Here is a 56684-nt window from a genome sequence, read left to right on the forward strand (position 1 = left end):
ACCCGGCGCAGACAGGGCGGCGCCGAAATGCCGACCCGCTTGGCCAGCTCCACATTGGTCATCCGCCCATCGGCCTGAAGCTCCGACAGAATCTTGCGATCGATCGGATCAAGGCGGGTTGTGACCATGTTCAATGCTCCTGTGGAATTTGCGTTTCTTATAGCACCGCCGCCGGGCCGCGCAATAATGTTTCATCGCCGCGCAATATTCTTTGCACCCCAAAGGCGCAAGCCGCAATGCGCGCCTCCCCGGCAGATTTGCACCCCGCCGCATGCTAAGCCTTGGGGGTTTAAGCCCGCGGTCCCTACCGCTATATGCAGTGTCTGACGGCGGCACGCCCGCCAGGCTGCATTACGTGGGGAACACACATGAGCGAGACGCGCCACACCAAGGTTCTGATCATCGGCTCCGGGCCTGCAGGCTATACCGCAGGGGTCTATGCCGCCCGTGCCATGCTGGAACCGGTTCTGGTTCAGGGCATTGAGCCCGGCGGCCAGCTGACCACCACCACCGAGGTCGAGAATTACCCCGGCTTCACCGAGGTGCAGGGCCCCGACCTGATGATCAAGATGCAGGAGCACGCCCAGGCGATGGGCTGCGAGGTCATCGGCGACTATATCACCTCGCTCGATGCGTCCGCGCGCCCGTTTGTGGCCAAGGCCGACAGCGGCACAACCTTCACTGCCGATGCGGTGATCCTGGCGACAGGTGCCCGTGCCAAATGGCTGGGTCTGGAATCGGAAGAAAAATTCAAAGGTTTCGGCGTCTCCGCCTGCGCCACCTGCGACGGCTTTTTCTACCGCGGTCAGGAGATCGTGGTGATCGGCGGCGGCAACACCGCCGTGGAAGAGGCGCTGTTTCTGACCAATTTCGCCTCCAAGGTGACCCTGATCCACCGCCGCGACGAGCTGCGCGCCGAGAAGATCCTGATCGACCGCCTGATGAAAAACGACAAGATTAAACCGCTGTGGTTCCACACCCTGGAAGAGGTCGTGGGCACCGAAAACCCGCTGGGGGTTGAGGGCATCGTGGTCAAGAACGTGCAAACCGGCGAGTTAAAGGAAATCCCCTGCAAAGGCGTCTTTGTCGCCATCGGCCACGCCCCCGCCAATGAGCTGGTCAAGGACGTGCTGGAGCTGCACAACGGCGGCTATGTCCAGGTCAAACCCGGCTCGACCGAAACCTCGATTGCCGGCATCTTTGCCGCTGGCGACCTCACCGACCACAAGTACCGCCAGGCGGTCACTTCAGCCGGCATGGGCTGCATGGCAGCACTGGACGCCGAACGCTTCCTGGCTGAGCAGGAGTAGGCCCGGATGCCGCATGATTTCGAAACCCAGCGGGCCGGAACTGTTGCGGCGTTCAACGATCTGCGGGCCGAACACGGCCTGCCCGAGGCGGCGGACGTTGATTACTTCTTTGTCCCCGCCCGCGACGGCGCTGACTGGCAGCCCCTGGCCGAGGAACTCAGCCGCGAGGGCTACAGCTGCAGCTGGGTCAGCGCAGAGAACACCGAAGACGGCACCCCCTGCCTGATCGCCACCCTGCCGGAGCAGATCATTTCCGCCACCGGCATCTGGATCGGCGAGGAAGTGGCCACCCGCGCTGCCCTGTCCCACGGGTTCGCACCGGACGGCTGGGGGCTGGAGGGCTGAGCCTGCCCGCGCAAGGCTGAAACTCAGCCAACCCGTTTAGCTTTACCTTTGGCCGGCAGTAAGGACCGCAGGCCCGGCGCGGCCATGCAGCGCGGCCGCCTGCGCCGGTTCGCCGCAGGCCATAATCAAGCAAACAAACCTCTGAAATGCATGATTAAAACAGCATTTCACACGTGACCGCACTTAGCCAAACAGGCATCGAAAAATTCATCTGCCTTTCTGCGGCGCCTTAACCCGGCATTAGACAAAACACCGCAAAACCCTCGCGAAAGCGACTGCACCTCAGATCGTTCTGCCGGGGGCCGAAATGGCGATACGAACTTTAAGCGCGTTCAATGCGGACGCTTTTACCGTCGATGACGGCTCCCCCCATATGACGCCGGGCAGCTCGATCATCAACAATTCGGACACCCCCGTTGGCACGGTTTTCATCTATGATTCCAGCTACGCCATTGAACAGGTCACTCTCGACGACACTGCCGGCGATGCTGATACGATGGAGGATGACCAGTCAGGCGGCCATACCATCGTCGATGGCGGCTCCATGGTGGCCAGCGGCACCCCGGTCGAGGCCGAATCGCACCACTACGTGCAACAGCTTGATGCCGGCGGCAATCCGTTCGGCCCGGTCATCACCATCACCGTGTTTTCCCGGAACGGCGTCACGCAGGATGTTTGGGGGTTTTCCACCGATACCCCGCTGAAGGACGGCGCGCGGTACCAGAAAACCTCCGGCAGCAATACCGGCACCTCCCAATACGACAGCTTTGTGCCTTGTTTCGTGACCGGCACCGCCATCTGCACCGACCAGGGTCTGCGCCCGGTGGAACGGTTGCGCCCCGGCGACCGGGTGCTGACCCGCGACAATGGTTTTCAACCGGTTCTTTGGGTTGGCATCCGCCGGATCGGGCCTGACTGGATGCAGGCCTGCCCGCATCTGCAGCCGGTGCGGGTTGCAGCCGATGCCTTTGGCCCCGGCCAGCCTGCCCAGGATCTTTGGATCTCGCCGCAGCACCGGCTGCTGCTGAAAGGCGCCGCCTGCCAGATGCTGTTCGAAGAGCCGGAGGTGCTTTCTGCAGCCGCCCACCTGCAGGCGCATCCGGGCGTCGCCAGGCAGCCGGTTGCCCGGACCACTTATGTGCACCTGCTGTTCGAGCGCCATCAGGCGGTGTTCTCAAACGGTCTCTGGACCGAAAGCTTCCAGCCCGGCAGCCAGCTTCTGGACGGCGGCGCTGCCGCCGCGAGGCAGGAGATCCTGGCGCTGTTCCCCGATCTCGCACTGGCCGGAGGCAGCGGCTACCCTGCCGCCCGCAGGGTTTTGAAACAAAAGGAAAGCCGCCTGCTGGCAGACCGGCCCCCGGTGTAAACGCGGTGCTGCCTTGACCGGCGCGCATGCCCGCCGCAGTCTGCACCCCGGAAACCGCGAAACAGGAGGACCGGGGTGGCAAGCGCACTCTGGCAAGGCAATTGGATCAGCCGCACCCGGATCATCACCGGGCTGGTGCTGCTTACCTATGCCTTCTTCCATTTCATAAACATCGGCCTGGGGCTGTTGTCGCCCGAATGGATGGATGACTTCCAGGACATCCGCCAGCTGATCACCCGCAGCCGGGCAGGCGGCCTGATCCTTTATGCCTCGCTGATCCTGCACGCGGGCCTTGCCTTGTGGAACCTGGCCCGCCGCCGCAGCCTTAGGATGCACTTTGGCGAGGGGTTGCAAACCCTGCTGGGCCTGCTGATCCCGCTGCAGCTGCTCAGCCATCTGGTGTTCACCCGCTATGCGCATGAAATCTACGGCGTCAACGATGAATACCCTTATCAAATCGTGCTGATGTGGGCCTCCCCTGAGGTTTGGCAGCAAAGCGCGCTGCTGCTGGCGGTATGGATCCACGGCTGCATGGGCCTGCACTACTGGCTGCGCCTGACCCGCTGGTGGCGGCCGCTGATCCCCTGGATGGCCGGGCTGGCGGTCTTTGTCCCCGGCTTTGCCCTAGCAGGTCTTCTGACCGAAGGGCGCCGCATCTACGACCTGTTTACCGAAGGCAGCCGGCGTGCCGGATTGATGGCGGATTTCAACTGGCCCAGCCGCGAGGATTTTGCCGAACTGGTCCAGGCCGACAGCCGCTGGTTCACCGGTTTCCTCATCCTTTTGGGACTGACATCGGCGGCCCATCTGCTGGCCCGGCTGCTGCGCCGCCGCCGGGCGGTGCAGATCCGCTATGCCTTCGGCCCCGAAATCCGCGCCGAACGCGGCATGACCCTGCTGCAGATGTCCCAGGCCAACGGGGTCCAGCATACCTCGCTCTGCGGCGGCAAGGGGCGCTGCACCACCTGCCGGGTGGTGGTGGACGAAGGCGGCGATCACCTGCCGCCGCCCGCCCCGCCCGAGGCCCGCAGCCTGGAACGGGTCAAAGCCCCCGCCAACATGCGGCTGGCCTGCCAGATCCGGCCAGAGGCGCCGCTGACCGTCACCCGCATGTTCCGCCCCGACGGGCAAAAGGGCCGCGCCCATGCCAGCCAGGGCAGTGAACAGCAGCTTGCCATTCTGTTTTTGGACATGCGCGGCTTTACCGCCCGCACCGCCGGCCAGCTGCCCTATGACGTGGTGTTCCTGCTCAATCGCTTCTTTGACGCCATCGTGCCCGCCGTCACCGGCGCCGGTGGCACCGTGGACAAATACCTTGGCGACGGCCTGCTGGCTTTGTTCGAGGCCCGCTCCCCCGCCCGCTCGGCCCAGGCCGCATTGGACGCCGCCACCGCCATCGGCCATGCGCTGCAGGACTTCAACGCCCAGCTGGCAGCAGATGGCGAACCCGAGATCCGCATTGGTATCGGCATCCATCTGGGCGAGCTGGTTCTGGGCGAAATCGGCAGCGCCGGCCATGCGCCGCGCACCATCATCGGCGGCAGCGTCAACACCGCCAGCCGGCTGGAGGCCAAGACCAAGGATCTGGGCGTCGAGCTGCTGATATCAGCCCGCGTGCTGGAAGCCGCCGGGTACGACTCGGATCATCTGGCGCTTGAGGCCTTTGAGCTGCGCGGCGTTGCCGAACCGCTTCAGGCCCTGCCCGTGGCCTTTGCTGCTGCCCTGCCGCGGACCCTGGCCGCAGAACAGCGTTAAGCCGGCCGCAGCCTGCGCAAAACACCTGTCCCTCACTGTCTGCCCTGCCGGACAGGCGGCCCGCATCAGCCCGCCCAAGGCGGATAACCTGCCGTCCGCCCTGCCCCGTTGCAGCAAAACAACGCAGCAGAAAATCGCCAATCCTTCGGAATTTGCACTTTGCTTTGCTGACAAACCATGCAATGCGTTCACGCGTGAACACACTTTGATCCGTTGAGCCGTGCCAGAAACCCAGACCATATCCACCCCTGACGAGGAAGATCTGCTCTTCCGGCTCCTGCGCCAGCTTGATGCGGCGCCGGATGCTTCGCAGCGGGCCACGGCTGCGGCGCTGGGGATTTCGCTAGGCGGGCTGAACACGCAATTGCGCAGTGCCGCCGAATCCGGCCTGATCACCATCAGCAGCCGTTCCGGCCCCGACAAGCGCCAGCGGTTTGCCTACTCACTGACCACCCGGGGCGCGGTGGAAAAAATGCGTCTCACCGATCAATTCCTCGCCCGCAAGCTCGCAGAATACAACGCGCTGCACGCGGAACTTACAGGCGCGGCAAGCGGCCTTCCCCCTCTCAAACACAGGACTCATCCTATGCAAAGCAACCTGGCTCCCATCCCAGAGCTCTATGTTTCCTACGAAAGCGCGCAGAAACTGAAGGTCGAAGCAGCCGGCCTGACCAGCTGGGACCTGTCCCCGCGCCAGATCTGCGACCTGGAACTTCTGATGAACGGCGGCTTTAACCCGCTCAAAGGGTTCCTGTCGGAAGACGACTATAACGGTGTTGTCGAGAACATGCGCCTGGCCGACGGCTCTCTGTGGCCGATGCCGGTCACCCTGGATGTGTCCGAAGACTTTGCCGGCAGCATCGAAATCGGCCAGGACATCGCCCTGCGCGACCAGGAAGGCGTGATCCTGGGCACCATGACCGTCACCGACCGCTGGGAGCCGAACAAATCGCGCGAAGCGGAGAAGGTGTTTGGCGCCGACGACGATGCGCACCCGGCTGTCAACTACCTGCACAACCAGGCCGGCAAGATCTACCTCGGCGGTCCGGTCACCGGCATCCAGCAGCCCGTGCATTATGACTTCCGCGGCCGCCGCGACACCCCGAACGAGCTGCGCGCCTATTTCCGCAAAGTCGGCTGGCGCAAAGTGGTTGCGTTCCAGACCCGCAACCCGCTGCACCGCGCCCACCAGGAGCTGACCTTCCGCGCCGCCAAGGAAGCCCAGGCCAACCTGCTGATCCACCCGGTTGTCGGCATGACCAAACCGGGCGATGTGGACCACTTCACCCGCGTACGCTGCTACGAGGCCGTGCTGGACAAATATCCGGCTGCCACCACCTCGATGTCGCTGCTGAACCTGGCCATGCGCATGGCCGGCCCGCGCGAAGCTGTCTGGCACGGCCTGATCCGCGCCAATCACGGCTGCACCCACTTCATCGTTGGCCGCGACCACGCAGGCCCGGGCAAGAACTCGGCTGGCGAAGACTTCTACGGTCCCTATGATGCCCAGGAGCTGTACCGCGCCAACCAGTCCGAAATCGGCTGCGAAATGGTCGATTTCAAGCACATGGTCTATGTGCAGGAGCGCGCCCAGTACGAGCCGAACGACGAGATTGCAGATCGCGACAACGTCACCATCCTGAACATCTCCGGCACCGAACTGCGCCGCCGTCTGGCCGAAGGCCTGGAAATCCCCGAGTGGTTCTCCTTCCCCGAGGTTGTGAAGGAACTGCGCCGCACCAAGCCGCCGCGCTCCAAGCAGGGTTTCACCGTGTTCTTCACCGGCTTCTCCGGTTCCGGCAAATCCACTATTGCCAACGCGCTGATGGTCAAGCTGATGGAAATGGGCGGCCGCCCGGTGACCCTGCTGGATGGCGACATTGTGCGGAAAAACCTCAGCTCCGAGCTGGGCTTCTCGAAAGAGCACCGCGATCTCAACATCCGCCGCATCGGTTATGTGGCGTCTGAGATCACCAAGAACGGCGGCATCGCAATCTGTGCCCCGATCGCGCCTTATGCCACCACCCGCCGCGCCGTGCGCGAAGACGTCGAAGCCTTCGGCGCCTTTGTCGAAGTGCATGTTGCCACCACGATCGAGGAGTGCGAACGCCGCGACCGCAAGGGCCTGTACAAGCTGGCGCGTGAAGGCAAGATCAAGGAGTTCACCGGCATTTCCGACCCCTACGACGTGCCGCAGAACCCCGAGCTGTCGGTTGAGACCGAAAACGTCGACGTCGACAACTGCGCCCACCAGGTGCTCTTGAAGCTGGAAAGCATGGGTCTGATCTCCGGCTGATCCGGACAGCCTGAAGAAACAAGAAAGCGGCCCGCCCTTTGGCGGGCCGCTTCCGTTTCCCGTCAGCCTGCTTAGTGGTAAGACTGCGCCTGATTGCCGGAACCTTTAGCAATCTGCGGAGCCTGGACCGCACTTTCCGCTGGGGTTATCCGGTCGCGGACGCGCAGAGTGTACCCGCCCTTGCGTGCCCCGGTCACCCACAGGGCAGCAGATTCCGCATCCCCGGCGCGGGGTGCCAATCCCTGCACCGACAGGCTCAGTTGCGACGCGTCATGCTGCGCGGTCACCCGCAACTGCGCGCCGGCCTCCGCAAACACCGGCTGATCCAGCAGAAACGCCGTCCGCCCCCAATGGCCGCCGGACTGCAAGCCGTTTGACACCAAAATGCCGGGGGCCAGTTCCATCTCAAAACTGACAAAGACCGCATGGATGGTGCCGGCGCCTGCACAGACGAGATCTTTGGCGGCCCGCGCCGGGTTAATGTCCGGCCGGGTGAAATCAAATTGAAACAGGTCCTTTGCCATCCCCAAAGGCCGCAGCGCACAGGTTTCCAGATCATTCGGCGTCAGCTGGGCAACGCGCGCAAAGGGGTGAAAGGCGCTCAGATCAAAGCCCTCCGCCTCCTGCGGCCGCCACAGATCCAGCAGCCCGCTGCATTCCACCGGTTGCGCTTTCAACGTTCCCCGTTCAGGCACCGCCCGCGCATCCGGTTTGGCCAGCGCTCCCATGGCATGGGTCAGTGTCGCCAGCGCCCCCTCACCCAGCAATACAGTATCGACGATCTCTGAGATCACCACATCCGCTTGCTCCGGCATATCCTCGCCTATGACAATATCGTGGGACCATTTCGGAATGACCGTGATCCGGCTGCTCAGCCCGTTATCCGCGATAACCTGCTCCGCTGCCCTGGCAATCAGCGGCTGCTGCTCGCAGGTGTAGACATGTTTTGCCCCGGCCCGTGCTGCCAGCATTGCCGTAAGACCCGCACCGCAGCCGATATCCAGCACCACATCCCCCGGCCGCACCTTGGCCGCGATGGCCTGGGCATAGGCCCGGTTGCGGGCCTTGTCCGCAAGCATCGGGAAATGCCAGCGGGGCACAAACGCCTGATGCAGCCGCTCCTGCAGCACCTGCGCTTCGTGGTGGCAGGGGTCTGCCGCCAGCGCGTCCGATAGGATATGCGATGTCCGGATGCCGCCGTCGCCCAGGGATTCGGATTTTGCCAGCCGGACCAGCCTCTCTGCTTCTTTTGTGTCCGGATGCCGGCGCAATTGAGGCGGTTGGGGCGTCTGATTTTGAAGCAATTCTTACTTTCCCTATTTTGAGGCAAATGCGGTTTTTTGAGACTATCCGCCATGCGCCTCTAAAATTCGGTAAAGGAAAAGCGCTTGCTGCCCGCCCCGCAGGGCCATGGCCGCCGCCGTGCCGTTATGGCGCCGGACCCGCAGCTGGATCCGCCAGGAAGCGCCTGCAGATCCCCTGAAACCTAAACGGTGTCCGGCAAATCCACCGTGCCGCGCATCAGCACAAAGCCTTCGCCCGCCACCTGCACGCCCTCAATCGCATCCGCAGACCCGATCCGCACCACCCGTGCCTGGCCGGGACGGCCAAGGCCATGGCCCTGCTCGGCGGTAAACTCAGACCTTTCCATCAGCCCGTGGCGCCACAGATACGACGCCATGGCGCCGGTCGCGGAGCCGGTAAAAGGGTCCTCCGGCGGGCTCGGCGGCGCCATAAGCAGGCGCGAAAACGTATCACCGGCCTCTGTCGCGCCCTCCAGCACCACCAGAAACGGCTCCATCATGTCGATGCCATCGGCACCCAGGGAATTGCCCAGCGCTGCCAGCGCCTCCAGGTTCAGCTCTGCCGCCTCCAGGGCCGCGCGGTCGCGCAGGACCGTCACGCAGAACGGCAGCCCGGTCGAAACCTTCTGCGGGCGGCCCATGATCGCCTCTACCGGCAGCGACACCGCCGCCGCCACCAGCGCGGGATCGGCAAAGGGGCCGAATTCAGGCGCCACCTGGGTCATCGAAATCAGATCATCCTCCAGCGTCACCGGCACAATCCCCGCCCCGGTTTCCAGCGTGATGCTGTCCCCGGCGATCAGCCCCCGGTCCCGCATCGCCGCCACCGTCGCAATTGTCGGATGACCGGCAAAGGGGATTTCGCGGCTGGCCAGGAAATACCGCACCTTCACATCCGCCGCGTCGGACGGGCCAGTGAACGTGCATTCCACCAGCGAGGTCTCCCGCACGAAAGCGGTGCAGACAGACTCGGGCAGATGTGCCGCCCCATGCACCACCGCGCAGCCATTGCCGCCAAAAGCGCGGCCCGAGAAGGCATCCACCCAGTCAAAATTGAAGTCTGTCATCACGCGTTCCTCCGCCGCATTTGCGCAATATAGGCCTTTGCAGCCCCCGGTGTCTTGCGCAGTTCCATGACCTGCGCCTCGAATGCGCTCAAGCCGGTGCCGAATGTATCCTGAAATGCCTGATCCCAGCTCTTGCCGGTGCTAAGCTGCCTCCAGAACCCAAACAGGGCATCCTCGCCATGTATCCGGGTCAGAATATGCACTGCAAAATGCGAAAAGTCATAGTCGCCTTCGGTACGGACCGTCCTAGGTGCCCGCATTGCCTTTAGGTTTTGCGTCGATTTCAGGGACGCATCCTGCAGCTCGGACAGACCCGGCGCGCGCAGGCGCAAGGCCTTCTTGCCAAATCGCGCCGCCACCAGCTCGGCGCTGCCCTCCACCAGCCAAGAGGGCCCCATCCGGCGCCGCACCGCCGCCCCGTTGAACCCTTCTACGCGGGCACCGCCCAGTTCCGCCTGCACCAGATGCATGTATTCATGCGCCATCATTGCCCCCAGCCATTTGCGCGAGCGTTTGAGCCAGGCCTTGTCCGCCTGATGCGGATTGTCCCAGCAGATATACATGAATTTCAGATAGGCCGCCCCCGCGACGCCAAAGGGTTTGTTGCAATGGGCGGCAATAGATGCATCCGGGTTGAACCGGGCGCTGGACATCTGGCCGAGCAGACGGCGCACATAGGTTTGAACCGTCTTGGTATTTCCTGCAGCGGCGATGCCGATATTGCCGGCTAGAACGATACCGTATTCCCTGTCCATGAACCGCAGGGTCCGTTCATAGGCCTGCCGGACACCTTTTTCCGCGTTCGGCGAATCTGCCAGAACCTGGACCGGCGCCGCTGACGGCAGGTGCTTTTCCAACCCGGATTTCAGCGCCGGCAGCTCCCTGCACCAATGGATCGCGGTTTTCTGCGTCAGCGCAGGCAGGCCCGCCAGATGCCCGGCCTTTGCCGCGGCGGGTATCTGCCGCAGGGACGTCCAGGCGCGCAGTGTGGCCTGCGACAGCACCCCGTCACGGCGGCCGGGATCATATCCCAGATCCGCCAGCTGCCCCTGCACGCATTTGACAAACGGATCGGCAGCAGCGGGAGCGGCCAGCAGGGCAAATCCCAAAGCAGCTGCGATCGGGCGGATTGCTCGGAACATCAAATGCGCCTTCCTTGAACCTGGTGTCTTCAAAACAATTCAGGCCCCCAAAATGGGAGCCTGCTGTTGGGAAAATCAAGCGCTTTCGGGCGGATGCGCCCCGGCTACCCGGAGGTCAATGCACCGAAACCGGTGTCATGTCGTTCTGCCGCGCCAGCACATAGGCCAGATGGCGGTCGGCCACCAGCGCCAGCTGGCCGCCTTCCGCGTCATGCACCGCATAAAGCTGCGCATGGCCGCCCGCGCTGTCCTGCACGTCTTTGGGAAGATCTGCCACCGCAACCGCCTTTACATAGACGGTCCGGTCTGCGCCCTGGCTGAAATCAAACGGTGTATGCATTGCTCTTACCCCTTTTTGATGTTGATTGTCTGAACCACGGTTTCGGGCCGGGCACGGGTCAGATCCACATGCAGCAACCCGTTTTCCATCACCGCCTCGCCCACTTCGACGCCATCGGCCAGCACGTACATGCGCTGAAACTGGCGCGCCGCGATGCCGCGGTGCAGGAACACCCGCCCCTCGCTGTCGTCGCGCTGGCGGCCGCGGATCACCAGCTGGCGGTCCTCGACGGTGATCGCCAGGTCCTCTTCGGCGAACCCGGCCACGGCCAGGGTGATGCGGTAGGAATGGTCGGAAGTCTGTTCGATATTATAGGGAGGATAGCCTTCGTTGCCCGATTTCGCCGAGCGTTCCAGCAGGCGTTCCAGCTGCTCGAACCCCAGCATATGCGGGTAAGAGCCCAAGGTAAGTTTCGACACGTTGTTCGTCCTTTATGCCAAAGCGACGGATGCGCGCGGCCCCGTAACAGGCGGCCGCTTCCAGAAGAATATGGGAAGTTCTTGCTGGTTTCACAAGAGCATGTGCCCATAGGTCTAGCGGAAAAGCAGTTAAGGAAGTATCTTCAGCCTCACTTCATTCCTAAGCTTTACTGAGTCGCCAATGAACGCACCCACAGATGTGTCGATGAAGACAGATGAGGTCCTCAAGGTTGAGCTGGAGGTTTTCCGCAGGCAGCACCGTGATTTGGACGAAGCAATCGGCGCGCTGGAAGAGCGCCCGACCAGCGACCAGCTGACAATCCGCCGCCTGAAGAAACAAAAGCTCATCCTCAAGGACAAGATCGCCTTGATCGAAGACCGGCTGACCCCGGATATTATCGCCTGACAGTGCCACAGGCACCAAGCAGGCCCGCGCCCAAACCGCCGGGCCATAACTGCAGAACGCAGTGCCTTAACAGTTTCGACAGGGCCTCCCGCCCCCTTATCCGCGCAGCCGGCTGCACCGGAAGGTGTTGGGCGTGGCAGCGCGCCTGACGGCGCGCTGCGGTTCCGCTTGATTGCGGGCTACAGATCCTTGCAGAGTCTCAGCGCATCATAGATGGCGGCGTGCATATTGCGCCCTGACACCGCATCACCGGCCCGCGCCAGCCAGAAGCTGCCCTGCGGATTGATGGCGGCAAAAGGGCTGGTTCCGGCAATCATTGCCTGGTGGTCCAACTGACCCAGATTGCGCGACTGCGGCTTCAGCGCATGGTAAAGATCATCCGCCGGAGTGATACCATGTTCGCTGACCACATGATCCGCCACCCGCTCGGTCACTTCCCCGGTCAGGACATGGCGCAGGGTAATGCATTTACGGCTGCCTGCCGTAGCCACGGCAACCACCTCCAGAAAGCACTCAAACGTGACGCCCTGCCGCGCCAGATCACGCAGCACCACCGCCGAATTGGTTGGCCCCAAGTCATGCGCCGCCACCCGGTCCGGCGTCACCAGCGTGACCGAACAGCCCGCCCGTGCCATAACATCCGCCGCAACCAGCGCGGCGTGATCGCCGCATTCATCCAGCAGCAGAACCGCGCCCGATACCCTTGCCTCGCCGCCCAGCACCTCCCAGCTGGAAGTGATCAAATCACCGCCGGGGATCTCCAGTGGCTCCGGCCAGCCGCCGGTCGCCACGATCACTGCGTCCGGGTTTTCGGCCAGCACGTCGTCTGCCTCGGCGTAAGTATTCAGCCGCACCTCCACACCCAGCCGCTCCGCTTCCGAGATCAGCCAGTCTGCTACACCCCAAATCTGGCGCCGGGTCGTGCCTTTGGCCGCCAAGACGATTTGCCCGCCAAGCCGCCCGCTCGCCTCAAGCAGCACCACCCTGTGGCCGCGCTCCGCCGCAACCCGTGCCGCCTCCAGCCCCGCCGGGCCGCCGCCGGCCACCACCACCTTGCGCCGCTCCCGCGCAGGCGGGATCACATGCGGCATCACAGCTTCGCGCCCGGTTGCGGCGTTATGGCCGCAGACCGCGGGCTTGCCCTGGTTCACCCGGTCGACGCAATAACCCAGTGCCACGCAGGGACGGATCTGCTCCTCCGCGCCGCGCTGCAGCTTTGCCACCAGATGGGGGTCGGCCATATGCGCCCGCGTCATGCCGATCATATCGGCCTGGCCTCCGCGGAGGGCATGGCGGGCAGTGGCAATATCGGCCACGCCGCCGGCATGGAACACAGGCAGATCCACCGCCGCGCGGATCGCCCCCGCCACATTCAGATCCGGCGCCGCGGGCATCCCCATCGGCGCCACCCAGCCGGCCAGCCCCAGATCATCATAAGGCGCGCCCGCAAGCACGTTCAGGAAATCCACAGCACCCGCCGCAGCAATTTTCTGCGCCGCAGCAATACACTCACCCGCGCTGAGGCCCCCTTCCGACAGCTCATCGCCGGTGACCCGCATCCCCAGGATCATATCCGGCCCCACCGCCGCGCGCACCGCCTCCACGACCTGCAGCGTCAGCCGCAGCCGGTTGTCCAGCGAGCCGCCGTAGTCATCCTCGCGCGTGTTCACCAGCGGCGAAAGGAACTGCCCCAGCAGATGCGAATGCGACAGCAGCTCAATCCCATCGAACCCGCCTTCCCGGCAGCGCAGTGCCGCGGTGGCAAAATCGTTGATTATACGGGAGATATCCTCCTGCTCCATCACCTTTGGAAAAGCCCGGTGCGCCCGCTCCCGCCGCCCCGACGGCCCCAGCACCGGCAGCCAGTGCCCGTCATCCCAGGCGGTGCGCCGTCCCATATGGGTGATCTGGCACATCACCGCCGCGCCATGCTTGCGCACCCCATCGGTCAGTTTCTTGAACCACGGAATGATGCTGTCATCGCCCGCATAGAGCTGCCCGAAGACCGATGGGCTGTCCGGCGCGATATTGGTCGAGCCGCCGATCATCGTCAGCGCAATGCCGCCCCGCGCCTTTTCCTCATGATACAGCCGGTAGCGGTCGCGCGGATGGCCGCCCTCCTGGAACGACGGAGCATGGGCTGTGCTCATGATCCGGTTGCGCAGGCTCAGATGCCGGATTTGCAGCGGCTGCAGGAGAGGGTCATTGTCCAAGGTCATAGGTCGCGGTCCATTAAATGCAGCCAAGTGCAGAAGGCCCGGTCTGACCGTCATCCGGCTTGCAGAAAACCGGCAATTTCCCGGCCCCGTTGCGACACCTTGCCCGCGATTGGCGGAATCTTCGTCTGACCGGATGGTCAAAGCCGGATTTTCCGTTTACCAGCAGCCGGATTTTGTGCCCGGCCTCCACTCCGGGGCCTCCCGCGCAAGCGGCTGAACCAATGAACGAGCATCACCATGACCGCCACCAGCGACCGCACTCCGGTGTCTGAAGCCCAGGACGCCGACTACAAATTCTCCCCGAAACAGGCGCTGACCGGCGCCCAGATGCTGTTTGTCGCCTTCGGCGCGCTGGTGCTGGTGCCGCTCTTGACCGGGCTCGACCCCAGCGTCGCCCTGTTCACCGCAGGACTTGGAACGCTGATCTTCCAGGTCGTCACCCGCGGCCAGGTGCCAGTGTTTCTAGCGTCGTCTTTTGCCTTCATCGCGCCGATCATCTACGGCGTGCAGACCTGGGGCATGGCGGCGACCACCGGCGGGCTGGCAGCGGCGGGCCTTCTGTATGTGGCGCTCAGCTTTGCCATCCGCGCCTTTGGCGCGGGCTTCATGCACCGGCTGCTGCCGCCCGTGGTGGTCGGCCCGGTGATCATGGTGATCGGCCTGTCGCTGGCGCCGGTGGCGGTCAACATGGCCACCGGCCTGGCCGGCGACACCCAGATGATGCCGAAAAACACCGCCCTTCTGCTTGCAGCTGTTGCCCTCGGCACCACCATGCTGACCGCTATTCTGGGCCGTGGGATCATGCGCGTGGTGCCGATCCTGGCCGGCGTCGCTGCCGGCTATGGTGCCGCGCTGATCCTCGGCGCCGTCACCGGGCAATCCCTGGTGGATACCGCTCCGCTGGCCAGCGCCGCCTGGTTCGCGGTCCCGGATTTCGTCGCGCCCGAGTTCAATCTGGCCGCCATCCTGTTCATTCTACCCGTCGCCATTGCCCCCGCGATTGAACATTTCGGCGACATCATGGCGATCTCCAATGTGACCAAGCGCGACTACATGGAGAAACCCGGCATCCAGAACACCATGCTGGGCGACGGTCTGGCCACTGCCGCCGCGGGCATCTTAGGCGGCCCGCCCAATACCACCTATTCCGAGGTCACCGGCGCCGTCACCCTGACCCGTGCCTTCAACCCGGCAATCATGACCTGGGCCGCGCTCTTCGCTATCGCGCTGTCATTTGCGGGCAAGCTGTCAGGTGCGCTTGCCACCATCCCGATGCCGGTGATGGGCGGCATCATGATCCTGCTTTTCGGCATGGTCACCGTGGTCGGCCTCAGCGTGCTGGCCAAGCTGGGCGACGCCCTCTCTGAGGCGCGCAACATGGTGATCATCTCCACCGTGCTGATCATCGGCCTCGGCGGGCTGACGCTGCAATTCGGCGAAGGCTTCACTCTCGCGGGCATCGGCCTCTCTGGCGTTGCAGGTCTCGCGCTGAACCTGATCCTGCCGAAACAGCGGGACTGATCCCGAAAGCAACCGGAGCCGCCTGCCCGGCGGCTCCGCTCACCGCTCTTCCGGTTTCATATCCCGGATCCTTGCCACATGCGTGGCAATATCCTCGCGGGTGAACTTCGTATGCACCCGTTCCGTCAAGGCCGGATGGTTCCCAAGCCCCAGCTTCAGCTCTGCCCGCCAGGCCTTCCCGGGCCGGATCGGCCGCGGCGCAAAGCCGCCGCCGCAAGTGGGGCAAACATTGTCCAGCACCTGCTCCACGCAAACCGCGCAATAGGTGCACTCATAACTGCAAATCCGCGCGTCCGGTGCATCCGGCGGCAGATCCTTGTCACATAGCTCGCAATTGGGGCGTAGCTCCAGCATCGCATCCTCCCAGTTCCAGCCGCCACCCTGCCCCCGGTTCCGGCCCTGCACAAGCCTCCCGCGCCGCGCCGCCGCGCGGCGCCACGCCCAACCGCAAGGCGGTGCAGCTTGCCTGCATTCCCGCGCGGGCGGGAGCTTGCCGCCTGCGGCATAGCGCCAGAGCCGCTGAAACAGGGCAAATCCGCCCGTTTTCCGCGACAAGCCGGATTGCGCCAATTCCCAGTTTCCCTATAGTGCGCGCTCCACAAGCCGCGACAGGAGCCACCAAGCCATGGCCGACATCAAAGTAGGCATCATCATGGGCAGCCAATCCGACTGGCCCACCATGAAGGAAGCCGCCACTATCCTAGATGAACTGGGTGTTGAGTATGAGGCCAAAATCGTCTCCGCCCACCGCACCCCGGACCGGCTGTGGAGCTACGGAAAATCCGCCGCGGACCGCGGCTTGCAGGTGATCATCGCAGGTGCCGGCGGTGCGGCCCATCTGCCCGGCATGGTCGCCTCCAAAACCCGCGTCCCCGTTGTGGGCGTGCCGGTGCAGACCCGCGCCCTCTCAGGCGTCGACTCGCTGTATTCCATCGTGCAGATGCCCAAGGGCTTCCCGGTTGCTACCATGGCCATAGGCTCCGCAGGCGCCGCCAATGCAGGCCTGATGGCCGCAGGCATCCTGGCATTGCAGGACGCGGACCTGGCCCAGCGCCTGGACGATTGGCGCCAAGCCCTGTCTGCTTCCATCCCCGAGGAGCCCTCCGATGACTGAAGCCCTGCAGCCCGGCGCCACTATCGGCATTCTCGGCGGCGGCCAGCTCGGCCGGATGCTCTCGGTCGCGGCCTCCCGCCTTGGCTTCAGGACCCATATCTTTGAACCAGGGCTTAACCCGCCCGCAGGCCATGTCGCCGATCAGGTGACCACCGCCGGATACGAGGACGCCGCCGCCCTGGCCGCCTTTGCCGCTTGCGTCGATGTGATCACCTATGAGTTCGAGAACATCCCCACCTCCGCGCTCGACATTCTGGAATCGCACAAACCGATCCGCCCGGGCCGTGAAGCCTTGCGTATCAGCCAGGACCGGCTGACCGAGAAAAACTTCCTGCAGGACCTAGGCCTCCAGACCGCGCCATTTGCCGACATCAGTGATCAGGCCGACCTCGACGCCGCCCTGGCAGAGACCGGCGCCCCCGCGATCCTGAAGACCCGCCGTTTCGGCTATGACGGCAAGGGCCAGGCCCGCATCAAGGCACAGGAAGACGCTGCCGAAGCCCTCGCTGCCATGGCAGGTGCGCCGTCGGTCCTCGAAGGGTTTGTTACTTTTACCCACGAGGTCTCGGTCATCGCCGCCCGCGGCATCAGCGGTGAGATCGCCTGTTTCGATCCCGGCGAGAACGTCCACCGCGACGGCATCCTGCACAGCACCACCGTGCCTGCGCGCCTCAGCAAAAGCCAGCGTATGGACGCGGTGCTAATGGCGGGCAAGATCCTGAATGCGCTCGATTATATCGGCGTTCTGGGGGTGGAACTGTTCGTCACGCCCAAAGGCCTGATCGTCAATGAGATCGCCCCGCGCGTCCACAATTCCGGCCACTGGACCCAGAACGGCTGCACCGTCGACCAGTTCGAACAGCACATCCGCGCCGTCGCGGGCTGGCCGCTGGGCGACGGCCAGCGGCATTCCGACGTGGTGATGGAAAACCTGATCGGAGATGATGTGGACCGCATCCCCGAGCTCGCGAAAAAACCCGATTGCGCCCTCCATCTCTACGGCAAGCTTGAGGCCAAGCCAGGCCGCAAGATGGGTCATGTGAACCGGGTGGTGAAAGCGCAGGACTGAAGGATTGGGGCGCTGCCCCAAACCCCGGGAGTACTTAAGACCAGAAAGAAGCAGGCGGCGGTCTCAGATGAGACCGTTTCTGATGATTTCCGCGTTCATCCAATGCACATCAGTCTGCACATGATCCGCGCGAACGTATTTGGCCAGCAGCCTCTGCATTTCCGCCTCGGAAAAACCTCTGGCTGTTCGGATCACACAGCCTTCCTGCCTCTCCAGATCCAACCCTGATATGGTCTCGTGCAGCACCTGCGCGGATGGCGGTCCGCGGTACAGCACCGGCACGCTCGTAATCCCCAGCTCTGCGAACCGGACCAGGGTTTGTTGCCAGGGCTGGATAACGCCGTCCAAGATCCAGGCGAACCCCAGAAAATAGCTGGGCAGTGCCTCGTAGGCGATGGCATGGCGTGCATAAAGATACTCCCCGACAATCCGTTCCCTTTGCGCCAAGCCCGGCGAGACGCCCGCGGCAAAGGCCTTCATCCAGTCCCGTGACGGGTGATACCGCGCATCCGGGCTGCGCGGATGGCAGCCGCCGCTGTGGATCGTGGTGTTTTCCCCATCCATCTTCTCGGTGATGATCACCTCCGGTTCGGCCAGCAGGGCAGAAGTATCCAGCATGATCTTGTCATCACTGGCGGCGCCGGGCGATTGCGGCAGATGAAAGGTGCGTCCGTATTTCCGGGTCATGCAAGCAGAAATCCACAAAAGGAAATGTCTTCCGCTGCACCCTATCCGGGGCATCCGCCGGCAGCAAGGCAGGCCGGTGAAATCGGCCCCGCCGGTTTCACGCGCCGCAAAGAGGGCCATCCGGCCTGATGCGCGGCGCTCCCCCTCAGGCCAGGAAGCGGGCGGCAACATCCCCCGACATATAGCTGACCCGTCCACCCGACAACGTCGCCGCCACCCGCTGCGTTTCCTTGTCCAGCACCACTATGTCAGCCCTCTTGCCCGTCTCCAGCCGCCCGCGGTCGGTCAGTCCCAGCACCTGTGCAGGCCCGTCCGATACCAGCCGCCAGGCACCGCTCAAATCCATCAGGCCCGAGCGTTCCAACATCAGCGCCGCCCGGCGCGGGCTGGGATAGTGGTAGTCGGAAGCCAGCGCATCGCACAGCCCCATGGCGATCAGCTCAACGGCGGAGGCATTGCCCTTGTGGGAGCCGCCGCGCACCACATTGGGCGAGCCGAGGATCACCGGATCCCCTGTATCCCGTGCTGCTTCGGCTGCCTCAAGCGTTTCCGGAAACTCGGCAATCCGGGCGCCGCGGCCGCGCCAGACAGCGCGGTCTTCGGCGGTTTGGTCGTCATGGCTGCCAAGGCGCACGTCCAGCGCCGTCAGCTCGCGGCACAGCGCATCCAGCCTGCCCGGCACCTCAGCCCGGCGCGCGTGCATGTCCTTCAGCATCTGCCAGTGAACATCCGGGTTGCGCCCCGCCTTCAGCGCCTGGCCGGTGAGGCGCGGCGGTTTTTTGCCCTGCGCCAGCCGCTCATGCGGCAGGTGATCGTTGAGCACCACATACGGCACCTGCCACTCTGCTACTTTGGCGGCGAGCCCGGCGTAATCCTCCAGCATGTGGATCTCAAACCGCAGCTGGGGCAGCAAATCGGTCACCACAGAACTGCGCACCGTTTTGATACCCTCAAACACCTGACCGGCAAACTCCGGGCCGCGCAGGCCGCCTTCCCAGGAATAGAACTGCGCCAGCACCGCGGTGGTGATGCCATTGGCCGCCAGCTCTGCCTCGGCTGCCACCACCCCTTCGGCCATCTGCTTCATCGCGCCCCGGCGCGGCGCCAAATGGCGCTCAAACCCGTCACCGTGCAGATCCACGATCCCCGGCAGCACGAGATAGCCTGTCAGGTCCACGGCGCGCCCTGCCGCTGTCTCCGATACCAGGCCGCCTGCGATGGCAATTTCGCCGCCGCGCTCCAACCCGCCGGGGCGCAGCACATCGCCGCCTTGCAGCGTCAGTTCCAATGTCATTTCTCTGCCTCTGCGCAACCGCCATTCAGCTGGCAAGCCTCAGCGATGATCTCTTCCACCGCCGCCAGCCAGGTCAGCGACGGTTCAAACCGCCCTTCCTCCAGGAAATGCAGCGTCTGCGCCATCACCTGCGGGCTGTTCATCATATAAGTATGGGTGACCGGCAGCGTCAGATGCGCCGCCATGCCATCCGCCTTGGTGCTGGAGACCGAGACCTTGCCGTCATCCGCCCCCGGTATAAGGGCGGAGAACAGCGGGTTCAGCGTCTCGCTGCCCGCAATCACCCCCAGTTGAAAATCAACCGGCAGCAGTTGTTTCGGCAAACTCTCTGCCCCGGTGCCCAGCTGCAGGCCCGCAGGGCCGTTCAGCAGGCCGAAAACCTCCCAATCGCCCAGCTCATCCACCAGTTCGCTGCCCTGGTTCGGCGGGCCCATCATCACCACCCGGCCCAGGTTCTGCGGATGGTTGCCCTGCAGCCAGTAGCGCAGCAGGATACCGCCCATCGAGTGGGTCACCACATGGGCTGTCTCTTCGCCGCAGGCAGCAAAGGCCTGCGGCAAGGTCTCCTCCGCCAGCACCTGGATGGTCTCCTCGGTGGAGGCATAGCCGGGCCGCACAACGCTGTAGCCGCGCGACTGCAAGACCTCCTCGAGCACCACAAAAGACGCCTCGCTGCGGGCCAGCCCGTGCAGCAGGATCACACAATCAGCCGCAGCGGGCAGCGGCAGCAGCGCCGCAGCAGCGGCTATCAGGGATTTCATCGCAATACGCATGGGGATCAGATAAGCGCAAATGGCGGGTGGTGAAAGCCCCTCAGCCGGCCTTGCCCGGCTCCTGCCGCGCAGCCTGCCCCGGTCCGCCCCGCACCACCAGCGCAATACCCCCCAGCACCGCAACCGACCCGAACACCAGCCGCAGCCCGACGCTCTCGCCCAGCAGCACCGCCCCCGCAAGGATTGCAATCACCGGCACGCTCAGCTGCACGGTGGCCGCCACCGCGGGCAGCAGTTGCGGCAGCACCCGGTACCACAGCGCATACCCAAGCCCCGAGGTCACCGCACCGGACAAAACGGCCAGAAACACCCCGTGCAGGCTTACCACCGTGCCACCGCCCGCCAGCAGCAGAACCGGCAGCATCATCACGCTGGACCAGGCGAAATTCACCGCCGTGGACACCAACGGCGCCTGCGCACCGCGCCCCAGCAGACTGTAGATGCCCCAGCCCAGCCCGCTCGCGGCCATCAGCAATGAAGCGGTTAATGGCACTCCGGCGGCTTGTGCAGGCCAGACCACATAGGCCAGCCCCAAAAGGGCCGCCACAGCCCCGGCGGCCTGGGCCGGCCCTGGCCGGCTGCCGCGCACAGCCCCCCATAGGAACATGGATATCTGCACCACCCCGAACAGAACCAGCGCCCCCAATCCTGCATCAAGATCCTGATACGCCAGGGTAAATCCCGCCATATACAACGTCAGCGCCGCTCCGCCCCACAGGCTGGAAGGACGCAGGATGCGCTCCCGGCTCCAGGTCTCCAGCCCCGGATCCAGCACAAAGCCGCCAGGGTCAGCGCCCCGGACACCAGCCGCCACAGGCCGAAACCCGTGGCATCCATATAGCCGCCGCCAACCGCGGCCCGGCCCAGGATCGAATTTGCGGCAAAGGCCAGCATGGTGAGAGAGACAAGCAGAAACAATCGCATAAGATGCCAGCTACAATGGAGCCGCCTGCCAGGCCAGTGACTTTTCCGTGTCAGCAGCAGTCCGGCGGCAGACACGCTTCTTTCTGGGCCAAAATACTCCCGCCGGAGGCAGGCCCGCCCTGCGGGTTTTCAGCGGCGGTCCTGAACATAGTCCAGATCCAGATCCGGCAACCGCTCCAGCGGGTAATCCGGATGCAGGGTCCAGATATTGTCGTGATCCAGCTCCAGCGGCCGCAGCGTGCCGCCCGGAAACGCCCGCGTGCGCAGCGCCAGCGCAATGTCCGACATCGCGCCGGGATTGTCGCGGAAATAAGAATGGCCCGCGCCCCCTGCCCCTTCCACCCGGATGAAATGCACCAGCCCAACCTTCTTCAGCGCGGCCAGCTCGCCGGGGGCGAAATCCGACGCATCCAGCCGCCCGAACCGCGCCTCCCGGGTCAGGATCGAGGCAATGGCCAGCGCCTGATCACCCGGGTTGATGTACACATTGACCTGCTCAAAGGCCGCAAAGACCCGTTCGCTCATCAGCCGCTGCCGCACAATGCCCACATCCAGATCCGGCGCCGCCAGCACCAGCGTGCCGGTCTTCAGCGTGATCTTGGGGCGCACGCCCCGCCCGCGCTCGCGGATCACCAGCTCCCGCAGCGCAGTGGCCGCCACATCCGAACCGCGGGAATGGGCAACGATGTCGATATCCTCCACCTCCGGAACCGAGGCCAGCAAGTCCAGCGTTTCCTTCAGATGAAAAACAGAAAAATCCCCTGCCTCCCGGTCGCGGAAATATTTGAACAGGCCGGAACTGCCCGCAGGCCAGGAAAACGCCATCGGCACCGAACGCCGCCCGGAATAATGCCAGATATTGGCCAGGGTGGTCAGCGCCTCATCAAAATCATTGTTGAACCCGTGCACAAACAGCAGAATACGCCCGCTACCCGCGCGCTGGACCTCAGCCGCCACCGCCTTGCGGAATTCTGCGGCATAGGCGGCATAATCTCTTTCCGCCTGCGTCTCGGTCACCACCCGGCCGCCGCGCCGCTCGGCCGGCAGCGGCGTCTTGGAAAACCGGATCCCGTCGCGGAACCCCGCCACTTTCAGCCGCGGCAGCCGCCCGCTTGTATTTGCATGGGTCAGCGCCACCAATTCCGGCCAGTCCTCGACCCGTGTGAACTGCACCTCTGCGGTGCCGAACGCCATCGAATCCGACCGCTCCGCCAGGTAAGTGACCGAACCGTCGCCATTCAACCGCTGCGACCGGTTGGTGACATAGAGCAGCCTGGGCGCGACCGTGCGCTGCGCCTCTGGAACCCGCTCCGCCTGGTAATTGCGCCCTGTTGAATACAGGTTCGGCGGTTTGGCCAGCCGGTCCACCGGCGACACCCCGCAGCCCGCAATCAGCAGCGCCAGCAAGAACCGGGCCACTATCCGCCCTGACAGTATCGCCATCCGCCGGTCCCTCCCTGTTGCGCGCTCCACTTCAGCAATTCTGAAGGCTAGCCCTCAAACATATGTCCGGCCAATGAAAATATCGTGTCAACCGGAGCCGCCGGGGAACGCCTGCGGATAGATCAGCTCTGCCTCCGGCACATCATCGCCCCGCCGCAGGATCAGCGTGTATTCCAGCGGATAGGGGCTGATGAGCTTTTGCGCCCGCTCCAGACTGAAGCCATAGCGCCCATAAAAGGAGGGCTTGCCCAGCACCACGATGGTTTCAGGCAATCGTTCCTGCACACCAGCAGGAAAGACCTCATAGTAGCTCTGCAAATGCTGCAACATCCGCGAGCCGAACCGCCACGGCCGACGATAGGCCTCTTCCTGCGGTCCGCCTGTCTCCATGTTCGGATTGCGCTCGGCCAGCTTGCCCCCTGCCACTCGGGCAGCACCGCCATCGGCGCCAGACAGGCCCAGTCCGCGGGCGCCTGCATCCGGCTCAGCGCGAAATAGCCGCCGATCCTGCCCTCCCAGGGTTTCCGGAACTCATACAGCATGTCGCCGTCCGCCCGCAGCTGCCGCACCAACCGCGCTTCCGCATCAGTCGGAAAGGCCGCCTTCAGCAGTGTATCCACTTCGTCAAAGTGCTCTTCATCGACCCCAGTCATGAAATCCGGCCCAACAACCATCACGCCCCTCCCGCATTCACCTTTGCACAAATACTCGCGCCGCAGGCAGGCCCGCAAGGCGGGCCTTCTGCCTCGCCAGAAACGAAAAGGGGCCGCCTTGACAGGCAGCCCCCAAATTTTTTGCAGTCATAGCGGCGCGGCTTCCGGCGGATAGGCCTTAACGGCCAATCACCTGTCGCCTCATCACAAATCCCGGTGGGATTTGTGATTACATCATGCCGCCCATGCCGCCCATGCCGCCCATGTCGGGCATGCCGCCGCCTGCAGCCGCGCCTTCTTTGGCGGGCTTGTCGGCAACCATAGCTTCGGTGGTGATCAGCAGACCGGCAACCGATGCTGCGTCTTCCAGAGCGGTACGCGCCACTTTGGCCGGGTCGATCACACCGAAGGCGAACATGTCGCCGTATTCTTCGGTCTGAGCGTTGAAGCCAAAGGAGCTGTCGGAGCTTTCGCGGACCTTGCCGGCCACAACAGCACCGTCAACACCGGCATTTTCAGCGATCTGGCGCAGCGGCGCTTCAATCGCTTTGCGCACGATCACGATACCGGCGTTCTGGTCGGCGTTGGCGCCTTCCAGGCCTTCCAGTGCTTTACCGGCCTGAACCAGAGCAACACCGCCACCGACGATCACGCCTTCCTGCACAGCTGCGCGGGTCGCGTTCAGAGCATCGTCCACACGGTCTTTGCGCTCTTTCACTTCGACTTCGGTCATGCCGCCGACGCGGATCACGGCAACACCGCCTGCCAGTTTGGCAACGCGTTCCTGCAGTTTCTCACGGTCGTAGTCAGAGGTGGTTTCTTCGATCTGAGCGCGGATCTGGCCAACGCGGGCTTCGATCTCGGCTTTCTCGCCTGCGCCGTCGACGATGGTGGTCTCGTCTTTGGTGATTTCGATCTTCTTGGCCGAACCCAGCATGTCCATGGTCACGGACTCAAGCTTCATGCCCAGATCTTCGGAGATCACTTGGCCGCCGGTCAGGATTGCGATGTCCTGCAGCATGGCCTTGCGGCGGTCGCCGAAGCCCGGTGCCTTGACAGCAGCAATTTTCAGGCCGCCGCGCAACTTGTTGACAACCAGGGTTGCCAGCGCTTCGCCTTCAACGTCCTCAGCAATGATCAGCAGCGGCTTTTGCGACTGGATCACCTGCTCCAGCAGCGGCACCATGGCCTGCAGCGAGGAGAGTTTCTTTTCGTGCAGCAGGATCATGCAGTCTTCGAGATCTGCAATCATCTTGTCGGCGTTGGTCACGAAATAGGGCGACAGGTAGCCGCGGTCGAACTGCATGCCTTCGACAACAGTGGTCTCGGTTTCCAGACCCTTGTTTTCCTCGACGGTGATCACGCCTTCGTTGCCGACTTTCTGCATCGCGTCAGCAATCTGCTGGCCGATTTCAGCTTCGCCGTTGGCAGAGATGGTGCCGACCTGGGCAACTTCAGCGGAGTCTTTGACTTCGCGGGCCATCTCTTTGATGCCGGCAACAACGGTCGAGGTCGCCAGATCGATGCCGCGCTTCAGGTCCATCGGGTTCAGGCCCGCTGCGACCTGCTTCAGGCCTTCTTTGACGATGGCCTGGGCCAGCACGGTCGCGGTGGTGGTGCCGTCGCCGGCTTCGTCGTTGGTGCGGGAAGCAACTTCCTTCACCATCTGGGCGCCCATGTTCTCGAACTTGTCTTCCAGTTCGATTTCCTTGGCAACCGACACACCGTCTTTGGTGATGCGCGGCGCGCCAAAGGATTTGTCCAGAACCACGTTGCGGCCTTTGGGGCCCAGGGTCACTTTCACGGCGTCAGCCAGAATGTTGACACCGTTCAGCATGCGGTTGCGTGCGTCGGTTGCGAATTTGACGTCCTTAGCAGACATATTTCATTCTCCTCGAGAATTTCTGTTTGGCAGCGATAATAGGGGGGTCAGAGAAGCCCGCGGGCTTACTCGATGATCCCCATGATGTCGCTTTCTTTCATCATCAGCAGCTCTTCGCCGTCGACGGTGACCTCGGTGCCGGACCACTTGCCGAACAGGATCTTGTCGCCAGCCGAAACAGCCATCGCAATCAGCTCGCCGCTGTCCTTGCGTGCGCCTTCGCCGGTCGAGACGACTTGGCCTTCGCTCGGCTTTTCTTTTGCGCTTTCGGGGATGATCAGACCGCCCGCGGTTTTTTCTTCGCTTTCGGTGCGACGCACCAGTACGCGGTCATGAAGCGGTTTCAATGCCATCTTTGCAGCTCCTTAAAGGCTCAAAGGTTGTTATCCTTTGCCCCGCTCCCTGGCAGGGCAGTTATCACTCACATCTTCCGAGTGCTAACGAGGGGAAGCTAGGAATGCCCCCCTTCCTTGTCAACACGGAATCGGCAAAAAAATGAGGGCGCCGGCGCGCCCTCTGCTGTCTTCGGAATTTCCGCTTATGCCGCCTTGTCTTTCAGGTGCTCAAAGCTGTCCTTAAAGCGGCTGAACTTATGCGCGCCGCAGGCCACCGGCTGATACCGCGCCGGGTTTTCCGCGCTGACGCAGCTGTCCAGCGGCTGCACCACAGCCGCCGCGTCCGCATCAATAAAAAACGGGATCGAATAGCGCTCGCGCCCCGAGGCATTCACCACCCGGTGCAGGTTCGCAAGATACAGATCATTGGTCAGCCGCTGGATCAGGTCGCCGATGTTGATCACAAAAGTCCCGGCAATCGGCGGCCCTTCGACCCAATCCCCATCGCGGTTCATCACCTGCAACCCGCCCACGTCATCCTGCGCCAGAATTGTCAGGCTACCGTAATCCGTATGGGCGCCGATGCCCATCACGCTCTCATCAATCTGCCCCTCTTGCGGCGGGTAATGCAGCAAGCGCTGGATGGTGATCGGGTCCTGCATCCTGGGCGCAAAGAAATCCGCCTTCAGATCAAGGCTGACCGCAATCGCCCGCATCAGCCGCTGCGCCAGGTCTTTCATCTCCTGATGATAGCCATAGACCGCGCGCTGAAACTCCGGCCGTGCCGCAGGCCACAGATTGGCGCCGAAAAACGGCGCGGCACCGCCGGGGCATTCCGGCCCGATGTCAAAACACTCCTTCAGATCCTTGGTCTTTTTGGGGTCGGTGTTTTCCCCGAAAACCTCGATATAGCCGCGCAAGGCCATCCCGGATTTGGAGATGTGCAGATCCATCTTGTCCTGCAGCGGCAGATCGAAGAACGCCCGTGTCTCATCAAAGGCGCCGTTGACCACCGCTTCCGGCACCCCGTGGTTCCTGACGTAAAAGAACCCGGCGTTGGTCAGCGCCCAGCGGATTTCCTTGGCGACCTGAAACAGGCTGCCGCCGTTGTTCAGCGCGCTGATGTCGATCACCGGGATCTTGTCGAATGAGACCCGCTGCGCGCGCAGGCGGTCCTGCAGCCGGTCGATGTCCTGATGTGCCATTGCTGTCTCCCCTCATGCAAAGCTGCCCACCTCATCGGCCCAGAGGCGCGCAGGCTCAACAGGGAAAAATCGCAACTGAGTTGAATTTAAATCACCTGAACCTCGTAATGCGCGATGAGATAAAGGCAATTGAAGAATCAGATGCACGGATCAAATTCATCCGGACACCTCATCCGGCGCTTCATCCTCCCAGCTGCCTGCCCAATGCACCAGCCCCGCACGGCCCGCATCCGTCAGCTGATAGATGCCGGTCGCCACCCGCTCGAACCAGCCGTAATGATTGCTGGCCATCAATTGCGTGGCGCGCGCAACACCAGTGGCTTTGGCAACAACGGCCCCCTTGCAGGCGCCCGCAACGGCCAGATGCGCCGCACAGGCCAGCGCATCCTGGCGGTAGGCCGTAACAATGCCATGCCGGGTAGCGCCGCCCGCATTGGGATCGCCGCGCAGGGTCTGAAACTCGCGCAAAAGCCGCGCCTGCTTCTTCTTTGACTTTCGCGGAGCATAAGGCCCGGGATCGCAATGCACCTCTGCCCGGCCGTCCGCCAGCACCGTGATCAGCCCCAGTCCCAGCCGCCGGCACAGGGCCAGATTGTCCTTCATCATCCGCCGCGCCTGCCGCCCTCCGGGACGAGGCACCGCGATATAGACAAGGTCGGTGACCGCCAGCCGGGCCACTGCCTGGTGAAACAGCGACAGCGAAAACTTCAGCTTCAGCTCGACAATCACCATTGGTTCGGCGCCGCGGACACCCACCACATCGGCGGCCCCCACCTCGCCCTTCACCTCATAGCCCTGCCCTTCCAGCAGCGCCTTCACCGGCGCATAAAGCTGATCCTCGCGTTCCATCGCCCATGACTGGCAGGTCGCGCCGCCGTTGGCAATCCGCGGCACGGATTTGCGGCCCGGACGCAGGGTTTTGCATTGCCGCCCCCGGCGCCGCACCCTAGGGTCATACATCCAGGCTGCTGTTCCGGAACCGGTGAGAGGGCTTAGAATGAAACCGATAGCACTTGCACGCGCCCTGGTACTTGGGCTGGCACTTGGCCTGGCCCTGCAGGCCCCTGCCGCCATGGCCGCCTGCCGCGGCATCGACTACCGCGACCATCTGCCCGCCGCCACCGAAGCACGGCTGGAGCGCGAGATGGCCGCCACCCCGTATTCGCGCGGCAACCACTGGGTCGCCACCAAGGGGAACCGCACCATTCACGTGATCGGCACCATGCATGGCGGCGATGCCCGCATGGCCAAGGTGATGCGCACCCTGCGCCCGGTGCTGGCACAAGCAGACGCAATTTATCTGGAAACCTCCGACTCCGATCTGGAACGCCTGGACCGGATGCCTGATGAACTGGCCCGCAGCTTCCTGCTGCCCAAGGGCCAGGAATTGCGGCACCTGCTGCCCCGCGACGCCTGGGAGCGGTTCCAGCTGACGGCCCAGGTGACCGGCGTCAATCCGGAAACCATGAACCGGATGCAGCCCTGGGCGATTTCAATGTTTGTGGTGCAAAGCGGCTGCCGCCCCTACGGCTTTGGCCTGCGGCGCGGGCTGGATGACCGGATATCCGATTTCGCCCGGCGCAAACGGATCCCGTTGGGGGCGCTGGAAACCCCGGAACAGGCGCTGGCGGCCATTGCCAGCCTGCCGCTCAGCGATCAGGCCCGGATGCTGGCGCTGGAGTTGGAACTGGTGCAATCCGGCAAACCCGAGGATGCCACCCCGGTTGAGGCTTATTTCGACCAAAGCGTCTGGACCTCCTTTGTCCTCGCCCCCTGGATCAGCGCCCAGTACAGCAGCTTCTCCGGCGCCGAGACCACGCGGCTGTGGCGGCAGTACAACCGCCGCCTGCTGGATCAGCGCAACAAGCGCTGGATAACACCCATCCTGGCCGCCCGGCACGACCGGATTGCCGTCGCCGTCGGGGCTGCCCATCTGCCCGGCAAAAACGGTGTTCTGAACCTGCTGAAAGCCAAGGGTTTCAGCCTCGCCCCGGCCGCGTGGTAAGGCAGCCCCCGCCCGCACTCAGATCTCAGGACCCTCCCGTTATGCGGCTTATCTTTTCCCTGTTTTTCCTCTTGCTGCCCGCCTCGCTGTGGGCGGCCTGCACCGGCACCGACCTGCGCACCGCCCTCGCCGCACCGGACCGCGCCCGCATCGAGGCCCGCACCGCCGCTGCGCCCTTTGCCGAAGGCAACCACTGGATCGCCCGGCGCGGCGACCGCACGCTGCATGTGATCGGCACCCTGCACATCAACGATCCGCGGATGGAGGTCATCACCGCCCGGCTGGCCCCCTTGGTGCGCCAGGCAGACCTTCTGCTGATAGAGGCCAGCCCCGCCGACAAGGCGGCGTTCGAGGCCGAACTGGGCCGCACGCCCTCGCTGATGCTGATCACCGATGGCCCCAGTCTGATCGACCGCCTGCCCGCGGCTGAGTGGGAGGCCCTGGCTGCCAAGGTCCGCAGCCATGGCATGGCCCCCTGGATGGCTGCCAAGATGCGGCCCTGGTTCCTGGCGATGACAATGTCATTCCCGCCCTGCCTGCGCCAGGACAAGGACATCAAACGGGGCCTTGATGTGCGGTTGAGCAAGCTGGCTGAAGAAGCCGGTGTTGCCCTGCAGTCGCTCGAAGACCCGATGAGCGTTATCCGGATGATGGACGCCGACCCGCTGGAAGAGCAGGTCCGCCAGCTGCGTGCCTTTACCGCCATGATGGGCGGCGGCCAAGACAGTTTCGTCACCACGGTTGAGGCTTATTTCGACCAGCAAGCGCTGAGCGCGCTTTACCTGAGCGAGCGGGACTTCCTGCAAAGCGGCGCCCTGACCAGGGCAGAGCGCGAAACCCTGTGGGCAGAGGCGATGGACGGGCTGCTCGACCAGCGCAACCGCAACTGGATTCCGGTGATCGAAGCGGCCAGGGGCGACCGCATCGTGGTGGCTGCCGGCGCCTTGCATCTGCCAGGCAGGGCCGGCCTGCTGAACCTTCTGCGGCAAGAGGGCTACAGGCTGGAACGCGCCCCGTTCTAGGCACAACGCCGCATTGCATCGGCTGCGGGGTGACAAGCCTGCACGCCAGCCCTATAAGGCGCGCAAATCTCCCTTCGGACCTCTTGAGTGAACAGGACTGCCCAATGACCATCCAAGTTTTCGGCCATAAATCCCCCGACACCGATTCCACCGGCTCCCCGATCATCTGGGCCTGGTATCTGAACGAGGTGAAAGGCACCGCTGCCGAGCCCAAACTGCTGGGCGAACCGAACACCGAAGCAGCCTTCATGCTGCAGCGCTGGGGTTTCGAGAAGCCCGCGATCATCGCCGACGTGGCCGATGACGCGGCTGTGGTCATTGTTGACACCAACAACCCCGCCGAGCTGCCCGCCAATATCAACGGCGCCGATGTGCAAGCGATCATCGACCACCACAAGCTGGTCGGCGGCCTGGAAACCAAAGGCCCGATCGACATCACCATCCGTCCGCTGGCCTGCACCGCCACCATCATGCACGACCTGATGGGCGATGACGCCGCCAAGATGCCGGACGCAATCAAGGGTGCAGCGCTGACCTGCATCCTGTCCGACACGCTGGAATTCCGCTCGCCGACCACCACCGCGCACGACAAAGCCGTGGCCGAGAAGCTGGCCGGTGAGCTGGGCATCAATATCGCCGATTACGCGGCTGAGATGTTTGCCGCCAAATCCGACGTCTCTTCTTTCTCGGATGCGGAACTGCTGCGTATGGACTCCAAGGAATACGCCGTCGAGGGCACCAAATTCCGCGTCTCCGTGCTGGAAACCACCGCGCCGGGCGTGGTGCTGGACCGCAAGGCCTCGCTGATGGAAACCATGACCTCCGTCGCGGCTGAGGATGGTGTTGACCAGGTGCTGCTGTTCGTCGTGGACATCCTGAACGAGGAAGCCACCCTCCTGGTGCCGAACGATCTGGTGAAAACCGTGGCCGCCAAGAGCTTTGGCGCCGATGCGGCCGGCGACACCGTGGTGCTGCCGGGCATCATGTCGCGCAAAAAGCAGATCATTCCGAACCTGAAAGTCTAAGCGCCGCTGCCGGCCCGGACTGCAAAAGGCGCCCCGCAGGGCGCCTTTTTTTTTGCGGCAGGACCCTCTCCGGCTGCGGTGCCCCGTCGAAACGGCGCTGCTACCACTCACTCCTTCCTGCGCACCTGCAGGAAACAGCGGGCTGTCCATCAACAGCGGCCCGACCTTTGCGAAACTTCGGTCCCGCTGAAATTCCGGCCCGGGCGGACGGACACTCAATATATGGCGCCGACGGCCCAAAGGCAGCGGCGGCGGCTGGACCGGGTTCAGGCAGATTGCGCCTGAGGCGCGTCCCCGGCCGGGGGCCAGGCTTCGCTGCCATCATTGAAATCCTCCCAGCGGGTGCCGTCACCCCAGGCTTCATCGGCAACCGGCACTGGCTGCGGCGGATCCGCCGGCGCCCGTCCTGCGGCAGCAGGCTGATCCGCCGGACGAGCCGGTTGCGCCGGCGGCGGGCCGTCGCGCAGGACAAACTGGCCGACCACCTGATTCAGTCCCACGGTCTCATTGTTCATGGCGCGGATCGCGGATCCGGATTCCTCAACCATGGAGGCATTCTGCTGGGTCACCGAATCCAGCTGGGAAACGCCGATGTTGATTTCGTTCAACCCCTGCGCCTGTTCGGCGGACTCGCTGGAGATACCAGACACCAGATCGGCAATATTGGTCACCTGGCCAACAACGGTCGTCAGCGCCTTGCCCGCGCCGTCCACCTTTTGCACCCCGTCCTTCACATGCGCCGTGCTGGCACTGATCAGCGTCTTAATTTCATTGGCCGCATCCGAGGACCGCTGCGCCAGCGCCCGCACTTCGGAGGCAACAACAGCAAAGCCGCGCCCGACCTCGCCTGCCCGCGCGGCCTCAACCCCGGCATTCAGCGCCAGCAGATTGGTCTGAAAGGCAATGTCATCAATCACACCGATGATCTGCGAGATCTGGTTCGAAGAGTTTTCAATCTCATTCATTGCGGCAATTGCGCCTTCGACGACCCGGCCGCTGTTTTCGACATCCGCGCGCGCAGTTTCCACCGCAGACTGCACCTCCTGCGCGTTGCGTGCCGATGAATTGACACTCGCGGTCATTTCTTCAAGTGCTGCGGCGGTTTCTTCCAGCGTAGCAGCCTGGCTTTCGGTGCGGCCCGAAAGCTCTTCAGAGGCAGTTTGGATTTCATCGGACTGCCGCTGAATGCGGGCGCCTGCCTGAACCACGTCGGCCATCAGCTCATTCAGCTTATCGACGGTCTCATTAAAGTTCACCCGCAGCGGATCGTAATCAGCGCTGAATTTTTCAGTGATCCGGTCGCTGAGATCGCCGTCGGACAGCCGTTTGAGGCCGCTGCGCAACCGGTCGATTACCTGTTCGCTTTCCTCACGCAGGGCGTTCTGCTCATCCAGCGCGGAAATAACCCGGCCTGATACCGCATCGATGTCCTTGGCAATTTCACCGAAGTCATCGGCGCGCATCCGGTCGGCAACCTTAAGCCCCAGATCACCCTCAGCCACTTCCCGCAAGGCAGAGCGCAGCCGCGCGATCGGACGCACAATCGTCAGGGTCACCTGCCGCGCGTTGCGGGCAATCACCAGCAGCGCCGCTACGGAAAACCCGATCAGCAGGTAAAGCAGCTGCATGTCATGGTCCCGCGCGCTTTGCGCAGTTTTCTGGGCAAACGATTTGATGTCCTGACCCAGAGGCGCCAGCAGCTGGTTGAGAGCCTCATATTGTTCTTGCAGCTTGGGCAGCGCCGCCGCAGCGGCGGCAGCATCCGTATAGGCCAGCCCTTCAACGGCTTTGGCCGCCTGAATGAAAGTCTCTGCCGCCGGAGCAAGCTCTGCCACTTGCTGGCGGATTGCTTCGGACATTTCGACCTTTTGCAAGGCCGCAACCGCATCCCGGAGGCTTTGAATGTCGCGGGCAAGCTTGGCCTGAAAACGTTCTTTCTTGGCAGCCGGCCCGTCCGGTCCCACCAGCAGGGCGTGGACCGCGCCGGCCTCAATCGCATCGTGCATCTTGTCGGCCATCAGCTCATGGCGGATGACCGCCGTGGCATTGATTTGCCGTTCCAGTTCAAGCTCGCTTTGCCACAGGCTATAGACGGACATCGCCGCAAGCACCAGGACAGAAACAGTGGAAACCACGCCGGAAAGGACCAGCCGTGTTTTTATCGGAAGATTACGAAACATCGCTAACACACCATTGAGTTGCTTTCCATTCACCCTATGGGGGAGTCGTTAAAAAAGCCTTGGACACTCGGTAGCGCGACCCTAACGGGTGGCACCAAAATGGATCCGGGCCCCTTGCGCAGCAGATGCGGCAGCGCCGGTGCGGGGCGGACCGGAAAGGAACCGCCCCGCAGGCCGCCGCCCCTGAGGCAGGCGCCCAAAAGGACCTAGAATACTGGATCTACTGTATTTTCTGAAGGTCGGCTTTGGCGTCGATCTGTTCCATCGTGGCCAGACCCGTTGCCAGACGCTCGGCATCAGGCGGATGTGTGCCCCAGAAGGACAGCCTGCCTGCTTTGGTCCGCGCGGCTTCTGGCCGGGCAAAGAATCTGGCGTCCTCGACCGGGTCATAGCCGGATGCATGGGCAATTCTTGTGCCCAGAGTATCGCTCTCCAATTCATAGGTCTGGGAATATGCAGTGGAGTCGGCCGCTGCGCCGACATCCATGCTGGTGCTGACCTGCGAAGGATCATAATAGCCGGAGTCCGCCGTGGCGGCAGCTGTTATCACCCCCAGGATCAGCGCTCCGGCCAGCGCCTGTTGCTTTTGTTTCTCGATATGGCGGCCCAGCAAGTGACCGTCTTCATGGCGGAGAATAAAGGCCGCCTCGTCATCGCTGGCGGAATCCCGCAGCATCGGCATCGAGATGCGGATGACCGGCTTGTCTTCACGATAGGCGAAATAGGCGTTGCGCTGCCTCATCTTGCGGTCAATGCCGATATTGACGTTGAAATCGAAGTTGCTGCGCTCGGCGGTCAGGGTTTCGCAGTATTTCCGTCCCGCCGGGCTGATCCGGGCCGCGACCCGCTTGAACCGGCGTTCTGCTGACGCCGGGTTGTTTCCACCCGTTACGCAGGCGCCGCCCGTTGCGCCGCTGGCCATTTCCTGCGGCCTCTGCCATAGCTGGTCCGGCAAAATATCCACGCGCGAGAAGGCCCGGCCATGACCCAGATCATCCCCTCCCTTTCCGAAGTCTCAAGCCGTTACAAGGCGCTGTTTGTTGATCTCTGGGGCTGCGTGCACAACGGCATCACCGCATTTCCCGAGGCAGTGGCAGCGCTGCAGGCGTATCGGAAACAGGGCGGCATCGTGGTGCTGGTGACCAATTCGCCGAAACCCCGTGCAGGTGTGGCGGCGCAGCTGGGACAGTTCAACGTCCCGGATGATGCCTATGACACCATCTCGACCAGCGGTGACAGCGCGCGGGCCGCGATGTTCACCGGTGCTGTGGGAAACAAAGTCTATTTCATGGGGGAATGGGAACGTGATGCAGGGTTTTTCGAGCCGCTGCATGTGATCCATGAACCGGTGGAGATCACAAGGGTGCCGCTGCGCGAGGCCGAGGGCATTGTCTGCTGCGGCCCGTTTGACACCATGGCGGATCCGGAGGTGAACCGGGCAAACTTCCTGTATGCCAAGCAGATGGGCATGAAGCTGCTCTGCGCCAACCCGGATATCGTGGTTGATCGCGGCGAGAAACGGGAGTGGTGCGCCGGGGCGCTGGCGCGGCTTTATACGGAAATGGGCGGTGAGAGCCTGTATTTCGGCAAGCCGCATCCGCCGATTTATGATCTGGCGCGGCGGCGCCTGACCGAACTGGGCCATGACTTTGCCGATTCCGAGATCCTGGCGATCGGCGACGGGCCGCATACGGATATTGCCGGCGCCATGGGCGAAAGCATCGATTCCCTGTTCATCACCGGCGGGCTTGCGGCCAGAGAAACAAAGACATCGGTCCAGCCGGACGCGGACGCGCTTGAGGCCTATCTGGCGCAGGAACAGTCCGCGCCCAGCTATGCCATTGGTTTTTTGCGGTAAAACTGCCTTCGCCAGCCCCGTGTCTAGCACGGACCACTCTGTGTTTTGAACAACCCCCGCCCAAACCGGCGGGGTTTTGTTATGTCAGAAATGTCTTGATTTTCTGCAGTTGCAAAGTAATAAAGTTGCGCAAGCGGCCAATCCGGCGCGCAAAAGTTACAACGCCAGACGGTCAAGCCACGCGATCAGAATAGATGATCAGGCCAGAAGATCAGGACCAGGCGAACGGAGGATGAGATGTTGGACAACCTGCCGCGCGGAACCATCTGCATTGAAGACATCGAAATGGGGATGGTGCGTTACCTGCGCAAGGTCATCACCGATGAGGACATCGAGAAGTTCGCCGAGGTCTCGACCGACCGCAACCCGGTGCATCTGGATGACGATTACGCCCAGGACACCATTTTCGAGGGCCGGATTGCCCATGGGATGCTGACCGCCGGGCTGATCTCAGCCGTGATCGGCGAGCAGCTGCCCGGCCATGGCACCATCTATATGAGCCAGTCGCTGAAATTCCTGGCTCCGGTGCGCCCCGGCGACATGGTGCTGGCCGAGGTCGAGGTGACCGACATCGTGATCGACAAGCGCCGGGTCAAGCTGGAGTGCCGCTGCATCGTCGACGGCAAGAAGGTACTGGTCGGCGAGGCCATGGTGATGGCGCCGTCGCGCAAATTCGACTGAGACCGCAAGCTGCGGCAGGCAAGCTGGCGCCGCGGGCTCAGACGGGTCCGCAATAGATGGGGTGTTGCCCCTTCGGCCCCTGCCGGGCTGGGCTTCGCCCGTTCGGGTCTGAAATGATCCCCCGGATCATTTCCGGGACGACCCTCACTCCCAGGGTATTTCAGACCAGAAAGAAGCGCATTGGCAGCCGATTGGACCTTGGGCGCAGCAGGCAAAGCCGCCTGGACCGTTTGGCCTTGGCGGTTTTGTCTTGCCGGTTGGTTCCGTAATCTTCCGTTTAGCGCGGGTCCTGTGCAAGGTGCGGCGCCGCCGGGCAGAGGTGGACAGACCCCGCCGGGGCTTGCTCGGACAAGCTTGCTTGGACGACCCCCTTTTTATCAGGGCCGGTTATCGGGGCTGGTCTCCGGGGGATACGCAGGCAGCCTCACAGATGCCTGCGCCTTGTATCATAGCCCTTGCTCGGGGTCATGGCGGGTGATCTCGATCACTTGGCAGCCTGGCATCGCCGCGTGAGGATCACGTGAAGGGAGCGTGCGGCGGCGATGCATCACCCTGTGGCTGGGCGCTATCCCGCCCGCAAACAAGGCGCGCAGCGCCGCCGGGCAAGCGCCTGCCTGTCCTGGCGGGCCGGCGCTTTGGGTCTGGCACAGTCCCTTGCAACTGGGAATATGCTTTGCCGGGACAAACCGGCAGGCACCGGCCTGTTGTTGCACGCCCCACGGGCAGGTGCTCGGCCAGCCGGTTCCCTCCACCGCCACTGGCCGCTTGAACCGCCCGGCGCATGGCGCTACGGATGCGCCATGCGTATCGTCAGAGATTATGAATTCGTCGAAGACCAGGACCGGGGCGCCACTGTCGCCATCGGCAATTTCGACGGCGTGCATCTGGGCCATCAGTCGGTGATCGAACTGGCCCGCAAGGCAGCTCCCGGGGCGCCCTTGGGGGTGATGACGTTTGAGCCGCACCCGCGCGAGTATTTTGCGCCCGATGCGCCGCCCTTCCGGCTGATGCGGGCCGAGACCCGCGCCCACCGGCTGGAGAAGCTGGGGGTTACGCGGCTGTATGAGCTGAACTTCAACACCGCGCTGTCCAGCCTGACGCCGGAAGAGTTTGCCCGTGACGTGATTGCCGGCGGGCTGGGGCTGGCACATGTGGTGGTGGGCGCCGATTTCTGCTTTGGCAAGGGCCGTGCGGGCAATGCGGATGACCTGCAGCGGTTCGGCGCGCTGCACGGCTTTGGCGTAACTATTGCGCCTTTGATGGAATATTCTGAACACGCGGTGTCTTCGACCGCGATCCGCAACGCGCTCAGCGAGGGCAGACCGGCGGATGCCAAGGAAATGCTGGGCCACTGGCACCGCATCGAGGGCGTGGTGATCGGCGGCGAGCAGCGCGGGCGGGAGCTGGGTTTTCCAACCGCGAACATGTCGATTGAGGGGCTGCACCAGCCGCGGTTCGGTGTCTATGCGGTGCTGGTGGATGTGCTGGACGGGCCGCATGCGGGCAGCTATCTGGGCGCGGCCTCGATCGGGGTGCGGCCGATGTTTGACGGCGTGGTGCCGAATATCGAAACCTTCCTGTTTGACTTCTCGGGCGATCTTTATGGCGCGACGCTGTCGGTTGCGCTGGTGGCCTTTTTGCGGCCCGAGCTGAAGTTTGACGGGCTGGAGGCGCTGATTGAACAGATGGATGCGGATTGCTCCACGTCCCGCGAAATCCTGGTGGCGCTATGAAACCTGAAAAAGACGTGATTGACCGTTCGGGCCTGGGTAAGCGTTTCTGGGAGAAGAAACCGCTTGCGAAGCTGAACCAAAAGGAATGGGAAGCGCTGTGCGACGGCTGCGGCAAATGCTGCCTGAACAAGCTGGAGGACGAGGAGAGCGGCGAGGTCGCCCTGACCCGCGTCGCCTGCCGCTTGCTGGATGATGCCAGCTGCCGCTGCGCCCAGTATCCGATCCGCCATCAGTTTGTGCCGGAGTGCATCGTGCTGAAGCCGGAAAACCTGGATACCCACGCCTATTGGATGCCGGAAACCTGCGCCTACCGGCTGTTGTGGCAGGGCAAGCCTTTGCCGGAATGGCACCCGCTGCTGACCGGCACCCCCAGCAGCGTGCATGAGGCCGGCGTTTCGGTGCGCGGCTGGACGGTATCCGAGTTCGAAATTTCCGAAGAAGAATGGGAAGACCACATCATCGAAGAGCCGCTGGGTTGACGGCAGCCTGGGGTGCCCCGCAGGCCGGGCAGGAATTGCACAGCCTGCACCGCAGAAAGAAGGATCCCGCTTATGCACTTTGCCTCTGACAATTCCGGCCCGGCGCCGCAGCAGATCCTGGATGCCCTGGCCAAGGCCAACCAGGGCTATGCCATGGGCTATGGCGCGGATGCGGAAATGGCCGAAGTGACAGCAAAGATCCGCGCGGTTTTCGAGGCGCCGGAGGCATCGGTGTATCTGGTCGCCACCGGCACGGCAGCCAATGTGCTGGCGCTGTCGACCCTGGCGCAGCCCTGGCAGACGGTGTTCTGCACCCGCCCGGCGCATATCCTGCAGGATGAGTGCAACGGACCGGAATTCTATACCGGCGGCGCCAAGCTGACGCCGGTGACGGATGCGGACAAGATGACACCGGAAACTTTACGTGCCGCTATTGAGGGCGAGGAAGTCCGTGGTGTCCACGGGCCGCAGCGGGGACCGGTGTCGCTGTCGCAGGTCACTGAATTCGGCACGGTCTATTCAGTTGCGGAAATTGAAGCACTGGGTGCGGTGGCCCGCGAATACGCGCTGCCGGTGCATATGGACGGCGCCCGGTTCACCAATGCGCTGATCCCGCTGGGCTGCACGCCTGCCGAGATGACCTGGAAGGCAGGGGTCACTGCGCTGTCCTTTGGCGGCACCAAAAACGGCTGCCTGGGAGTGGAAGCGGTGATCTTCTTTGATCCCGGCCACGCGCAGGAGTTCGAGTACCGCCGCAAACGCGGTGCGCATCTGTTTTCCAAGCACCGCTATCTGTCGGCGCAGATGCTGGCCTATCTGACCAATGACCTGTGGCTGGACAACGCCCGCACAGCCAACTCGAATTGCGCGATGCTGGCCGAAGGGCTGCAGGCCGCGGGCGCCCGGTTCACCCATCCTGCCCAGGCCAACATGATCTTTGCCGCCCTGCCCCGCAGCACCCATCAGCGGCTGTTTGCGGCGGGCGCGATTTACCATCTGTGGGACGGGCTGCTGCAGGGGCCGGAGAATGAGCTGGTCACCGCCCGGTTTGTTTGCGACTGGTCCTTAACCGAAGAGCAGATCAGCGCGTTCCTCAACCTGCTGTAAAGGGCGGCAGTGCAACGGGCTTTGTTATGGGGCCGGATGCTGCCAGGAGGCGCATAGGCTTTTGGCGATGGCGGCTGCAAACTGGGTTTTGCGGTGGGCCACCCCAACCTGGCGTTGCACGGGGGTGTCCGTGCTGAGCGGCCGCACCGTGATCCCCTGTTGCGCGCGGGCATGGCCGAGCGGCACCAGCGCCACTCCCAGCCCCGCGGCCACCAGATCCAGCAGCTGGGCGTCATGTGCAGCTTCGGCGACGATGGCGGATAGAGCCTGCTCCTGCAACAGCAGCTGATCCGCTCCGGGGCAGTAGGGCCGTGCGATCAGCGGCTCGCCTGCCAGATCGGCCAGGGTCACCGCCGCCTGCGCGGCCAGGGGGTGATCGCGGGGCAATGCGGCGCCATAGGTTTCCTGCCATAACACCTGAAAGGCGCAGCCCCGCGGCACGCAGCCATCGGAGCAGAACAGAATATCCGCGTCCTCGCGGCTGTTGGTGAACTGGAACGTCAGCGCCGCATTGCCCCGCCGCAGGCCGGACAGCGCCGCCTGGAAGGAGGCCACCAGGATGTCCGGCTGGCAATGCACCCGGACCGCCTGCGGTGCCCGTCCGGTCAGCCGCTGCTCCAGCAGGCTGAGCTGCCCCAGCACGGCGCCCGACTGGCGGTACAGCTCGTGCCCCAGCGCAGTTGGCGCAAGCCCGTCACGGCGGCGCAGGAACAGGGCGCCGCCATAGTGTTCTTCAAGTTTTGAGACCGCCGCCGAGACCGACGGCTGGCTCACCCCGTTCATCCGGGCCGAGGCGCTGAAGGTGCCGGTGTCATAGGCGGATTGAAAATAGCGGAGCGGGGCAAGATCCATCATAGTCAAAGACTATGCCAACAATAGGCATCAATGCAATTAACTTTAGTACTTCTGCGTGGCTAACTGTCTGCGAAAACAGCAGCACAGAAGGACAACACCATGAAGGACGCGGGCATTACGCAAGAGGCCGGGGCCACGGACCCCGTCATCGCGCAGGTACTGAAACATTTCGAAGCCGGGGATCCGGCGATCATGGGGCTGATTGCTGCGGATATCGATTTCCGCATTGATCACTACAAGGATGACGCCGATATCGCCTGGCAAAGCGCCGCGGATATCGAAGGTTTTGCCCAGGTGCTGACCCGGCTGGGCCAGGAAGTGTTTACGAAGGGCACGCAGATCCTTGCAGCGGACACGCAGGACCTTGGCAATGGCTGGTTTCTGACCCGGTTCGAGCAGCGGTTCTTCTATGCCCGGAGTGCAGCAATGGCAGAGAGCGTCACTTTTATCACCACCCATCAGGAAAACGGGAAGATGGATTTTTTCCGCGAGGTGGTGACAACAGTGACGGAAATCTGACCTCCCGGCGGCGCATCAGACCGGCGGCGCAAGCGAAACGCAACTGGGCCGCACAAGGCCTGCCGCGGGTCAAGAGCGGGCCGGTCGCGGGTCCGGGGCCTGTCAGTTGCGGGCCTGCCAGAACTGCCGCAGCAGTTGCGCCGTTTGCTGCGGGTGCGTGACCGGCAGCATATGGCCCGCGTCCGGCACGGATCCGGCACGGGCATTGGCCAGCCGGCGGCTGAACCCCCGGACAATTTCCCCGATCACGCCCGGGCTTTCACTGCCGTGAAGCAGCAGCACAGGCATGGCAACAGGATCCAGAGCGCCGGGGGAAAGGGTGCCGTTTTCATCGTCAAAAAGCGTCGGGTGGCAGGCCGGCACCACAGGGATTGCGCGTATCATCGCAGCACGGGCCTGTTCGGGCAGGTCGGCCCACTTTGGCTCTCCCGGCCCCCACATCCGATTGAACAGCCGCGCCATCAATGCAAGATCCCCGGCTGCCCAGGCCGCATCGATTGGCCGGCTGGCGGCTTCGAGCGTGGCGAATGCCGCCGGGGCGTCGGATTTGGCCACGGCAAACAGCACCGGTTCGATCAGCGTCAGGCTGCGCACCAGATGCGGCCGGGCCATTGCCATGCGCAGGGCCACGGTGGCGCCGAAGGAGTGCCCGATCAGATCCGCCGGTTCGCTCAGCAAGGCAAGGCCTGCGTCAACGTTCAGCAGCTGATAATTGCCGGTGCCGTCCCAATCCGGGCTGCGCCCATGGCTGAGCATATCGAAAGCGGTAAGGGTGATGTCCCCGGCCATCTCTCCGGCCAAACGGCGCCAGGCGCCGGAATGGGCCAGCGAGCAATGCACCGCCAGCACATTGCGCGGGCCCTGGCCGAAGCTGCGCGAAAAGACCCCCTCGGGCCGGTCCGCCGCGCGGTGCGGCTGGCCGCCTGTCACGCGGATTGTCACGCGGCCTGCCCCGCCAGATGCGCGTCCAGGTCTTCCAGCCGGTCCTGTCCCCAGAACTTTGCCCCGTCTGCGGTCACCCAGAACGGCGCCCCGAACACACCGGCATTGACTGCGTCCTCGAGGTTCTGCGCATAGGTCTCCGCGCCGGCCAGAAGACCGCTGTCAGCCAGCGCCGGGTCGAAGCCGGCGCCTTGGAGGCAGTCGCGGATCACCGTATCCTCGGCGATGTTTTTCTCCTCGGCCCAGCAGGCGCGCAGGATCGAATGCACCAGTTGCCCCATATCGCCGCCGCCTGCGGTTTGCGCGGCGGTAATGGCGTATGAGGACGGCGCGGCATTGGCCGGCCAAAACGCCGGTTTCAGATTGACGGGCATGCCCAGCCTGGCCGCCTGCCGCTCCAGCTCAACCAGGCGGTATTCCTGGCGTGCGGGATGCCGCTCGCCCGGAGGCGTGCCGCCGGTGCGGGCAAACAGCGCCAGGATGTCCAATGGCTTGCAAATCACCTCGGCGCCGTGGCGGGCGGCAATCTCCCACGGCCTTGTGCCGGCCAGATAGGTAAAGGGCGACAAGGTTGAGAAGTAGAAATCGAACGCTGCCATAGGCTGTATCTCCCGCTTAGAACTTTGCGCGAGGGTAAGTGCATGATAAGCGGGGTTCAATATCACGAATCTGACACATTGCCATTGCTGCCTGGGGATATCAGCCAATGCCGACTTTGAACGAACCCAAGCTTATCGCTGGGAACGCCAACCTCCCTCTTGCCCAAGCCATCACCCGCCGGATGAGCATGCACCGCGGTGTCGACCAGGGGCTGGTGGACGCCCGCGTCGAGCGGTTCAATGACGGCGAGATTTTCGTCGAAGTCTATGAGAACGTCCGCGGCGAGGACATGTTCATCATCCAGCCGACCTCAAACCCGGCCAATGACAACCTGATGGAGCTGTTGATCATATCTGATGCGCTGCGCCGGTCATCGGCCCAGCGTATCACCGCTGTCATTCCGTATTTCGGCTACGCCCGCCAGGACCGCCGCACCAAAGCACGCACGCCGATCTCGGCTAAGCTGGTGGCGAATATGCTGACCGGCGCCGGCATCGAGCGGGTTCTGACCATGGACCTGCATGCCGCGCAGATCCAGGGCTTCTTTGATATTCCGGTGGACAACCTTTATGCCTCGCCGATCTTTGCGCTGGATGTGAAAAACCAATTCAAGGACAACATGGACGAACTGATGGTGGTGTCTCCGGATGTGGGCGGTGTGGCCCGCGCGCGGGAGCTGGCCAAGCGCATCAATGCACCGCTGTCGATCGTCGACAAGCGCCGCGAGAAGGCCGGTGAAGTGGCCGAAATGACCGTGATCGGCGATGTGAAAGACAAGATCTGCCTGATCATCGACGACATGTGCGACACTGCCGGCACGCTGTGCAAGGCAGCTCAGGTGCTGCTGGACAACGGCGCCAAGGAAGTCCACGCCTATATCACCCACGGCGTGATGAGCGGCCCGGCGGTGGAGCGCGTCACCAATTCGGTGATGAAGTCGCTGGTGCTGACTGATTCGATCCAGCCGACCGAGGCCGTCGCCGCCGCACCCAATATCCGCATCCTGCCGACCGCGCCGCTGTTCACCCAGGCGATCCTGAACATCTGGCACGGCACATCGGTTTCGTCGCTGTTCGAGGACAAGACCCTGGTGCCGATCTACGAGAGCCTGACCTCAAACGGCAGCTGAACCCGCTGTTTTCCGCAAGTTGAAAAGCCCCGCCACCCGGCGGGGCTTTTGCCTTTTTACAGGGCGGCACGGCGGCGGCGCGCTTTGTGCAGAGCCGTCACCAGCGCCATGCAAGCCATCAGCGCCAGACCTGCCGCGGCGGCGCCGAAGGCCCCGCCATAGCCCCATATGCTGATGGCAGGCGTGCTGGCAAAGGGCGACAGAAACTGGCCGCAGAACACCGATGCGGTCAGGATTGCACCCGCCGTACCGCGCCGCCCGGACGGGGCCAGCGCGAGCGTGATGGCGACAAAGCCGGGCGAGACCGTGGCATAGCCAATGCCAACCGCCATGGCGCCCGCAAGCGACACCGCCGCGCTGCCTTCCTGTGCCAGAACCGCAAAGCCAAGCGCCAGCGCGCCGTAGCCCAAGGCAAAAATGGCAGCATGCGGCAGCGCGCCCTTGAAGCGCGCATACAGCAGCGCAGTGATCCCGCCGCAAAGCGACAGCAGCCCAAGCCCCGCCCCGGTCATCAGCGCACTGTTGAGGCCCTGGGAAGCAAAGAAGAACGGCAGCTGGGTCGGCATCATGAAGAACAGCCCGTTGGTCAGCATCTGCAAGGCTGAGACTGCAATTACCAGCATCAGCCAGGCCGGGTGCCCTGCCCCCTCAGCTTGGGCTTGCCCCGTTTGGGGCCGGGCCGGTTCGGGCGCATGGCGCCAGGCAGCGTACAGGCACAGGACAGCCAGCCCGTAGATCAGAAACGGCAGCCGTGGTGACAGGGTGGCGGCCAGCCCGGCCATTCCGATAAAGACCAGCCCGCCGAAATTGCGCGCCGAAATTTGCAGCCCGGTCAGCGCCTGTCGCCGCGCGCCGGTGAAATAGTCGCCGATCAGGGCGGTTTGCGCGGTCATGATCAGCGCCACAGCGATCCCCAGGCCAAAGCGGCTGACAAGCATCAGATGCAAATCCGGCAGGTAGTAACCGGCCGTGCCGCACAGCATGAACAGCCAGACCCCCGCCAGCAGCACGCCGCGCCGCCCGGCGCGGTCTGTCAGCCAGCCTGCCAGCGGCGCGGTCAGCATCACTCCCAGCGACGGCGCGGTGACCAGCAGCCGTACCAGAAAACCTCCATCGGGCACGCCTGAGAATTCCTGTTCCAGCCCGGCCAGCGCCGGGCTGATGGTTGCATTTGCCATCACTGTGAGACTGGCGGCCATCAACAGCGCGATGGCCCTTGGCTCCTGCCAGAGGGGGGTTTTTTCCGTGTTCATCCGGGAATTTCCTTGTTCCAACTGTTCCGGACTGGCAGCCTGCCAATTCAAGTCAACTTGAGGTCAAGAATGAAACTTCTGGATATTGGCGACGTCGCCGACCGCTCGGGCGTCGCCGCCTCGGCCCTGCGGTATTACGAGGAAATCGGGCTGATCACCTCAGCCGGGCGCAAGGGGCTGCGGCGGCAGTTCGGGCGGGGGGTTTTGCTGCAGCTGTCGCTGATCACGCTGGGCAAGGCGGCCGGGTTTTCGCTGCAGGAGATTGCCGGCATGTTCGGCAAGGACGGCCAACCGGATCTGCCGCGCAGCCAATTGCACGCCCGCGCCGATGCGCTGGAGGCGCAGATCCGGGAACTGACCACGCTGAAGGACGCGCTGCGGCATGTGGCGGACTGCCCGGCGCCCAGCCATCTGGAATGCCCCAAATTTCAAAAGCTGCTGCGGGCCGGTACCTTGGCTGCCAAGGTCTAGCTCCGCGGCTTAATCAACATCCCAGTCGTCGGCATGTGGCAGCTCGCCGATGGCCAGCCAGCCCGCACGCAGGCGGGCGGCGCGGCTGTCGGCCCAGGTGCGGAAGACGATCTCGAATCCTTCGCAGGTGATGTTTTCCGCCACCAATTCGGCCCGGATCGCGGCAGAGGTATCCATATCCCAAAGCGACACCGACACTTGCACCGACGGCGGGCTGGCAAATGCCGCGCTGAAGCTGACCGCCTGGCGCCGCTCGCGCGGGCCGGAGCCGGTCCACATCTCACCGTTGTCCTCGAAATCCGAAAAGACTTCGATATCCCCCTGATCGACCCCTGTGCGGGGGTTGCGCAGTCTTTTCATTCCGGTTCCCAAGCGGTTAGTCAGCTTTGAGATTAAGCCATACAGCAGGATTATCCAGAAACCAGCCATAAAGACCCGGCGGCTGTTGCCTTTAGGCAAGGCAGCACTGGCTTGGCAAGCTGCCATTTCCAATGGCCTGGCAGGCGTGCGCGGCCTTCACGAGCGGGGAGAAATCCCTCGAACACCCAATCTTTCCCCGATCAGGGATATTTCCCCGATTGTCGCAAACGCTGTGCATTCCGGCGCGGCTGGGACGAGTCCCGGGGGCCGATTTCTGGTGTGTATCCGCATCCGCCTTTGACAGGCGATTTGACCCTAGGGAGGAAATACCCGTGTCACCAAATGATCCGAATATCGTAAAACCTGACCTGGCGATGGCGCTTTTGCCCATCGTTCTGACGCTGGCTGTTCTGGGCGTTCAGCTGTTTTATTTCGGGGATTTCACCCCGCATATTCCGCTGGCGATCGGCATCGCCATCACTGCGCTGGTGGGGCTGAAGCTGGGCCACAAGTGGGACAACATCGAGGAAGGCGTGTTTCACGTCATCAACATCTCGCTGCCGTCGGTGTCGATCCTGATCACTGTCGGCATGATTGTCGGCATCTGGATTGCCAGCGGCACCGTGCCGACGCTGATCTATTACGGGTTGAAAATCCTGTCGCCCGAGTTGTTCCTGGCCGCGGGCATGGTCCTGTGTTCCATCGTGTCGGTGTCGCTGGGCACCTCCTGGGGCACTGTGGGCACCGTCGGCCTGGCACTGATGGGGATCGGCGCGGGCTTTGGCATTCCGATGTACTGGACCGCAGGCGCCGTGGTTTCCGGCGCGTTTTTCGGCGACAAGATCTCGCCCCTGTCAGACACCACCAACCTGGCCCCTGCGGTGACCGGCACCAACCTGTTCGACCACATCCGCAACATGCTGCCGACCACGGTGCCGTCGATGCTGATCGCGCTGGTGATCTATCTGGTTGTGGGTTTCACCCTGATCGATACCTCGCAGGTGTCGTTTGAGCGGATCGACGCGATCACCGAGGCGCTGGATGGCGCATTCTGGATCTCGCCGCTGATGCTGCTGCCGGCGTTGCTGGTCATTGCGCTGGCGGTAAAGAAACAGCCGCCGATCCCGTCGCTGTTTGCCGGTGCTGTCGTCGGCGGCATCATGGCGATGCTGTGCCAGGGTGCGGGCCTGCATGAGACCTTCACCTTTGCCAACAGCGGCTATGCGATTGAAACCGGCGTGCCGGAGATTGACCCGCTGCTGAACCGCGGTGGCATTCAGTCGATGATGTGGACGATTTCGCTGGTGCTGCTGGCACTGGGGTTCGGCGGCGCATTGGAACGGACCGGGTGTTTGCAGGCAATCATCGAGGTGATCATTGCGCGGGTGAAGAGCTTTGCCGGCATCCAGACCTCGGCGATCCTGACCTCGATTGCGACCAATACCGTGGCGGGCGATCCCTATCTTTCCATCGCCCTGCCCGGCCGGATGTATGCGCCCGTCTATCGCGGCATGAAGTATTCGCCGCTGAATCTGTCGCGCGCGATTGAGGAAGGCGGCACGCTGGTCTCGCCGCTGATCCCCTGGAATGCGGGCGGTGCCTTTGTGATCTCGGCGCTGGCGCTGGGAATATCGGATGGCAACTTCGAGAACTTGCTGTACATCCCGCTGGCCTTTGCCTGCTGGCTGTCGCCGCTCATTGGCATCTTCTATGCGATGACCGGGCTGTTCTCGCCCAAGGCCAGCGAAGACGAAATCGCTGCCTGGGAAGACAGCGGCGAGCCGGTGGCCAAGCTGACCGCCTGAGAAAACAGCGCGCCGCGGGCAACAGCCTGCGGCGCGCAATTTGCAGTAACCATCCCATCTGTTAGGGTAAGATCATGAATCTCCGCAGCTTTGTCCCGAAGGGTGCGGCCAGTTTCCGGGTTGATTACGACGGGCCGCCCAAAGACATCTTTTTTGTGCTTCTGCCGAAGCTGACCATGCTGGCGTTCAGCGCGGCGGTGGAACCCTTGCGGGTTGCCAATCAGGTCACCGGCAAGGAGCTGTACCGCTGGTTCCTGATAAGCGAGGACGGCGCGCCGGTGCCATGCTCGAACGGGATCGAAATCAATACCGACCTGCCGCTGGAGGATCTGCCCCGCGGCAGCTTTGCCTTTGTCTGTTCCGGCATTGAACCCTCGGACAGCGCCAGTCCCCGCACCCTCGCCTGGATCCGGCGCCAGAATGCCCATGGCGGCCGGTTCGGCGGTATCTGCACAGGTGCCTTTGCGCTGGCCCAGACCGGCATTCTGCAGGGGCAGCGCTTTACCCTGCATTGGGAAAACCAGCCCTCGTTTTCCGAGTATTTCCCGGGGTTGGAGCCCAGTGCCAACCTATATGAGATCGACAACGGGCTGATGACCTGCGGCGGCGGCAATGCGGCCACCGACATGATGCTGGAGATGATCGAGACCGACCATGGCAAGGACCTGGCGGTCATCGTGTCCGACATGTGCATCCACTTTCGCTCCAACAACCGCGAAGCGCTGCAGAAATCAGCCTATTCCGTTGCGCTGAGCAGCCGCAATCAGCATCTGATCAACGCCATGCAGTTCATGCATGACACCATCGAGGAGCCGGTGGAAATCGGCGTGCTGGCAGACCGTGCGCAGATCTCGCGGCGCCAGCTGGAACGGCTGTTCCAGCGCTATGTCGGCACCTCGCCGGTGCAGTTCTACATTGAACTGCGGGTGGGCCGGGCGCTGGCCCTGCTGAACGAGACCAACATGACGGTGGCAGAGATTTCCGCCGCCACCGGTTTCAGCAGTGCCACGCAGCTGTCGATCCGTTTCAAGAAACGCTATGGCCAGTCGCCTGCGTCTTTCCGCAAAAGCTGGACGGAGACGGCGGCAAAGGAATAGGCCGGAACACGGGTTACTTCCCTTCGGATGCAAGTGCTTTGCTGAGTTCCGTGATCTTTTCCAGACGGACGGAAATCCGGTCCTGGAACTGGCCCAGCTCATCAATGATCGAATTCAGCGATTCCCCGGCACTCCCCAGCCGGGCGCATTCGATCTTGCACAGCACCCGGGTGGTGGTCAGCGCCATGAAGTGGCGATGCAGGGTCAAGCAGGCCTTGAGAATGCGGCCGGCCTCGAACCGGACGTCCTGCAGGCTGGCCCTGGCCTTGGTGAACTGATCCTCGGTCAACTGCGTCAGGATCGCCTGTTCGCGATTAATATCAATGGCCGCGGCGCCGTCTTCCTGATTAAGCTGATGGCCGCATTCAGTGAGGATGCGGGCCAGCCCTTCGACAAAAATGGCTGCTGTCACGGTGCCCTTGATGGCGCGGAAATTGCTGTTCTTGCCCCAGACATGGGCCTCGAACCAATTGGACATATCGCGCGACATGGCGTTGTAGTTTTCGGACAGAACGGTGACCGGCCCGCCCGCCGGTTCGATCCGCGAGGCGATGACGCGCAGGTTATGCGGGATGGTGCGCATGGATTCGAATTCCTGCACCAGCGCCTCGGTCTCCTGCACCAGATCCCCGGCTGCAGAATGCATCGCCCGGCGTTCCGCCAGACGGGCATCCGCGGGGCGTTTCATGCCTGCATCACGTGCCATCAGCTCTTCTGCCAGGGCGTGGCCGGCAAAATCGTTGTAGGTGGCAAAGCCAAGCCCTTGCAGACGTGTCAGCAGCAGCGCAGCGCTGGCTTCGGGGTCTAGCCCTTCGTCGCGTTCGGCCTGGCGCAGCAGGGCGTATTCCTGCTCGACCGTCTTGCGCAGCGGGCTGGTCGGTTTGATCCGCGCCGAAAGATAACCGCCGTCGCAGGGCGTGACGACTGCAAAAACCCAGTAATAGCTGCCATCGCTGGCCCGGTTCTTGACATAGGCGCCTACGGTGCCGCCGCCCTTGATCGTGTCCCACAGCAGCTGGAACACCGCGCGCGGCATGTCCGGGTGGCGGATCACCTTGTGCGGTGCCCCCAGCAGATCTTCCATCGCGTATTTGGCGACACGGCTGAACACAGCATTGCCGGCCTGGATCACACCGCGGGAGTCGGTGCGGGAAAAGAACACTTCGTCCAGGGCAAAGGGAGCTTCTCTGCCCCTGGATGGAGCGGTCAGCGTGCGGTCTTCAAAGGACACGTGTGAGTTCCTGTCAGTGAGGGTAAGGGGCCGCTTTCTGTTTAAGCGGCACAGCTTTTCAAATTGCTAATGCGGCGGCACATGAGAGCGGTTTTCCAAGCTGCCGGCGCGTCCCGGCCGCCCGCCCCGCCGAATGCGGCGGGATCACGCCGCAGTGCCCTGTGCCAAGGCCCCCGTCTGGTCCTTCCCGGAGCCCGTCCCGGTGTCCTGCCCGGCGTCCTCCAGCGTCACGCCCAGGCTTTCGAACAGCGGCAGGCGGCGGGCCGCGAAATTGCCTGCCCTGGCTCCTAGAAGGGCGAGGTTCTCTTCCTCGGTTTCCAGCACCCGGCCCTCGTGCTGCAGCCGCTGCCCCTGCGGCGCCAGGATGCGCCAGGCAAGGGCTGCCCAGCCGGCGGGTGTCTCGTGGCCTTCGCTGCGGGCCAGCAGAAACAGCTGTTCGAACCGGTCCGCCTCCACCCCGCCGCCGGTGACAGGCGAGGCCAGGAAGCGCAGGGTATCGCTGTCCTCGGCCCGCTTGCAGACCGCCAGATTGAAGGCACGGCAAGCAGCAGCCCGTTGTGCCAGCCCCTCCTGCGGCAGACAGGGGGTGATGCAGCCGGTGCCGGCAAGTGTCGTCAGCATCCGGGCGATGCTGCCCCAGTCCATTGCGCCGAACACCCCGTTATCCAGCAGGCTGCGCACTGTTGATGGCCCCTCGGCCAGAGCTTTCAGCACAGGCGCGTACTGCTCCTGCTCCAGAGGCACCTCCCTGCCCCGGTGGTGGAATTTCAAGGTCCCGCCGCTATAGGGACGGGTCAGAGCAAAAGGGGTCGCAAACCAGGCGCCGATTTCGCCCCGCGGGGTATGGGACAGCTTGCCCTTCACAAAAATATCGGTTCGGAAATGCTCGTTCAGCAGGACATCGCGAAGGCCTTCGCGGCGGCCGGGGTCCCCCTCGCTGTTCAGCAGGGTCTGCTGCTGCGGCGTGAAGCGGATGCAGTCCAGATTGTCCAGCGGATGCACGGAGCCTGCAAAATCCAGCTTGGCTCCGGCCAGTTCGCCTGCCAGATCCTCGAAATAGAACGGGGTCCAGTCCTTGTTGAAATACTCATGCGCCAGATAGTTGGCCGGCATCGATTTCATATGATCCAGACGCTTGGCTGCAGCCGGGTTCTTGCCGAAATACGCCGCACCCGCTGCGCCCAGCTGATGCGCAAAGGCCATTGCATCGCCGATCCGGTCTGTCAGCGGCCCGCTGCCCTGCTCTGCCCGGCCGGCAAGTAGGCGGCGCAGCGGCATGGTCGCAGCCCAGCCGGGCTGTGCATTATAGCTGACATAGACCAGGCCGCCCGGCCGCAGCCGCTGCGAAATGAACCGGGTGATATGCTGGCGGTTCTCCGCGGAGACCCAGCTGAAGACACCGTGCAGGGCGATGATGTCAAAAACCTCCGGCAGGCCCGGCGCGGTGTCGAAATCCTCAAAGGAGCGTTCGTGGAAATGCATGTTGTCCAGAACCGCTTCCTGCGCCAGCTCTCTGGCGCCGGCGATATGCGACGGGCTGAAGTCCATCGCGTGGAATTCAATATGCGGGTTGGCCGCCGCCAGCAGATTGGCTGAAAATCCCTGGCCGCAGCCGAGTTCGCAATAGGTGATGCCGTCGCCGTCCAGAGCGTGCCGGTGGCCCTGGCTCATCGCGCCAAAGCCCAGCAAGGCGGGCGTCAGCTGGCTGTGGAAATCATGGGTATAGTCGATGCCGGCCACATAGCCGGAGGTCCAATCGGTCACGGGGAATCCTGCTGGTTAGGAATATGTCATGCAGGGCAATTTCGGGAAATTTGATGAGAATTGAGTTAATGGAAGGCAAGTCGGGACCTCTTCACGCGAAGGTGAGCGCCTGTGCGATGAATTCATGCACCGGCGGCGCGACCTGTGTTGAAGCCCCTAGTATTCGCTGCGGTTTGGGTAAAAGTCGCTGTGAGCCCATTTTGCCAGGTGCTGTGAGCAAAGCGAAGGTCCGTTTACGTTTCATCGGCCTCAGCAAGAGCTTCCTTGTAGGCTTGCACAGCTTCTACAAAGGCAAGTGCGGCCTTGTCATTTGACACCATGTATTCCTCAGTCACTCCCGTATGCGATCGAAATGCAATCTGACCATACAGGCAGATTGGGATTTGGTAATTCTCCTTGAAGCGTCGGTCAGGAGAGCCGTCCTTGTTCGTCTTCGCCCAAGTGTGGCCGACCACTTCCGCGTCGTTTGGCACACCCTCTGTCTCGTGGAACCGCACCCCTTCAATGTCGATCTTCAATTCTCGAATGTCGATGAGGGCAAATACCCCGTCCGCCCGAGGAATGACCGCGATACCGGGGTAGATCAGTATGTCGTCGCCATTGATGTTCTCGAAGCGCATTGCACGCCCCTAGAACTGGATCAGGTCGGTTGAACTGAAAACGAAGGTGACCGGATGCCTGTCGACAGTGCGGTTGGCTAGCGATCGCTCGACAAACTGGTTCGTGGACCTGTCGGCAGTCACGTCCCATTTCTTGCTGCCCAGCTTGAGGGCGTCGAACGCCCGAACCATGGACGAGTAAGCGCGTTGCGCCGCGTCCCCGGCCTCGAACGTCACGGCGATCTTGGTGTTGTCTTCCCAGTTCGCCAGCCTCACGACCTCGGCTTGTGTGACAGGCAGCACCGCTTCCAGCTCTGCAATTCGCTTCTTGTAGAACCAACGGAACAAGCTTGTTTTGCGGCGGTTCAGTTCACCTTGCTGCTTGGCCTCCTCATCGCGTGCCTCCTTCAAGTCAGACTTGACCTGCGACTTCTGTTCGCGCGCTTTTGCTATCAGGTCGCGCAAAGGGATCAGCGAAGTGCTGGTCAGCACTTCGACCGAAGCGCTGGCAATTTCGTTCATCCCCGCTTGGGGCATGTATACCTTTGCCGATGCCGGGATATTACCAGCCGCAGGACTCCCCGCAGGTGGAGGGGGGAGGCCGTCTGCCTCAGGCGCGGGTAAAGGGGCCGGTGCGTGAGGTCGCTTCCCGGCAGGCACGACTAGGGTGCTGTAGGACAGGCCGGTGCCGGGCGCACCCACCGTGGTGCGGACGCCCTGCCAACCGATGTTAACGGATGCACCGGGTACGCCAATGCTTGTACTGATACCACGCTTGCCAATGTTGATCCGAACGCCGGGAAAAAGAGTGAATGTCTGCCTGAAGCGAAGTGTCATTCTGCCATTCCTGAGATTCTCATTGCAACTTAACCGCGTATGCAATTTGGTGCGATAACCCATCGCATGAATCTTTGTGGTAAGTGAAGTAGCGAATAGCGGATGTCCGAACAGCCTGCAGAGAAAGCCCAATTTGTCCGCGGTTTTTCGATGCGGGCCGCGGTGCATCAGTGGCGTTCGTGTGCGACCCGGCCCGCGTTGAATAACCTGCCCGCGGGGAACTTGTCGGCGCCTATGGGGAAGGGAATCTGCGGGTGATTGCGATGGCCGGTTCTGAGCGTCAGCCAGGCAGGAAGCGCCGGTTGGGGGCGGTTATCCAGCGGGCTGTGTTCGCGCGTTCCGGGTGCCGTCGGAGCCGTTGACCGGGTGATTGCGGGCCAACCGCAGGACCGGCGTACCGGGGGCGTTCCGGAGCACGAATTGGAACCGGGGCAGTCTTTGCGGCATGGACGGGCGTTTCGTCATGCGGCCTGCTCTCCGGGTGGCGCACGGCTCATCGGTTTTTACCCGCGCCGGAAGATTTCCACGATGCGCATCGGGCCGCCGCATCAGGGGCACGGCTTGCGCAGGGTGAGCGGAACGGTCTCAGCAGTCTCCTGCGTTACCCGTTCGGCCGGCATCTGCACAAGCAAGCAGCGGATGGGGCGGTGGTGGCCTTGCGGGTGGCGCCGGCCAGCGGGCCGTAGTGCGGATGCGGTGAAAGCCGTCCGTTGCCCGGCAGGGCATGCCTGCATGCCCGAGAGGGGGCAGGACGTGCAGCAGGAACCGGCGGATGAACTCGCCGGTCTTGAGCCGCATCACCTTCATCTGGTCGCCGCGCTTAGTCCGGTAATCCTTCCAACGGAACGCAACGGCCCGGGCGTCTGCGCTGACAAGGCGCTGGTTCGATATCGCCACGCGGTGGGTGTACCGGCTGAGATAGGCGAGGACAGCCTCAGGCCCGCCGAAGGGCGGTTTGGCGTCGTGTCGAAGACGCGCCTCCGGCACGCAGACGACCCATTCGGTTTTGCGGAGCGGAGCGAGGCAGGCGGCGAAGGCCGCGGGGCGGCCAGTCCTTCCAGATCACCGAAGAACTGAAGCTGCCCTGCCTTGTGCAATGCCGACAGCCCTTCCAGGAAGAGGCGCCGGAACAGGCAGGCCAGGACACGCACGGGCAGAAGGAAACCAGGGCGGCAGGCGATCCAGCGTGTAGCGTCAGGTGACAGGCCGCCGTCCCATAGCCCGGCAGGCGATTGCGCAGCAATCCGCCGAGAGGGGCACGATCATGTGGACATGCGGGTGGCGGGTCAGCGCCGAACCCCAAGTATGGAGTGCAGTGGTCATGCCCACACGGGCGCCTAGGTGCCGGGGACCGGCGGCGATGACCGTCACGGTCTCGGCTGACGCTCGGTACATCAGGCCTTAGACCGCCTTCTTGTTCCAGTAGGCGATCCGTGCGATGTCCGCTTGCCGGGTGAAAACCACGTGGAAAGACTCCACCGGCAGCAGGTCATCGGCCTGCGCCGCCATCCAGTCCCGCGCCGCGGGCCCTGGCACTTCGGGCAGTGCCCCTTCCCGGCAGATGTAGCACCGCCAAATCGCCTGCCGGTCAATGGTATCTTGCAGGAATTGTACGCGACGTGCCGGTGGCCGCATTTGGCGCAGGCTGCCACATGCCCGCCGAGCGCCTCGGTCCGGCAGGCTTCGATCGCCGACTTCATGTGAAGTTGGCAGGCGCGCAGATCGTCCGGCGTCGCGGTGTCCGGCGACCGTCCACGAAACGCTTCGAAGTCCTTAATTGCCCGGAAGCGCGACTTCCGAGATTTGTCACGCAGCCCCTTGATCCGCATGTCCTCGATCATCCGCGCGCAGCGGCGTTGTTCACTCCTCCGCCATGGGAACCTCCTGTCTTTTGATTGAGAGGTCTCAATCAAAAGACAGCCGCGCCCATTCCCAAATGCACTGGGGTCAGATCAATGCCAAACGCCGGCCATAGGCGTCAATGCCGCGCGAGCGGCTTCGCCCAAGTCCCGCTGATCGGACAGTGGAACAAACCAATCTTCAATGAGGGCTAATGCCCAACCGGCGTGCGATTTCCCACTGCAGGCAACCCTTTTCAAATAGCATTCTCCCAAAAAACCGGCCCCCAATAGGAGCCGGTTTCAAAATCGTCCAATCCGCGGGTTGGATCAGAGGGACATATGGGTGCCCAGGGCTTCCATATCGGCGAGCAGCTTGGCTGCGTCCTCGACCAGCCCGTGCGGCTGGTCTTCCTCTTTTGCGGTCTTGTACATCTCGCGGGCGTCTTCAATCAGCGCGGCCATCTGATCGCGGGTCATTTCCGCCATCGGAATCGCGCGCTCGGCCAGAACCGACAGGCTGTCGCCGCCGATTTCCGCAAAGCCGCCGGTCACCACATACTCCGAATTGCCTTCCGGGCTTTCGACCTTCAGCACGCCGGGGCGCAGGGTGGTGATGGTGGGCGCATGGGCGGGCATTGCCGTCATGTCGCCTTCCGCACCGGGGATCTGGACCGCGCTGGCCTGCAGCGAAGCAAGGCTCCGCTCGGGGCTCACGAGGTCGAATTGCATCGTTTGTGCCATTGGGGCCTCCTTTCAGGGTTCCCCTGCACGGGCTGCGCGCAGGGGAGTTCCAGTCTTAGGCGGCTTCCGCAGCCATCTTCTCGGCTTTGGCGATCACTTCGTCGATGCCGCCAACCATGTAGAAGGCGCCTTCGGGCAGGTGGTCGTATTCGCCGGCCACAACAGCCTTGAACGACGAGATGGTGTCTTCCAGCTGAACCTGAACGCCGTCAGAGCCGGTGAAGACTTTTGCCACGTCGAACGGCTGCGAGAGGAAACGCTGGATCTTACGCGCACGCGCAACGGTCAGCTTGTCCTCTTCCGACAGTTCGTCCATGCCGAGGATCGCGATGATGTCCTGCAGCGACTTGTAGCGCTGGAGGATCTGCTGAACGTCGGACGCCACTTTGTAGTGCTCTTCGCCAACGATCTGCGGGTCCATCAGGCGCGACGAGGAGTCGAGCGGGTCCACAGCGGGGTAGATGCCGAGCTCGGAGATCGCACGGTTGAGAACGGTGGTCGCGTCCAGGTGGGCAAAGGTGGTTGCCGGTGCCGGGTCGGTAAGGTCATCCGCAGGCACGTAGACCGCCTGGATCGAGGTGATCGAACCGTTCTTGGTGGAGGTGATGCGTTCCTGCATCGCGCCCATGTCGGTCGCCAGCGTCGGCTGGTAGCCCACAGCGGACGGGATACGGCCCAACAGTGCGGACACTTCCGAACCCGCCTGAGTGAAGCGGAAGATGTTGTCCACGAAGAACAGAACGTCGGTGCCGGACTGGTCGCGGAACTGTTCGGCCAGGGTCAGGCCGGTCAGCGCAACACGGGCACGGGCTCCCGGAGGTTCGTTCATCTGACCGTAGACCAGAGCAACCTGCGATTCTTCCAGGTTGTCCGGCTTGATCACATTGGATTCGATCATTTCCCAGTACAGGTCGTTGCCTTCACGGGTCCGCTCGCCAACACCGGCGAACACGGAATAGCCCGAGTGCACTTTGGCGATGTTGTTGATCAGTTCCATGATCAGAACGGTCTTGCCCACGCCGGCGCCGCCGAACAGGCCGATCTTGCCGCCTTTGGAGTAAGGCGCCAGCAGGTCGATAACCTTGATGCCGGTTACCAGAACTTCCGACTCGGTCGACTGTTCGTTGAACTCGGGTGCGGGCTGGTGGATGGCGCGGGTCTCGGTTGCGTTCACCGGGCCCTTTTCGTCCACGGGCTCGCCCACAACGTTCAGGATGCGGCCCAGGGTGGCGTTGCCGACCGGGATCGAGATCGGTGCGCCGGTGTCGGTTACTTCGCGGCCGCGGACCAGACCTTCGGTCGCGTCCATTGCGATGCAGCGGACGGTGTTTTCGCCGAGGTGCTGGGATACTTCCAGAACCAGGGTCTTACCGTCGTTTTCAGTGTTCAGGGCGTTCAGAATTGCGGGCAGGTGGTCGTCAAACTGGACGTCCACAACGGCGCCGATGATCTGGGTCACCTTACCTTTTGCTTGTGCCATTTGTTGGTCTCCGGTTGTCTCTTAGAGCGCCTCAGCGCCCGAAATGATTTCAATCAGCTCGTTGGTGATCACGGCCTGGCGCGAGCGGTTGTACTGGATCGTCAGCTTGTCGATCATGTCGCCCGCGTTGCGGGTGGCGTTGTCCATCGCGCTCATCCGGGCACCCTGTTCGGATGCACCGTTTTCCAGCAGTGCCGAGAA

Annotated in this window: 54 protein-coding genes and 1 pseudogene (2 of these 55 running past the window's edge); 22 read left to right on the top strand and 33 right to left on the bottom strand. The window is 63.2% G+C overall.

The annotated features are described in order from the left end of the window. Window positions 1-128, bottom strand: the start of a protein-coding gene (locus tag ETW23_RS13565) for an Lrp/AsnC family transcriptional regulator (RefSeq protein WP_027258143.1). The gene continues 373 nt to the left of window position 1, outside the view; the window shows 128 of its 501 coding nt (coding positions 1-128); it begins with the start codon at window positions 126-128; its stop codon lies beyond the left edge, outside the window. A gap of 240 nt (window positions 129-368) precedes the next feature. On the opposite strand from ETW23_RS13565, the gene trxB reads away from it, so the two are divergent. From trxB to ETW23_RS13590, 5 genes are all read left to right on the top strand, one after another. Beyond that, window positions 369-1310 (top strand): thioredoxin-disulfide reductase, encoded by a 942-nt coding sequence (gene trxB / locus ETW23_RS13570; RefSeq protein ID WP_134830295.1) that lies wholly within the window; start codon window positions 369-371, stop codon window positions 1308-1310. A 6-nt stretch (window positions 1311-1316) separates the two neighbouring features. After that, complete coding sequence (locus ETW23_RS13575) at window positions 1317-1655, top strand: ribonuclease E inhibitor RraB (protein ID WP_129370216.1); 339 nt, start codon at window positions 1317-1319, stop codon at window positions 1653-1655. 307 nt (window positions 1656-1962) lie between these two features. Further along, window positions 1963-3021 (top strand): Hint domain-containing protein, encoded by a 1059-nt coding sequence (locus tag ETW23_RS13580; protein WP_134830296.1) that lies wholly within the window; start codon window positions 1963-1965, stop codon window positions 3019-3021. 75 nt (window positions 3022-3096) lie between these two features. Continuing rightward, window positions 3097-4776 (top strand): adenylate/guanylate cyclase domain-containing protein, encoded by a 1680-nt coding sequence (locus tag ETW23_RS13585; RefSeq protein ID WP_134830297.1) that lies wholly within the window; start codon window positions 3097-3099, stop codon window positions 4774-4776. A 220-nt stretch (window positions 4777-4996) separates the two neighbouring features. Next, window positions 4997-7072, top strand: coding sequence for a bifunctional sulfate adenylyltransferase/adenylylsulfate kinase (locus ETW23_RS13590; protein ID WP_129370213.1), 2076 nt, complete (start codon window positions 4997-4999; stop codon window positions 7070-7072). Window positions 7073-7143: 71 nt separating this feature from the next. Here ETW23_RS13590 and ETW23_RS13595 read toward each other — a convergent pair whose 3' ends face one another. The 5 genes from ETW23_RS13595 to ETW23_RS13615 form a co-directional block, all read right to left on the bottom strand. Next, window positions 7144-8343, bottom strand: a complete 1200-nt coding sequence (locus tag ETW23_RS13595; RefSeq protein WP_247676819.1) for a 50S ribosomal protein L11 methyltransferase — start codon at window positions 8341-8343, stop codon at window positions 7144-7146. Window positions 8344-8558: 215 nt separating this feature from the next. After that, window positions 8559-9443, bottom strand: coding sequence for a PhzF family phenazine biosynthesis protein (locus tag ETW23_RS13600; RefSeq protein WP_129370211.1), 885 nt, complete (start codon window positions 9441-9443; stop codon window positions 8559-8561). Beyond that, complete coding sequence (locus ETW23_RS13605; RefSeq protein ID WP_134830299.1) at window positions 9443-10585, bottom strand: hypothetical protein; 1143 nt, start codon at window positions 10583-10585, stop codon at window positions 9443-9445. The genes ETW23_RS13600 and ETW23_RS13605 overlap by 1 nt, the downstream gene beginning before the upstream one ends. Window positions 10586-10700: 115 nt before the next feature. Next, window positions 10701-10925: a DUF1150 family protein gene (locus ETW23_RS13610; protein WP_129370209.1), complete on the bottom strand. Its 225-nt coding sequence runs from the start codon at window positions 10923-10925 to the stop codon at window positions 10701-10703. A gap of 5 nt (window positions 10926-10930) precedes the next feature. Further along, entirely contained in the window at window positions 10931-11344 is a 414-nt protein-coding gene (locus tag ETW23_RS13615) for an Hsp20 family protein (RefSeq protein ID WP_205877370.1), read from the bottom strand. Window positions 11345-11525: 181 nt separating this feature from the next. Here ETW23_RS13615 and ETW23_RS13620 point away from each other — a divergent pair, with 181 nt between their 5' ends. Then, entirely contained in the window at window positions 11526-11750 is a 225-nt protein-coding gene (locus ETW23_RS13620) for a YdcH family protein (RefSeq protein ID WP_129370208.1), read from the top strand. 179 nt (window positions 11751-11929) lie between these two features. Here the strand turns inward: ETW23_RS13620 and ETW23_RS13625 are convergent, their stop codons facing one another. Then, entirely contained in the window at window positions 11930-13969 is a 2040-nt protein-coding gene (locus tag ETW23_RS13625) for an NADH:flavin oxidoreductase (protein ID WP_134830300.1), read from the bottom strand. A gap of 237 nt (window positions 13970-14206) precedes the next feature. On the opposite strand from ETW23_RS13625, the gene ETW23_RS13630 reads away from it, so the two are divergent. Then, window positions 14207-15490, top strand: a complete 1284-nt coding sequence (locus ETW23_RS13630) for a uracil-xanthine permease family protein (protein ID WP_134830301.1) — start codon at window positions 14207-14209, stop codon at window positions 15488-15490. A gap of 39 nt (window positions 15491-15529) precedes the next feature. Here ETW23_RS13630 and ETW23_RS13635 read toward each other — a convergent pair whose 3' ends face one another. Then, window positions 15530-15844 carry a DUF1272 domain-containing protein gene (locus tag ETW23_RS13635; RefSeq protein WP_134830302.1) on the bottom strand — a complete coding sequence of 105 codons (315 nt, stop codon included), beginning with the start codon at window positions 15842-15844 and terminating at the stop codon, window positions 15530-15532. Window positions 15845-16115: 271 nt separating this feature from the next. On the opposite strand from ETW23_RS13635, the gene purE reads away from it, so the two are divergent. Together purE and ETW23_RS13645 are read left to right on the top strand one after the other, a co-directional pair. Next, window positions 16116-16604, top strand: coding sequence for a 5-(carboxyamino)imidazole ribonucleotide mutase (purE, locus tag ETW23_RS13640; RefSeq protein ID WP_134830303.1), 489 nt, complete (start codon window positions 16116-16118; stop codon window positions 16602-16604). Then, entirely contained in the window at window positions 16597-17673 is a 1077-nt protein-coding gene (locus tag ETW23_RS13645; RefSeq protein ID WP_134830304.1) for a 5-(carboxyamino)imidazole ribonucleotide synthase, read from the top strand. The genes purE and ETW23_RS13645 overlap by 8 nt, the downstream gene beginning before the upstream one ends. A 63-nt stretch (window positions 17674-17736) precedes the next feature. On the opposite strand, the gene ETW23_RS13650 is transcribed toward ETW23_RS13645, so the two are convergent. The 10 genes from ETW23_RS13650 to ETW23_RS13695 all read right to left on the bottom strand — a co-directional run bounded on the left by ETW23_RS13650 (window position 17737) and on the right by ETW23_RS13695 (window position 27718). Then, window positions 17737-18360, bottom strand: a complete 624-nt coding sequence (locus ETW23_RS13650; protein WP_134830305.1) for an RNA ligase family protein — start codon at window positions 18358-18360, stop codon at window positions 17737-17739. Window positions 18361-18505: 145 nt separating this feature from the next. Further along, a complete protein-coding gene (locus ETW23_RS13655) occupies window positions 18506-19654 on the bottom strand; it encodes an alpha-D-ribose 1-methylphosphonate 5-triphosphate diphosphatase (RefSeq protein ID WP_134830306.1) in 1149 nt (382 codons plus the stop codon). Then, window positions 19651-20427, bottom strand: coding sequence for a triacylglycerol lipase (locus ETW23_RS13660; protein ID WP_134830307.1), 777 nt, complete (start codon window positions 20425-20427; stop codon window positions 19651-19653). The genes ETW23_RS13655 and ETW23_RS13660 overlap by 4 nt, the downstream gene beginning before the upstream one ends. 40 nt (window positions 20428-20467) lie before the next feature. After that, complete coding sequence (locus tag ETW23_RS13665) at window positions 20468-21241, bottom strand: DMT family transporter (RefSeq protein ID WP_368075842.1); 774 nt, start codon at window positions 21239-21241, stop codon at window positions 20468-20470. A gap of 239 nt (window positions 21242-21480) precedes the next feature. After that, entirely contained in the window at window positions 21481-22794 is a 1314-nt protein-coding gene (locus tag ETW23_RS13670; protein WP_134830308.1) for an alpha/beta hydrolase, read from the bottom strand. An 87-nt stretch (window positions 22795-22881) separates the two neighbouring features. After that, window positions 22882-23220 (bottom strand): hypothetical protein, encoded by a 339-nt coding sequence (locus tag ETW23_RS25960; protein WP_254695020.1) that lies wholly within the window; start codon window positions 23218-23220, stop codon window positions 22882-22884. 456 nt (window positions 23221-23676) lie between these two features. Next, a complete protein-coding gene (gene groL / locus ETW23_RS13680; RefSeq protein ID WP_129370197.1) occupies window positions 23677-25329 on the bottom strand; it encodes a chaperonin GroEL in 1653 nt (550 codons plus the stop codon). Window positions 25330-25394: 65 nt separating this feature from the next. Then, a complete protein-coding gene (locus tag ETW23_RS13685; RefSeq protein ID WP_027258120.1) occupies window positions 25395-25682 on the bottom strand; it encodes a co-chaperone GroES in 288 nt (95 codons plus the stop codon). Window positions 25683-25867: 185 nt separating this feature from the next. After that, the gene (locus ETW23_RS13690; protein WP_134830309.1) at window positions 25868-26869 is read right to left on the bottom strand and encodes an isopenicillin N synthase family oxygenase; all 1002 of its coding nucleotides are present in this window, start codon (window positions 26867-26869) and stop codon (window positions 25868-25870) included. Between the two features lie 156 nt (window positions 26870-27025). Beyond that, window positions 27026-27718, bottom strand: a complete 693-nt coding sequence (locus ETW23_RS13695; RefSeq protein ID WP_134831322.1) for a DUF2161 domain-containing phosphodiesterase — start codon at window positions 27716-27718, stop codon at window positions 27026-27028. Window positions 27719-27866: 148 nt separating this feature from the next. Between ETW23_RS13695 and ETW23_RS13700 the strand changes: the two genes are divergently transcribed. The 3 genes from ETW23_RS13700 to ETW23_RS13710 all read left to right on the top strand — a co-directional run bounded on the left by ETW23_RS13700 (window position 27867) and on the right by ETW23_RS13710 (window position 30921). Then, window positions 27867-28874: a TraB/GumN family protein gene (locus tag ETW23_RS13700; RefSeq protein WP_134830310.1), complete on the top strand. Its 1008-nt coding sequence runs from the start codon at window positions 27867-27869 to the stop codon at window positions 28872-28874. Window positions 28875-28915: 41 nt separating this feature from the next. Continuing rightward, window positions 28916-29896 (top strand): TraB/GumN family protein, encoded by a 981-nt coding sequence (locus ETW23_RS13705; RefSeq protein WP_134830311.1) that lies wholly within the window; start codon window positions 28916-28918, stop codon window positions 29894-29896. Between the two features lie 104 nt (window positions 29897-30000). Then, window positions 30001-30921 (top strand): manganese-dependent inorganic pyrophosphatase, encoded by a 921-nt coding sequence (locus tag ETW23_RS13710; RefSeq protein WP_134830312.1) that lies wholly within the window; start codon window positions 30001-30003, stop codon window positions 30919-30921. Between the two features lie 266 nt (window positions 30922-31187). Here the strand turns inward: ETW23_RS13710 and ETW23_RS13715 are convergent, their stop codons facing one another. Then, on the bottom strand, window positions 31188-33101 hold the full coding sequence (locus ETW23_RS13715) for a methyl-accepting chemotaxis protein (protein WP_134830313.1): 1914 nt from the start codon (window positions 33099-33101) through the stop codon (window positions 31188-31190). Between the two features lie 220 nt (window positions 33102-33321). Continuing rightward, complete coding sequence (locus ETW23_RS13720; RefSeq protein WP_134830314.1) at window positions 33322-34023, bottom strand: M48 family metalloprotease; 702 nt, start codon at window positions 34021-34023, stop codon at window positions 33322-33324. Between the two features lie 60 nt (window positions 34024-34083). Here ETW23_RS13720 and ETW23_RS13725 point away from each other — a divergent pair, with 60 nt between their 5' ends. The 5 genes from ETW23_RS13725 to ETW23_RS13745 all read left to right on the top strand — a co-directional run bounded on the left by ETW23_RS13725 (window position 34084) and on the right by ETW23_RS13745 (window position 38959). Next, window positions 34084-34959: a TIGR01459 family HAD-type hydrolase gene (locus tag ETW23_RS13725; protein WP_134830315.1), complete on the top strand. Its 876-nt coding sequence runs from the start codon at window positions 34084-34086 to the stop codon at window positions 34957-34959. A gap of 237 nt (window positions 34960-35196) precedes the next feature. Next, window positions 35197-35640 carry a MaoC family dehydratase gene (locus ETW23_RS13730; RefSeq protein ID WP_134830316.1) on the top strand — a complete coding sequence of 148 codons (444 nt, stop codon included), beginning with the start codon at window positions 35197-35199 and terminating at the stop codon, window positions 35638-35640. 800 nt (window positions 35641-36440) lie between these two features. Continuing rightward, window positions 36441-37373: a bifunctional riboflavin kinase/FAD synthetase gene (locus ETW23_RS13735; RefSeq protein WP_129370188.1), complete on the top strand. Its 933-nt coding sequence runs from the start codon at window positions 36441-36443 to the stop codon at window positions 37371-37373. Then, on the top strand, window positions 37370-37852 hold the full coding sequence (locus tag ETW23_RS13740) for a YcgN family cysteine cluster protein (RefSeq protein WP_134830317.1): 483 nt from the start codon (window positions 37370-37372) through the stop codon (window positions 37850-37852). The genes ETW23_RS13735 and ETW23_RS13740 overlap by 4 nt, the downstream gene beginning before the upstream one ends. 72 nt (window positions 37853-37924) lie before the next feature. Further along, window positions 37925-38959, top strand: coding sequence for a low specificity L-threonine aldolase (locus ETW23_RS13745; protein ID WP_134830318.1), 1035 nt, complete (start codon window positions 37925-37927; stop codon window positions 38957-38959). A 24-nt stretch (window positions 38960-38983) separates the two neighbouring features. On the opposite strand, the gene ETW23_RS13750 is transcribed toward ETW23_RS13745, so the two are convergent. Further along, the gene (locus ETW23_RS13750) at window positions 38984-39814 is read right to left on the bottom strand and encodes a LysR family transcriptional regulator (RefSeq protein ID WP_134830319.1); all 831 of its coding nucleotides are present in this window, start codon (window positions 39812-39814) and stop codon (window positions 38984-38986) included. 99 nt (window positions 39815-39913) lie between these two features. Between ETW23_RS13750 and ETW23_RS13755 the strand changes: the two genes are divergently transcribed. Then, window positions 39914-40333: a hypothetical protein gene (locus ETW23_RS13755; RefSeq protein WP_134830320.1), complete on the top strand. Its 420-nt coding sequence runs from the start codon at window positions 39914-39916 to the stop codon at window positions 40331-40333. A 102-nt stretch (window positions 40334-40435) separates the two neighbouring features. On the opposite strand, the gene ETW23_RS13760 is transcribed toward ETW23_RS13755, so the two are convergent. Together ETW23_RS13760 and ETW23_RS13765 are read right to left on the bottom strand one after the other, a co-directional pair. Further along, window positions 40436-41275, bottom strand: a complete 840-nt coding sequence (locus ETW23_RS13760) for an alpha/beta fold hydrolase (RefSeq protein ID WP_254695021.1) — start codon at window positions 41273-41275, stop codon at window positions 40436-40438. After that, entirely contained in the window at window positions 41272-41874 is a 603-nt protein-coding gene (locus ETW23_RS13765; protein WP_134830321.1) for a 2-hydroxychromene-2-carboxylate isomerase, read from the bottom strand. Before ETW23_RS13765 ends, ETW23_RS13760 begins: the two co-directional genes overlap by 4 nt. 107 nt (window positions 41875-41981) lie before the next feature. Here ETW23_RS13765 and ETW23_RS13770 point away from each other — a divergent pair, with 107 nt between their 5' ends. Continuing rightward, window positions 41982-43004: a ribose-phosphate pyrophosphokinase gene (locus ETW23_RS13770; protein WP_129370182.1), complete on the top strand. Its 1023-nt coding sequence runs from the start codon at window positions 41982-41984 to the stop codon at window positions 43002-43004. Between the two features lie 56 nt (window positions 43005-43060). Here the strand turns inward: ETW23_RS13770 and ETW23_RS13775 are convergent, their stop codons facing one another. After that, entirely contained in the window at window positions 43061-44257 is a 1197-nt protein-coding gene (locus ETW23_RS13775) for an MFS transporter (protein WP_134830322.1), read from the bottom strand. A 69-nt stretch (window positions 44258-44326) separates the two neighbouring features. On the opposite strand from ETW23_RS13775, the gene ETW23_RS13780 reads away from it, so the two are divergent. After that, complete coding sequence (locus tag ETW23_RS13780; protein ID WP_134830323.1) at window positions 44327-44728, top strand: helix-turn-helix domain-containing protein; 402 nt, start codon at window positions 44327-44329, stop codon at window positions 44726-44728. 9 nt (window positions 44729-44737) lie between these two features. Here the strand turns inward: ETW23_RS13780 and ETW23_RS13785 are convergent, their stop codons facing one another. Then, window positions 44738-45088: an H-type lectin domain-containing protein gene (locus ETW23_RS13785; protein ID WP_129370179.1), complete on the bottom strand. Its 351-nt coding sequence runs from the start codon at window positions 45086-45088 to the stop codon at window positions 44738-44740. A gap of 374 nt (window positions 45089-45462) precedes the next feature. Between ETW23_RS13785 and nhaC the strand changes: the two genes are divergently transcribed. Both nhaC and ETW23_RS13795 read left to right on the top strand, forming a co-directional pair. Beyond that, window positions 45463-46893: a Na+/H+ antiporter NhaC gene (gene nhaC, locus ETW23_RS13790; RefSeq protein ID WP_134831324.1), complete on the top strand. Its 1431-nt coding sequence runs from the start codon at window positions 45463-45465 to the stop codon at window positions 46891-46893. 74 nt (window positions 46894-46967) lie between these two features. After that, window positions 46968-47990: a GlxA family transcriptional regulator gene (locus ETW23_RS13795; protein ID WP_134830324.1), complete on the top strand. Its 1023-nt coding sequence runs from the start codon at window positions 46968-46970 to the stop codon at window positions 47988-47990. Between the two features lie 13 nt (window positions 47991-48003). Here ETW23_RS13795 and ETW23_RS13800 read toward each other — a convergent pair whose 3' ends face one another. From ETW23_RS13800 to ETW23_RS13830, 8 genes and pseudogenes are all read right to left on the bottom strand, one after another. Beyond that, a complete protein-coding gene (locus ETW23_RS13800; protein ID WP_134830325.1) occupies window positions 48004-49221 on the bottom strand; it encodes a PAS domain-containing protein in 1218 nt (405 codons plus the stop codon). Between the two features lie 144 nt (window positions 49222-49365). After that, window positions 49366-50985 (bottom strand): methyltransferase regulatory domain-containing protein, encoded by a 1620-nt coding sequence (locus tag ETW23_RS13805; protein WP_134830326.1) that lies wholly within the window; start codon window positions 50983-50985, stop codon window positions 49366-49368. 233 nt (window positions 50986-51218) lie between these two features. Beyond that, the gene (locus tag ETW23_RS25405; RefSeq protein WP_205879901.1) at window positions 51219-51605 is read right to left on the bottom strand and encodes a hypothetical protein; all 387 of its coding nucleotides are present in this window, start codon (window positions 51603-51605) and stop codon (window positions 51219-51221) included. Window positions 51606-51614: 9 nt separating this feature from the next. Further along, entirely contained in the window at window positions 51615-52421 is an 807-nt protein-coding gene (locus tag ETW23_RS13810; protein WP_205879902.1) for a DUF4236 domain-containing protein, read from the bottom strand. 744 nt (window positions 52422-53165) lie between these two features. Beyond that, window positions 53166-54121: pseudogene (locus ETW23_RS13815) on the bottom strand (transposase); the annotation flags it as partial. 468 nt (window positions 54122-54589) lie between these two features. Beyond that, complete coding sequence (locus ETW23_RS13820; protein ID WP_129370172.1) at window positions 54590-55003, bottom strand: F0F1 ATP synthase subunit epsilon; 414 nt, start codon at window positions 55001-55003, stop codon at window positions 54590-54592. Window positions 55004-55058: 55 nt separating this feature from the next. Next, entirely contained in the window at window positions 55059-56483 is a 1425-nt protein-coding gene (gene atpD, locus ETW23_RS13825) for a F0F1 ATP synthase subunit beta (protein ID WP_129370171.1), read from the bottom strand. Between the two features lie 21 nt (window positions 56484-56504). Continuing rightward, a protein-coding gene (locus ETW23_RS13830) for a F0F1 ATP synthase subunit gamma (protein ID WP_129370170.1) crosses the window boundary here: on the bottom strand, window positions 56505-56684 show its end. The gene runs 702 nt beyond the window's last position; only the last 180 of its 882 coding nucleotides appear in the window; its start codon lies off the right edge, out of view; it ends in the stop codon at window positions 56505-56507.

It is taken from the genome of Leisingera sp. NJS201, assembly GCF_004535885.1.
Taxonomy (GTDB): domain Bacteria; phylum Pseudomonadota; class Alphaproteobacteria; order Rhodobacterales; family Rhodobacteraceae; genus Leisingera.

Bases quoted from the DNA above. Each gene is read 5' to 3' on its own strand.
- trxB (WP_134830295.1), top strand. From the start codon at position 369: ATGAGCGAGACGCGCCACACCAAGGTTCTGATCATCGGCTCCGGGCCT.
- ETW23_RS13575 (WP_129370216.1), top strand. From the start codon at position 1,317: ATGCCGCATGATTTCGAAACCCAGCGGGCCGGAACTGTTGCGGCGTTC.
- ETW23_RS13580 (WP_134830296.1), top strand. From the start codon at position 1,963: ATGGCGATACGAACTTTAAGCGCGTTCAATGCGGACGCTTTTACCGTC.
- ETW23_RS13600 (WP_129370211.1), bottom strand. From the start codon at position 9,443: ATGACAGACTTCAATTTTGACTGGGTGGATGCCTTCTCGGGCCGCGCT.
- ETW23_RS13605 (WP_134830299.1), bottom strand. From the start codon at position 10,585: ATGTTCCGAGCAATCCGCCCGATCGCAGCTGCTTTGGGATTTGCCCTG.
- ETW23_RS13610 (WP_129370209.1), bottom strand. From the start codon at position 10,925: ATGCATACACCGTTTGATTTCAGCCAGGGCGCAGACCGGACCGTCTAT.
- ETW23_RS13620 (WP_129370208.1), top strand. From the start codon at position 11,526: ATGAACGCACCCACAGATGTGTCGATGAAGACAGATGAGGTCCTCAAG.
- ETW23_RS13625 (WP_134830300.1), bottom strand. From the start codon at position 13,969: ATGACCTTGGACAATGACCCTCTCCTGCAGCCGCTGCAAATCCGGCAT.
- ETW23_RS13630 (WP_134830301.1), top strand. From the start codon at position 14,207: ATGACCGCCACCAGCGACCGCACTCCGGTGTCTGAAGCCCAGGACGCC.
- ETW23_RS13635 (WP_134830302.1), bottom strand. From the start codon at position 15,844: ATGCTGGAGCTACGCCCCAATTGCGAGCTATGTGACAAGGATCTGCCG.
- purE (WP_134830303.1), top strand. From the start codon at position 16,116: ATGGCCGACATCAAAGTAGGCATCATCATGGGCAGCCAATCCGACTGG.
- ETW23_RS13645 (WP_134830304.1), top strand. From the start codon at position 16,597: ATGACTGAAGCCCTGCAGCCCGGCGCCACTATCGGCATTCTCGGCGGC.
- ETW23_RS13650 (WP_134830305.1), bottom strand. From the start codon at position 18,360: ATGACCCGGAAATACGGACGCACCTTTCATCTGCCGCAATCGCCCGGC.
- ETW23_RS13655 (WP_134830306.1), bottom strand. From the start codon at position 19,654: ATGACATTGGAACTGACGCTGCAAGGCGGCGATGTGCTGCGCCCCGGC.
- ETW23_RS13660 (WP_134830307.1), bottom strand. From the start codon at position 20,427: ATGCGTATTGCGATGAAATCCCTGATAGCCGCTGCTGCGGCGCTGCTG.
- ETW23_RS13670 (WP_134830308.1), bottom strand. From the start codon at position 22,794: ATGGCGATACTGTCAGGGCGGATAGTGGCCCGGTTCTTGCTGGCGCTG.
- groL (WP_129370197.1), bottom strand. From the start codon at position 25,329: ATGTCTGCTAAGGACGTCAAATTCGCAACCGACGCACGCAACCGCATG.
- ETW23_RS13685 (WP_027258120.1), bottom strand. From the start codon at position 25,682: ATGGCATTGAAACCGCTTCATGACCGCGTACTGGTGCGTCGCACCGAA.
- ETW23_RS13690 (WP_134830309.1), bottom strand. From the start codon at position 26,869: ATGGCACATCAGGACATCGACCGGCTGCAGGACCGCCTGCGCGCGCAG.
- ETW23_RS13695 (WP_134831322.1), bottom strand. From the start codon at position 27,718: ATGGAACGCGAGGATCAGCTTTATGCGCCGGTGAAGGCGCTGCTGGAA.
- ETW23_RS13700 (WP_134830310.1), top strand. From the start codon at position 27,867: ATGAAACCGATAGCACTTGCACGCGCCCTGGTACTTGGGCTGGCACTT.
- ETW23_RS13705 (WP_134830311.1), top strand. From the start codon at position 28,916: ATGCGGCTTATCTTTTCCCTGTTTTTCCTCTTGCTGCCCGCCTCGCTG.
- ETW23_RS13710 (WP_134830312.1), top strand. From the start codon at position 30,001: ATGACCATCCAAGTTTTCGGCCATAAATCCCCCGACACCGATTCCACC.
- ETW23_RS13715 (WP_134830313.1), bottom strand. From the start codon at position 33,101: ATGTTTCGTAATCTTCCGATAAAAACACGGCTGGTCCTTTCCGGCGTG.
- ETW23_RS13720 (WP_134830314.1), bottom strand. From the start codon at position 34,023: ATGGCCAGCGGCGCAACGGGCGGCGCCTGCGTAACGGGTGGAAACAAC.
- ETW23_RS13725 (WP_134830315.1), top strand. From the start codon at position 34,084: ATGACCCAGATCATCCCCTCCCTTTCCGAAGTCTCAAGCCGTTACAAG.
- ETW23_RS13730 (WP_134830316.1), top strand. From the start codon at position 35,197: ATGTTGGACAACCTGCCGCGCGGAACCATCTGCATTGAAGACATCGAA.
- ETW23_RS13735 (WP_129370188.1), top strand. From the start codon at position 36,441: ATGCGTATCGTCAGAGATTATGAATTCGTCGAAGACCAGGACCGGGGC.
- ETW23_RS13740 (WP_134830317.1), top strand. From the start codon at position 37,370: ATGAAACCTGAAAAAGACGTGATTGACCGTTCGGGCCTGGGTAAGCGT.
- ETW23_RS13745 (WP_134830318.1), top strand. From the start codon at position 37,925: ATGCACTTTGCCTCTGACAATTCCGGCCCGGCGCCGCAGCAGATCCTG.
- ETW23_RS13750 (WP_134830319.1), bottom strand. From the start codon at position 39,814: ATGATGGATCTTGCCCCGCTCCGCTATTTTCAATCCGCCTATGACACC.
- ETW23_RS13755 (WP_134830320.1), top strand. From the start codon at position 39,914: ATGAAGGACGCGGGCATTACGCAAGAGGCCGGGGCCACGGACCCCGTC.
- ETW23_RS13765 (WP_134830321.1), bottom strand. From the start codon at position 41,874: ATGGCAGCGTTCGATTTCTACTTCTCAACCTTGTCGCCCTTTACCTAT.
- ETW23_RS13770 (WP_129370182.1), top strand. From the start codon at position 41,982: ATGCCGACTTTGAACGAACCCAAGCTTATCGCTGGGAACGCCAACCTC.
- ETW23_RS13775 (WP_134830322.1), bottom strand. From the start codon at position 44,257: ATGAACACGGAAAAAACCCCCCTCTGGCAGGAGCCAAGGGCCATCGCG.
- ETW23_RS13780 (WP_134830323.1), top strand. From the start codon at position 44,327: ATGAAACTTCTGGATATTGGCGACGTCGCCGACCGCTCGGGCGTCGCC.
- ETW23_RS13785 (WP_129370179.1), bottom strand. From the start codon at position 45,088: ATGAAAAGACTGCGCAACCCCCGCACAGGGGTCGATCAGGGGGATATC.
- nhaC (WP_134831324.1), top strand. From the start codon at position 45,463: ATGGCGCTTTTGCCCATCGTTCTGACGCTGGCTGTTCTGGGCGTTCAG.
- ETW23_RS13795 (WP_134830324.1), top strand. From the start codon at position 46,968: ATGAATCTCCGCAGCTTTGTCCCGAAGGGTGCGGCCAGTTTCCGGGTT.
- ETW23_RS25405 (WP_205879901.1), bottom strand. From the start codon at position 51,605: ATGCGCTTCGAGAACATCAATGGCGACGACATACTGATCTACCCCGGT.
- ETW23_RS13810 (WP_205879902.1), bottom strand. From the start codon at position 52,421: ATGACACTTCGCTTCAGGCAGACATTCACTCTTTTTCCCGGCGTTCGG.
- ETW23_RS13820 (WP_129370172.1), bottom strand. From the start codon at position 55,003: ATGGCACAAACGATGCAATTCGACCTCGTGAGCCCCGAGCGGAGCCTT.
- atpD (WP_129370171.1), bottom strand. From the start codon at position 56,483: ATGGCACAAGCAAAAGGTAAGGTGACCCAGATCATCGGCGCCGTTGTG.